The sequence below is a fragment of the Enterococcus raffinosus genome (assembly GCF_018917525.1).
Taxonomy (GTDB): Bacteria; Bacillota; Bacilli; order Lactobacillales; family Enterococcaceae; genus Enterococcus_A; species Enterococcus_A raffinosus_A.
Genome location: NZ_JAHLOS010000007.1, coordinates 1 through 57,671, shown reverse-complemented (window position 1 = coordinate 57,671; position 57,671 = coordinate 1). Strand labels below are relative to the sequence as shown.

Here is a 57,671-nt window from a genome sequence, read left to right as displayed (position 1 = left end):
TCTTTAATAGAAGAAACAATGCAGAGCTTATTATATTAGCACAACGCAAAAAGGCAGGAATTCGAAGTTCCTGCCTTTTTGTGTTGTGCTTTCTTTGACGGAGCTTATTTTTGTTCATCCCCTAGTTTTTTGATCTCATCAATCTCCAAATCAGTGATTTCTGCGATTTGTTCAAAGGAAAGGTCTGCTGCTAGCATTTTTTGAGCAATGGTATATTTTTCTTGTTCAATTCCTTCATCTCTCGCAGTTGAAAGTTCGGCGTTTCGGATGGCTTCGGTTTTGTTGATATTCATAATCATCGTCTGTTCGTCCTCCTTTAGCGAATAGAAATCGATTTTACGTTTGGCTTCTTTGAGATAGTCGGGCGCGTCTGGTGTGACTTCGCCGGTTTTTAGAAAATGCTGCCAGTGGCGGGCTGCGCTGGTTTCTTTGATATTCTTATTGGTCAAGCTAAGGAAGCAGAGCATCAGCAATTGTCTGTTTTCTTGACCAATAAAGGGTTCGTGTGTCTGCTCATCCAATAGACGGAAAATTCGCAGTGCCGCTTTTTCACGATCAAATAAGTCAAAATCAACGACATTGATTCCGTACACTGGTCGGAGCGCAGAAAAATTATTATTCTCGATAAATTCCACGGTTTTGGTATTTCCAAAGGGTGAGCAATAGGCCTCTGCCAGATAAAAAAGCGTGCGTTCGTTGAAATATTTATGCTTTTGAATCTGGCATTCAATCGTTGTACAGCTGCCATCGTCTGCTGTAGCCAAGATATCCACTTCGGTCATCCGAAGCGTCAGTTCATCATAATTTTTCTTGTACGTATCAATATGGTAAGGAACTTTTGGTTTCAGAGTCATAAATTCCAGTCCTAATAAATCTTTGACGAAGGCTTTCAGAATGTGCGGAGAATCCTCAGAGGTCAGTAGCTTCTTAAACAACAAATCGTTTGTCGGTAAATATTTTTCCATCGTATCATGCCTTTCTGACAACGTATTGAAAGGCTTTTATCGCCTTTATTATAGCATGTGCGGGAAAAACTCTTCTATAGATAACATACGAATAAATCCTGTTTTTCTCGTACCCGAGATGAGCACAACCTATAAGAAGATTTGACAGCGCTTCAAAAATGATGTAAGTTAAAAGACAACTTGATGAACAAGATTTACATTTGTTCTTATCAGGGATAAAAAATCGAGGAATATTTTTTTTAGCGCAATTAGTGAATTTGTGCACAATCGAATAGAGTAGGAGGAAGCGGAATGATTGAAACTTTTGTATTTTCAAGTGAGAGTATTTTTTTACGGGAAGAAGATCAAACGAAGGTCCATCAATTGCTAGATTATCTGAAAAGTCGAAAACAGCAAATCGGCATGGTTTTCTACGATCAAGAGATGATGAATCGAGTTTTACTGGAGCATCATCTGGCTGACTATTTAGATTTTTCGATCAACGGTGAAAAGGCTGGGACGGTTCCTCATGGATTAGTCGATTTTTTACAGGTGGAGCTGGCGCATCAAAAGGTCAATTTCATCTCTAATTCTCCGGAACAACTGTATGAAGCTAAGGAGTTAGGCTTTAAACCGCTGTATATTGCGGAAGATTGTGATAAGAAAGCTATGCCTTGTCAATCTTTCCGAGACTTCAACCAGTTGCACTTAGGAGTCATCGAAAGTCGCTTTGAGAAGTTAATGTAATACCCAATCGAATCTTTACTCAAGAGTTTTTGACAGTTTTTAAAAGTAGACTGTCAAAAACTCTTGTTTTGTTATTTCGAGCTCTTCAATTAGGTCATATTTTGATTGATAATAAAATTCATTTTTTTAAGATTAGAGATGCTCATCAATATTTCATAATAAAAATAAACAATTTTGGGTAAACGATGATGAGAGCCATTGTGGCTTGGTTTTCAAAAAGAGTGAATAAAACTTTATATTGACAATCTTTTGTCAACTGGTATAATCAAAAAATAAAATATTTTTCGAATTTTCTGAATAAATACACGGAGACTGACTGATTTTAAAATTAGAATCTACAGTTATTTTTTAACCATAATTTAAAAATTAAAAGGTAGGGAGTTAATTATTTTATGGAGAAAGAACTGCTACGGGTCGAAGAGCTTACAGTCAAATTTCGTACCTATAACGGAGAAGTGACTGCCGTAAATAATTTAGAGCTTCTGTTAAATGAAAACGAAACATTAGGGATCGTTGGGGAAAGCGGCAGTGGGAAAAGTGTGACTTCTCTGAGTATCATGGGCCTATTAGATGAAGCAACTAGTACAGTCACTGGAAGAGCTGTGTTTAGAGGTGAAGACCTGATTGCTATGAAGGAGAAGGAAAAGCAGCATTTTCGTGGCAATCATTTGGCGATGATCTTCCAAGAACCCATGACTTCTTTGAATCCGCTTCATAAATGCGGGAAACAAATTGTCGAATCCATGTTGATCCATACAGATATCTCAAAGGCAGACGCAAAGGAAAAAGCGATAGAGCTGTTAAAGCTTGTGGGGATTCCTGCACCTGAACAGCGCTTCAATGAATATCCTCATCAGATGTCTGGGGGAATGCGGCAGCGGGTAATGATTGCGATGGCGCTTGCCTGTGATCCGCAACTGTTAATTGCGGATGAACCGACCACCGCATTAGATGTGACGATTCAGGCACAAATTTTAGAAGTATTAAAGGAATTAAAAGAACGTCTCAAAATGGGAATCATATTGATCACCCATGATTTAGGCGTAGTATCAGAAATCTGTGATCGCGTTATTGTCATGTACACGGGAAAAGTAGTTGAACAGGGATTGATTCGTGAAATATTAGACAATCCTAAGCACCCTTATACAGAAGGCTTGATCGCGGCAATTCCCAATATTAACGATAAAAAGGGGAAGTTAAGCAGTATTGAAGGCATGGTTCCTCAATTGAATGAAATGCCTAAAGGCTGTAGTTTTCATCCTCGCTGTCCTTACGCGATGGCTATCTGTAAGGAGAAACGACCAGCGATTACGACCAGTGAAGATGGACGTAAGGTTCGCTGCTTTAAGTATTCAATGGAAGAAGAGACCGAGGTGACGACGTAAATGATGACGCAAGAACCGATTATTCAAATGGAGCATGTGAAGCAATATTTTGAAATCCGCGACAGTAAAGGTAAAAAGGGTACGCTAAAGGCGGTCGATGATGTTTCCTTAACGGTAAAAAAAGGCGAGACGTTCGGTATCGTAGGTGAGAGCGGGTGCGGGAAAAGTACATTGGGTAAAACTATGTTGAATCTTGGTGCGATCACGGATGGAACGATTATTATTGATGGTCAAGATGTTAGCGCTTTTAAAAATCGGAAAGAAAAAGTAGTCTTTGGTTCAAAGGTCCAGCTTGTGTTTCAAGATCCGTCGGCATGTCTAAATCCGCGGAACAAAATCAGCGGTATTTTGGCAGAGCCCTTCCAGATCCACCATAAGAAAGATATGACGAAAGCAGAGATTGAAGCGGAGATCGATCGTTTGTTGACGATGGTTGGCTTAGCTCCGGAATATAAGCATCGCTATCCTCATGAGATGTCAGGAGGACAAAAGCAGCGAATCGGGATTGCTCGTGCACTAGCCTTGAAGCCAGATATCATTATTTGTGACGAACCCGTTTCAGCGCTGGATGTATCGATCCAGGCACAGGTTATTAATTTGTTGGTAGAGCTGCAAAAGCAAATGGATTTGACCTATTTCTTCATTTCTCATGATCTAGGAGTGGTTTATCACTTGTGTGACCGCATCGCCGTGATGTATTTAGGAAATATCGTAGAATTGGCGGATCGGGATGCTTTATACAATGACACGCTGCATCCTTATACTAAAGCCTTGATTTCAGCGGCACCAACGATCGATAAGGAAAAAATCGACCGGATCGTACTGACTGGTGATGTGCCAAGTCCAGCGAATCCGCCAAAGGGCTGTAAGTTCCATACCCGCTGTCCTTTCGCGATGGAAAAATGTAAAACTGAGGTACCTGAATTATTGGAAGTAAAAGGCAATCATTTTGTGGCTTGCCATTTACATAATAAAGAGGAATAACTTTTAGTAAACATAAGGAGGAGCAAAGGTATGAAAAAAAGGAAGATGTTGTGGAGCGTCATTTGTCTGGCAATGTTGACACTCGCTGGTTGTGGCGGCGGTGGCGGTAGTACAGATGGGTCAAGCGAGGGTGGCGGCAGTGCAGATGGCGATAATACGTTGGTAGTCGGGATGGCATCTGATTTGAAGACTTTAGATCCTCATCATGGATATGAAGTATATGGAAACATGGTGTATTACGCAATGTATGATTATTTGTATCGGACCTATGAATCCTCGACACCAGAGCCTTCATTAGCAGAATCTCACGAAATGGATGATTCACAAAAAGTCCATACCTTCAAGATCAAAGAGGGCGTAAAATTCTCAAGCGGCAATGAATTGACTTCTAAAGACGTGAAGTTCAGTGTGATGCGGACCAAAAATCTGAAGAGTAACACGACGCATCATACGGAAAATGTGGAAAGCATTGAAACACCGGATGATTATACGGTGAAATTCACATTGAAAGAACCAGATGCAGCTTTCTTAGTGAAATTAGCGAATAACTCGTTTGCCATCGTTGATTCAGAAGTTGTTAAAGAGCATGGCGGTACGGATGCAGAGGATGCTTCCTCAAAAGATACGGCTGAAAAATGGTTGAATTCAAATTCAGCAGGTTCAGGTGCCTATGTCTTGGACAAATGGAAACAAAACGAAGAACTTAGTTTAACGAAGAACAAGGAATACTGGGGCGAAGTAAAAAATGATAAAGTCATTTGTAAAGAAATCCCAGATGTAAACACACAGATTCAAATGTTGAAACAAGGCGATATCGATATTGCTTTAGGTATCGGTGTGGATAATGTGTCGCAACTAAAAGACCAAGAAGGCGTGAAGATCAAAAACTATGTTGGTTCAACAACAACGTTCTTATTAATGAATCAAGATGAAGAAATTGGCGGACCAATGGCTAATCCTAAAGTTCAGGAAGCCGTTCGTAAAGCGATCAATTATAAAGAATTACTGAAAATCTCTGGCGATAAAGCTGTGTTGCCGCTTGATATTGTGCCAAAAGGATTTACTGGTGCTTTAGAGAAGGATGAAGATTATCAAGATCTTGATGAAGCAAAGAAATTGATGGAAGAAGCGGGCTACAAAGATGGCTTCGAAGTGAAATTCACAGTTGCCAACTTTGATACAGAAGGGATGTCTTGGACAACGCTTGGTCAAAAAATCAAAGACGATTTAGAAAAAATCGGCATCAATGCCAAGATTGAAACATCTGAGATCGGAGTCGTAATTGATTCTTACCGTGAAGGGAAAGAAGCCTTCTTACTGATGCATTGGCATCCAGATTATATGGAAATCAATAACCAGCTAGTCTTCTTACCAGGCGATACAGTCGGTGAGCGTGCGAAATGGACAGACACTTCAAATACGAAGATGGCAGAATTGAAGAAAACGATTCAAACAGAATCAGACGAAGACAAACGTGTAGCCGCATCAGAAGAGTTGCAAAAATTATTGGCAGATGACATGCCATATGCGTTCTTAGTTCAACATCCGAAAGTATTGGCTTACCGTGATAACTTGAAGGGCGTTAATTACTACGAAGTACAAAAAATCAATTTCCAAGATGTTGGTATCAATTAACCAAAGGGCAAGGGGCAAAAGTGTATGAGGAATATGGCTAGATTTTTATTACGGCGCTTACTATTTGTTTGCTTTTTGATCATTGGGGTGACGTTCTTAGTATTCATGATCTCGCATCTCGTTCCCAGTGATCCGATTGCATCCAATATGAGTCCAAATGCGATGAGCGATCCTGCAGCCGTGGCGGCTTACAAAGCGCGCTGGGGTTTGGACAAGCCGCTAATGGAACAATACTTTATTTATCTAAGTAATTTGTTGCGGGGAGATTTAGGAACTTCGATTCGCACCGGTAATCCTGTTATCAGTGATTTGAAACAGTTTTTCCCTGCGACTTTAGAACTATCCATCATGGCGATGCTGATCGCTGTTCTATTCGGGATCACATTTGGAATCATCTCAGCAGTCTATCGCAACAAGCCGTTTGATTATCTAGTTCGTACGATCTCAATCAGCGGGGTTTCGATCCCGAACTTTTGGTTCGCGCTAGTCATGTTGTTGCTGTTTTATTCCAAATGGCATTTGTTTCCTGGAGGCGGGCGAGTCAGTTCGCGGATTTCAGCACCAACGGGAGGAACCGGACTTTATGTCTGGGACGCTTTGACGAGCGGTAATTGGCCGCTATTCAATGACGCGCTATCCCATTTGATTTTGCCGGCAATCGTTCTTGGCTTCTTTACGATGGGGTTGATCTCACGGCAGACACGCTCGAATCTCTTGGAAGTTTCTTCATTAGACTATATTCGAACTGCTAAAGCGAAAGGACTTTCGCAGCGACAGATCGTCCTGCGCCATGCGTTAGGAAATGCCTTAATTCCTGTAATCACTGTTATGGGAATGGGCTTTAGTAATTTGTTAGGCGGAATGGTCTTTGTTGAAAAAATCTTTTCGTGGCCGGGAATAGGACAATATGCTTATCTTTCAGCTACGACACTGGATTTTCCGGCAATCTGCGGCGTTTCATTATTGATCGCGATGATCAACGTGATACTGAATCTTGTGATTGACATTCTTTATGGGGTCATCGATCCGAGAGTGAGGTACAGCTAATGAAACGACTACTGAAGCAAAAAAACTTTTTATTCAAATTAGGAATCGTCATCTGCATCTTATGGGTGCTCGTTGCAGTTCTTGCTCCGCTGATCGTACCGCGGAATCCCTTGGCACAAGATATGATGGAACGTTTTTTACCGCCAGGCTCAGCAGGCCATTTCTTAGGAACAGATGAGCTAGGGCGCGATGTATTCTCGCGTGTGTTGATGGGAAGTCGTGTGTCGATTACTGCAGGTTTGGTGACGGTCTGTATTACGATCGTTATTGGCACGATTTACGGCGGGATCGCCGGCTATGTCGGCGGCATCATCGATGATATTATGATGCGTTTTGCGGAATTGATTGCGGCTTTCCCACCATTAATTTTAGCGATGGTGATCGCTGCGGCTTTAGGCCCAAGTATCTTTAACTCAGTGCTGGCGATGACAATTATTTGGTGGCCTAACTATGCTCGATTAATGCGTAGTCTCGTCATCACCTTGAAGGAAAACGAGTACATTGTTGCCTCAAAGGTATTAGGAGCGAGTCATTTACGCATCTTGGTCAAGGAAATCGTGCCTAATGCATTAGGCTCACTGTTGGTCATGGCAACTCTGGATATCGGTAATGCCATTGTAACCTTCTCAGGGCTAAGCTTTTTAGGCTTGGGAACACAACCGCCAACACCGGAATGGGGATCTATGGTTTCTGATGGTGTGAGTAATATGAACTATTGGTGGATCTCTACTTTCCCAGGTGTCGCGATCTTCTCTATGTCAATTGGGGCCAACTTTGTTGGTGACGGGTTACGTGATTACCTTGATCCAAAAATCAAAAATAAATAAACTAAGAAGTCTGTTCTATTTTCATAGGACAGGCTTCTTTGCGCAAAAAGTTAAAGTAATTGGCTGCACTGATTCGTAGGTATGATAAAAATACAGTCTAATATATTAACCAAGTTGAGAAATCCCTTAAAAAGTAAAGAATCCCTTCAGCAATAATGCTTAAAATTTATAAATCACATATTCTTTTCTAAAAGAAATTATTTTATAAATGAAATATGATAAACTAATTATTGAATGAAACGTAAGCACTGAAAGGGAGAAGGTGAAGGATTTGGGAAGACATACGGATCCAAATGAAAAATCTAAAGGAAAATATGTCGTGGTCGGTCTGGCGGCGCTTTTATTGACAGGTGGCGTTTATTTTGGGGTGACGCGCATTTTAAATAATACAGCTGAAAAGCCAAAGGAAACAGTCACCGCGAAAGAAAGTCAATCATCGTCAAAAGAACAGCCTGCCGCAAGCAGTACAAAGAAATCAACTAAAAAGAGTTCTGAGAAGAAGACTAAAAAGAAAAAAACAACGGAATCTTCAAAGAAAAAGACCAAGACCTCAAGTTCAAGTAAAAAGCAGGCAAGCGCTGAGAAAAAATCTGCTTCAAAGGCTAAAAAGAAAACCACCGCTAAGCTAGATGCTTCAGAGTTAACAAAAAGCGCGGGGAAAGTCTATTACGGTGTGCAATATTTAAAGAATAAGCAGGAGTTTTCTAGCAAGAATTCTGAACGAACGATTGCGGCGAATATCATTGAACTCTTCATTATGGATTATGCTCTGGCTCAAAAGGATGGCAATAATCAAGTGATTGAAGACAAACCGTTGAATGAGTGGTTAACGCCAATGATCCAACAAAATGATATCAATGCTACCAATGTTTTAATCGATCATTATGGGATGGGGAATATGAACAGCTATTTCAAGGATCAGGGATATGCTGATACATACATTGAACGCCGTATGGTGGATATTAATGTTCGCAGTACGGACAAGGACAACTATACTTCTTTGAATGACTGCATGAAATTACTGAAAAAAATCTATGACGGTCGTGATAAAGAACCACAAAAGACCATGTTAGATATTTTGAAAGGCCAAGTTATTCGCACAAAGATTCCTGCAAAATTGCCGGACAACATCCCCGTAGCAAATATTACTGGCGAACAACAGAATGTTGAAAATGATATCGGGTTGGTTTTGACGGAAGATAATCCATTTGCGATCGTCGTACTGACCAATGAAACTTCAGATATCGTAAAAACTAGAACTGCAATCGCAGACTTTAGTCTAGCCTCGACAAAAATTAAGTAATAAAAGATACTTTTGTTTATTTTTGAATAAAAATTGAATAGCGTATGAAGTCAGTTTTGCTTTGAGTATTAAAAGCAGAACTGGCTTTTTTTGATGGCAAAGGCCGCTGCTTCGATTGGTTTTGTTAAGTAAAGAATGTGAAATTCTCGTTACTTATAAAATTAAATATATAAACAAAAGATATTTTTTATGAAAATGAAGGTTTGATATTTCTCTACAAACAAACGATCTTCGACTTTCTTTGAAAATGTTTTCAAAAAGTTGTTGACAAAAAAATAAAACGGATATATATTTGATTCGTGAATAGTGCCAATGGTTCTCTTTTAGAACCAAAGGCTTTTTGAAAGGAGAGGTTTTGTTTGATTGGTCTGTTAGTTGTTACTCATGGGGATTTAGGGAAGTCGCTTTTGAATTCAATTGCCATTATTGCTGGGGAAGTAAAGTGTTCTGCGTCCGTTGGTTTGTATCATGGAGATAGTCCTGTTCGACTGAAGGAGGAGATTCAGGAAAAAGTTGAAGCGTTGGATACTGGAGAAGGAGTGATTGTGTTAGTAGATTTTTATGGCGGAACTCCCGGAAATGAAGTAATGAAGCTTTTAACAACAAACAAAATGAAAGTGCTTTCGGGCGTGAACATGGCGATGCTGTTGGAAATCGTGGTGAATCGTGAGTTTTCAAACGATATCGAGGCATTGGCTAAAACCGCGTTAGTCAGCGGCAAAGAAAGCCTTCAAGATTTGAACGAAGTATATAACAATTTAATCGCAAAGGCAGGGGATTAATAATGAGTATTGTATTAGCAAGAATTGATGATCGCTTGATTCATGGTCAGGTTATGACCTCATGGCTCAACTACACTGGGGCTAATCGAATTATTATTGTGGACGATAAAACAGCGAATGATACGTTTCTAAAGATGATCGTGACATCTGTAGCGCCGGCGAATATCAAAACAGAAGTCTTTGGTATTTATGATGGTGTTGAAGCCATCAAGCAACTAGCAGCATCAGATAAGGTCATTCTTTTGGCAAAATCACCTGGGGCTTATGTTGAATTGATGGAGCAGGGCATCGCATTGGAAAAGGTGAATATTGGCGGCATGGGTGCAAAGGAAGGCCGAACAAAATTTTATAAAAATATCTCGGCTTCTTCGGAGGAAAAAGCCAGTCTCAAAAAGCTGATCGATCATGGGGCAACGGTCACCATTCAGATCATTGCAGAAGACAAAGCGATTGATGTAGCGAAACTATTAACTTAGGGAGGGGTATCAATGGAAATTTCTTTTATTCAAGCAATTTTAATTGGGGTTGTTTATTACCTTGGCGTAACGGGGACGCCTTGGCTCTCGTTGTTAGGAAGCATTTCCTTCATGCAGAAGCCTTTGGTCGCTGGAACAGTTGTAGGAATTATTTTAGGAGACCCAGTTCAGGGTGTGATTATTGGTGCAGCGATCCAATTGCCTTATATTGCGTTCATTTCGGCTGGCGGAACAGCACCGGTTGATCCTGGATTAGCAGGGACTTTGGGAACAGCGTTAGCGATCGCTTCGGGAGCTGACCCGCAAACGGCTGTAACTTTGGCTATGCCTATCGGACTATTAGGAACCGTCATCTGGGTGGCTCATATGACGATCGATGTTTTCTTTGTTCATATGGCGGATAAAGCAGCTGATGAAGGAAATCTGGATCGGATCAATTTTTTACATGTGGTACCACCGCAGATCATTCTGTTTCTGATTAGTGTCATCCCAGTTACCTTAGCAGCCTATTATGGAGCCGGAGCGGTCACAACGATTCTTGGGTATTTAGAAGGAACGCCGCTGCACGTGCTACAAGTAATAGGCGGGTTATTACCAGCGCTGGGAATCGCGATGAATTTGCGTTCGATCAATCGGCCGAATACCATGCTGTTTTTCATTTTAGGGTTTGTGATGTCGATCTACATGGGGTTGGATGTTATCGTCATTGCTGTTTTAGGTGCGATTATTGCGTATCTTTACACCATCACACCTAGAAATGAAATCGGCGGTTTTAGTTAGGAGGAAAAAAGATGGAGCAATCATTAGAAAATGAAGTTCAAAAACCTAAGAAGGAATTATCAAAAAAGGATGTCACTCGCTCCTTTTGGCGTTGGACTTTTTTCAGTCACGCGAATTATAACTACGAACGACTGGAAGCTACGGGACTCGTTCATTCTCTGAGTCCGATTATTAAAAAGCTTTATGCCGATGATCCAGAAGAATATCGAAATGCATTGAAGAGACACATGGCGTTCTTTAATACGGAACCGCATTTCGGTGGAATTATTTGCGGGATGGTCATTGCAATGGAGGAGGACCGGGCAAATGGCGCCCCGATCACGGATGATGCCATCAATGGGATCAAGACAGGTTTGATGGGACCTTTTGCCGGGATCGGCGACACCTTATGGCAGGGGACATTGACGCCTATCTTGCTGGCCTTCGGTGTCAGTCTTGGTGCTGAAGGAAACCTGATGGGCCCTGTTGTTTATGGATTATTAATGTTCGGCATCATGTTTTCACTCGCTTATTTTGTCTGGATGCAGGGATACAAGATGGGGAAAGCAGGGATCGAAAAAATCCTCAGCAGCAATATTCTACAGTATTTGATCACCGGAGCATCGGCAATGGGAGCGATTGTTTTGGGCGCCTTGACGGCCAATTTCGTCTCTGTTTCTTCTCCGTTTGTGATCAAGGTCGGTGCCGTGAAGCTCGGGTTGCAGGAGGATATTCTAGATAAATTATTCAAGGGAATCCTGCCTCTGGGAATCACTTTATTGACGCTGTATCTGCTTAAAAATAGAAAAATGAAGTCGACGAGGGTGATGCTGATTTTAGTGGCTATTGGTGTGCTGTTTGGCGCATTCAATATATTCTAGGCAATCGTTAGGAAGGGGACAGAAAATGAAGACAGCAGTTTTTTATGGAATCAAGGATTTGCGAATTGAGGAGTGTCCATTACCGGAGGTTTCAGAAAATAAAATTCTGATAAAAATTGAGACCTGCGCGCTTTGTACTTGGGAGCAGCGGGTATATACGGGGGTAAAAAAAGTCGAATATCCGTTCATCGGAGGACATGAGATCGCAGCAGAGATTGTGGCGCTAGGAAATAAAATTGATCCGACGAAATGGCAGATTGGCGATAAAGTCGTTTTCGGCACAAACCTCGCTTGTGGGGACTGTGATTTTTGTAAGAGCGGTGAGGAACAGAACTGTATCGATTTCAATCACAGTAAGCATCTAGAAGGACTTCCGCACAAGGGGATGGGGGGATTATCAGAGTATATGCTGGTAGAGCCGAAGCATCTTTTTCATTATTTTGGCGTAACGCCTGAAGAAGCGGCTTTAACCGAACCGTTGTCATGCGTGGTTCATAGCTGCGAGACCGCGGATATCCAATATGGGGATTTTGTGGTGGTCATCGGCTGTGGCATCATGGGCTTGCTACACGTTGCGTTGGCAGTGAAAAGCGGCGCACGCGTTCTTGCTTGCGATTTAAATCCAGAGCGATTGGCACTGGCAAAAAAAATTGGCGCTCACTATATCGTTGATTCTTCTAAAGTAAATCTTTCGGCAAAGGTCAAAGAAATCAGCCGCAATTTAGGAGCGAATGTAGTCTTTGATACAACTCCGATTCATAGCGTAGCGGAAGAAGCAGTGGAATTGGTGTCGAATACTGGTAAAGTGATCCTTTACTCATCCTTCTATCCAGACGAACCTGTTAGCTTTAGTCCCGACAAGCTGCATAAAGGCGGCTATTCCATCGCTGGAACAGCCAATTCGAACAGTCGTGATTTCGTGCGGGCATCCAGAATGATCAGCGAACGGGTAATAGACATGCGCCCATTTATCAGCGAAATCGTTTCATTTGAAGAAATCGTGAAGGGGTTTGAATCCGCGATCAAAGGGGACAAATATCGTGTGGTAGTAAGATTTTAAGCTGTAAAACAAAAAAAGTAACATCGGCAACTATAGTATGGTAGGTAGTTGTATAAAAAATCAGTTATAATCAATAGTGAAAATCCAATTGATCGAATAATAATTTATTATGTAGCTGCCTGTCTGTTTTGATAGAAATCTTTAGGATCTCCCTATTCAAGACAAGACGAGTGAAGGGAGGATTATAAAGTGGAAGAGTTTATTCCAAAGTATAAAAAAATCAGTGATGATATTCAAAATTTAGCCAAAGTGTTGAGCGGACAAGGAAAACCGCTTCCCAGTGAACGAAAGCTATCAGAAAGTTTCAATGTGAGCAGGACAACAATCAAGCGTGCGTTAGAGTCACTGGAAAGACAAGGCATTGTTACTTATATAGAAGGAAAAGGGTATATTATTCCCAATCGAGATGTCAAGATTGTTTCGAGTATGCATATTTCTGGGTTTTATGAGGACATTGTTTCACGTAAAAAGAAAATCAGCTCTAAAGTGCTGAAGAAAAACGTGATCCAAGCAGATCAAAAATTAAGTAGAGAGCTTAAGATAGCGGAAAATGAGTACGTTTTCTATCTTTTGCGTTTACGGAGTGTCGACGGCGCGGTCTATTCTTTATCGGAAAGCTTCATTCCCCTTAATCGCTGTCCAGAGATCGGTTCCTTTGATTTAACAGATAAATCGCTTTGGAAGGTTTTAAATCAATTTGGAATCTTTCCAGAAATCGTCAGTCAACGGGTAAGTGCTCGAATGGCGAATTACTCAGAAATAGAATATTTGAACATTTCTAATCCTGCTGTGGTCATGGTCGTAAATAACATGGCCTATTGGGAAGGGAAGCCGATTGAACTTTCCTATGTCTATACCGATGTTTTCTCAACAAATCTTGAATATCGTTTTAGTAAATAAAACGAGGAGGAAGATTCATGTTAGTGACATTGAACGAACTGTTAAAAGATGCGAAAGAAGGAAAGTATGCGGTCGGAGCGTTTAACGTACCGAATCTTGAAGCGATTCGCGGGGTGATTCAAGCAGCTGAAGAACTGGGTTCCCCGGTTATTTTGCAGCATGCCGAGGTTCATGAAAATCTGATTGGGTTGGAAGAGATCGGACCGATCATGCTGCAATATGCTAAAGCGGCGAAGGTTCCAGTAGCGGTACATTTGGATCACGGAGCCTCCTATGAGATGTGCGTTAAGGCGATTCGCTTAGGTTTCACCTCGTTGATGTATGATGCCTCCAGCAAGGAATACGAGGTGAATTTAGAAGAAACGAAGGAAATCGTCAAAATCGCTCATGCAGCCGGTGTGAGCGTTGAAGCCGAGCTAGGACATATTTTCACCTCAGCTGTCGGCGGCGGGGAAGGCCGAGGGTCTGACTCAAGCGATGATTACGAGGATTTAGAGGATGTTTACACTGATCCTGATTTAGCGAAAGAATTTGTAGAGGCAACCGGTGTTGATTGTTTGGCGATTGGTTTTGGTACTGTTCATGGGATTTATTTGAAGGAGCCGAAGCTTGATTTAAATCGAATCCTGCAAATCAAGGAAAAAATTGATGTGCCTTTCGTTATGCATGGCGGGTCAGGTGTTTCAGAAGAAAATTATCGAACCGCCATCAAAAACGGCATCTGTAAAATCAACTACTATACCTACATGAATAAAGCTGCTGGCAAGGCCGTTCAGGAATGCTTGGAAAAGAATTCAGGCGACTCTGTTTTCTTCGATGAGCTTTCGCTAAGTGCCACCGCAGCAATGAAGGATAATGTAAAAGCAGCGATGGAGATTTTTATGAAGCCGTAGCTTTTAGTGTAATCATTGATGGAGGAGCGGAAATGGAAAAAATCGCAGCATCGATCATGTGTGGAAATCAACTAGCATTAGGACAAGAATTGCAGGATTTGGAGGCAGCCGGAATTGATTGGCTGCATTGTGATGTGATGGATGGCGTTTATGTCGACAACTTGGCGATGGCGCCTTATGTCTTAGAACCGATCATTCAGACAGGAAAATTCACTACTGATATTCATTTGGCCTGTGTTGATCCAGAGAAATACATTGAAATGTTTGCCCCACTGGCACCTGACTATCTGACGTTTCATATCGAGACGACAAAGGAACCAGCAACACTATTGAAGAAGATTCATGACAAAGGGATCAAAGCTGGGATTGCGCTCAATCCTGAGACGCCGATCGAAATGCTTTTTCCTTACCTTGATTCCATCGAACTGATTCTTGTAATGACCGTTAATCCAGGATTCGCAGGACAAAAGTTTCAGTTAAAGGTTTTGGAGAAAATCAAACGCTTGAATCGTCAGCTGGAAACGAGTCCAATCAAACCGCTGATAGAAGTGGATGGCAATATCAATTCAGTAACGGCTCCGGCGATCAGCAAGTATGGCGCAAACCTTTATGTAGTGGGAACCTCTGCCTTATTCAATGAAGAAGCAGGCTCTTACAGGGAAAAAGTCATGAAGCTGAAACAGAGTTTGGTTACGATAGAAAAATATTAATCATGTTCTCACCTTGAAATTTTTGAGGTGAGAACTTTTTTTGTCTATACAGATTTTTTTGGTCATGTTAATCTTTTAGTATTATTTGGATAATACGGGAATCATGTACAGACTGGATTGGAGAGAAGTAAATGACTAGAGAAGAATTTTTGACCTTAATAAAAAATGGCTTAATCGTTTCCTGTCAGGCTTTACCGGGGGAACCATTATATAGTGAAAAAGGCGGAGTGATGCCGCTCTTAGCCTTAGCAGCAAAAGAAGGTGGCGCGGTAGCGATTCGGGCAAATTCTGTACGAGATATCCGGGAGATCAAAGCTGTGGTGGACCTGCCGATGATCGGCTTGATCAAAAAACAATATCCGCCAGAGGAACCCTTTATTACTGCTAGTATGCAGGAAGTCGATGCGCTAGTAGAAACAGGTGTGGAGGTGATCGCCTTGGACTGTACCCTGCGTAAACGTCACGATGGATTGATGATCAATCAATTCATTCAACAGATCAAGGAGAACTATCCGGATCAATTATTGATGGCGGACATCGCTACCTTTGAAGAAGGAATGAATGCTTTTGAAGCTGGCGCTGATTTTGTTGGGACGACATTAAGCGGGTACACAGCAGAGACAGCTAGCCGAACAGCTCAGGGTCCAGATTATGAATTGATCGAAAAATTAGTCGAGGCCAACCTGCCTGTGATTGCTGAAGGACAGATCCATACACCGGAACAAGCGAAAAAGATCCAAGCCATGGGCGTGTGTGGAATCGTCGTAGGCGGCGCCATCACACGACCTAAGGAAATCACGGAACGCTTTGTAAAAGGTCTAAAATAATTCCGACAAATCGTAACGATTAAAAACAATAAGATTCACGAGAACGAGACGAGTAGTAAAGTCTCGTTTTTTTGTTCAATCGAAAGTATTCATATTTTCTCGATCATTTAGTGCTTCGGAATTTAGTTACAAAACGAAACTATTTTACAATAGAATAATTTTGTTTTATAATTATATAAAGAGATAAAGGACTATCGATTAGGAGGAAGTAGAGAATGGACGAATTAGTAAATGAATTTTACTCAACGTACATAGCAATAAAAAATACGGAAGCGGTCAAAGAATTGAGAAAATATTCTGAAGGAAGAGCACTTGTACTCGTTTATTTATCCCAATACTCAGAAGGAGAGGTGCTGCCTAGTGAGATTAGTAAAGCCTGCAATTTGCCCCCTGCCCGAATCACTACTTTTCTAAATGAATTAGAAAAAAGTGGTGAAATAGCTAGAAAACTAGATTTAGAAGATCGTAGAAAAGTTCGAGTAGTACTTACGGATAAGGGAGAAGCTCGCGCAAAAGAAGTAGTAAAAACTATTCAATTGGCCATTAAAAAGATTATTAAGCAAATGGGTGAAGAAAATGCCTCGTCACTAATTAAGAATATGGAGCAGGTACTTAGTGCTATCAATTCACTAAAGGAGAATGAAGATGAGTAATTATTCAAAGGATTCAATCATGAATGAAGCTTTGTGGTTGAAGAGTGCCTCTGCAAAATTTGAGGTTGCTAAAGCAGACTATCCACATCCAGGAAGCAAACAAATGACTGTGAAGGTCATGCTATAGGAATGAACGTTGTTGATGCTCTTCAAGGAATGCAGCGTAGACTGATCATGCCTTGGTTGAACTACCCAGCAATCGTGGGCGGAGATGTTTCAGGTGAAGTTGTCGAGGTTGGAAGTGAGGTCACCACGTTCAAGGTGGGTGATCGTGTTATGGGACTTGCTTTGGGAACCGAGAAAGAAGTAAATTCTTCAAAAGAAGGGGCCTTTCAAAATTATTGTCTACTAAATGAAAAAATGACTTCACCTATTCCAGCATTTATCGACTATTCAGCCGCTGCGGGGTTGCCCATCGCGTTATCAACCGCAGCTACAGGTTTATTTGAAAGGGAACATCTTGGTTTGAGACTTCCAAAGGTTGTTCCAGTTAAAAGTGATCAATTTGTTGTCATTTTAGGAGGCTCCTCCGCAGTTGGTAGTAACGCGATTCAGTTAGCCGCTGCCGCTGGCTACCGTGTGATCACCACTGCTTCTGCCAAGAATTTTGCTTATGTTAAATCACTTGGGGCTGAATTCGTGTTTGACTATCATGAGGCAAACGTAGAAGAAAAAATTGCTGATTGTCTTAGTGGTGCTCCTTTAAGCGGGATATTCGCTATTGTCCCAAATTCTCTTCAGTCTGCTCTAAAAATCCTTAAAGTGTCTACGACTAAAACGAAAATTGCCTGTGCACAACCAGCGCTATTAACTAAATTAGGATCATTGTTCAGAAATACACGCAATGTTCAACTATCTTCTATCTGGGGCAGCGATATACGAAATACTGAGGTGGGGACAGCGATCTTCAAAGAGTATCTGCCTGAAGCACTTAGTACGAAACAATTCGTTCCGGCTCCTAAAGTCCAAGTAATGGGAACAGAATTATCTTCAATCCCAACCGTTTTAGCCGAATTGAAAAAAGGTGTTAGCGCGACCAAATATGTAGTGACACTGATAAACTAAAGATTTACCAAAATAAACGAGATGCAAAACAATGCATCTCGCTTTTTTCTTTCAACAATATCAAGTTTATTTATCTGAACGTATGTCTCTTAAAAAAGACCACAACATTGATGCAAAAAAAGTTCTACCTCTCATTTATACTATTTATTTGACCACAATTGTGAGAGGTGATTACGATGGACAGTTTAATGGAAGAGCAGCAGGAATGGCAAGCCATTCGTAAGGAGATTGAGGAAAAGGAAACCAGTCTTCAGCAGGAATTGCTTCATTTCTCAACGGAAACGCAGCAATTTCATCAGTATCTGGTTGATTATAAGGGAGAGATCGATCCTCATGAAATGTTTATCAATTCACGACTTTTAGATCAGCAGCAAGTAGCGGAGACGGTTAGTGGAAAACAATTGATTCGCTTGGAGAAACAAAAAAAGAATCCTTATTTCACTCGAGTTGATTTTGTTTATGACGGTGAACAGACAGCAGAGAAAATCTATGTAGGCTCTTTTTCATTTTCAACGAAGGAAGAGGGATTGTTGATCTATGATTGGCGAGCGCCGATTGCGAGTATTTTCTATGATTATGATTTAGGTGAAGCACATTTTCAAACGCCAGCAGGAACAGCCTCTGGTGACATTCAACGAAAACGGCAGATCAAGTTTAAGGATGGGGCAATCGATTATGTAGTGGAGTCTGACACGACAGTTTTTGATGAGGTGCTGCAAAATGAACTGCGGCAGCAAAAGGGCGGACAGATGTCGACCATCATCAGCACGATCCAAAAGGAGCAAAATCAAGTGATTCGCGATAGCCGATCAAAGGATATGATCATCCAAGGAGTGGCAGGATCAGGTAAAACATCGATTGCCTTGCATCGTATCGCTTTTTTACTTTATCATTTTCGCAATCGTATTACGTCAGATCAAGTGATGATCCTTTCTCCCAATCGTACCTTTAGCAGGTTTATCGCACAGGTGCTGCCTGAACTGGGTGAAGAGCCAGTGACTGAATGGACGATTGATGAGTTTGGACAAAGAATAGCTGGAACTGCCAATGTTCCTTCTCGTTTTCAAGAAATTGAAATGCTCTATTTAGAAAAACAGCCGCAACTAAACGAACGAGTTCGATATCTCTCTACCAAAAAATGTGTTGCTGATTTGAAGACCTATCTTAAAGAAATCGAAAACTTCTCTCCACACCCGATCTTAATTGGTGATTACGAATACGATGCGGAGTTTATTCTTAAGCGATACAAGGCGTATCATAAGAAATCCATTTTCCAGCGGTTTCAGCTAATCGCAGAGGATATTTTGGAAAATCTCCGTGTCCGCCCATTTCAGCCAAAAAGAAAACCGACGAAAAAACAACTAGTCAGTCGTTTGAAGAAAATGTTCAACAATACCAATAGCACTAAACTTTATCAAAGTTTTTTAGCAGAGCAAGGATTCGAAATGCGAAAATCCCTAAGCTATTCTGATTTATTCCCGATTATTTATATTCGACTATTTCTTGAAGGGGTGGATGAATTTTCAACGATTCGCTATTTGATTATCGATGAGATGCAGGATTACACACCGATCCAGTTTGAAGTATTCAAAAAAATGTTTACCTGTCCGGTATTGCTAATTGGTGATTTTACTCAGTCCTTGACTACGATCAATGAGATGCATTTATCCGACGTACAAAATTATTACCCAAGCGCCCAATCGATTTACCTGACAAAAAGCTATCGCTCGACCTATGAGATTATTTCCTGTGCGAAAAAAATTATTAGTGATCAAACGATTGAACCGGTTTTGCGCCATGGTAGGAAACCAGAAAAACGGATGGTTGGGTCTCAGTCGGAGGAAATATCAAGTATAATAGAATTAGTCGAACAGTTAAGAAAACAGGAATTAACAACGATTGCTTTAATTACAAAGACCTTAGCACGAGCGCATGAATGGCGAGAGCTATTAGAAAGTCAAGGACTAGCCTGCGAAGTGTTGGCGGATGAATCGACAAGCTTACAGGAAAATCTATCCATTTGCCCCCTTGTTCAGTCGAAAGGTCTGGAGTTTGATGCGGTAATCGTGGTTGACGCAGACGAAGCAACATATCCTGGCTTATTAGGCAGACAGCAATTATTCGTTGCTGCAACACGAGCGATGCACGCTCTTTATTTTCTTCAAAGGAAGTGAGATCAATGAATAATTCTCAGTTGGTAACCAGTATTACAGCATATGTGGAGGAGCATCTTCATGAGAAGATGACACTGGAAGAACTAGCGAAGCAGCTTCACTATTCAAAATATTATCTGCTGCATGAATTCAAAGAGACGACTCATCAATCTGTTTATAACTATATCAAGCGCCGCCGATTGAATGAGGCTGCCAAATCGTTACTTTATTCGGATCAGAGAATTATTGAAATAGCGGTGCAACTGGGGTATCAGAGCCAGCAGGCCTTTACGAAAGCCTTCGAAGAACTTTATAAGCTTACACCGAACCGTTTTCGTTTGCAGAAAAAGGATTTCTTCATTGAGGAACCTTTTATCGCAGCTGACTATCTGCTTTGGGTTGAAAAGCAAGATATTCAAATTCGCCAGGGGAAAATAAAGGAGCAAGAACTGATTCTTGCATTTGCTCAACTGATGCGAGGGGCCCTTCCTTACTTAGAGAAGGAGGCGTATCTTCATTCATTACGTATGTTTATTAATGAAGGGAATTGTTATCTGGCTTGGGCAAAAGGACGAGTTGTTGGATTACTGCTGCTTGACTCCAAGATGCAAAAAATCGAGAACCTCACAGTATTACCCACATGTTGGGAATTGGATCTAGAGAAAAAACTACTCACGAGTGTAATCAGTGAAAAAAGACCGCAGCTGCTTTATACGACAACCTTTAGGGAATCCGATAAATTGGATATTGGTTATCGGCAGCGACTATTAAATCTTGGCTTTCTGCCCAGCCAAAAAATTGTCGAGATTAATTATCCCACAGAAAAACTGATTCTTACCGTATCTTAAGAACAATAGAAAATAAGTCTCTACTAGCTTGATCACATCAGATCAAGCTTTTTTTATTAATTTAACTTCAAAATAGAATTGAATTTTAGTCAAATTTCTTCAAAAAAACATTTTTTAAGAACAAATGATCAAAAAAAGAGGGGATAATCGATCAGAAATTTAAAAAAAGCGGAAAATGTTTGAGTGTTATGGGCTTCTTTCAAATAATTTCAGAGGTAAAATCGCGATGATGTTAATTGTAATTATTATTTATTTATATCTATTTTAAATAATCAATGATTAAAATCACAAATTTCAATGACGGGTGTTATTGAATATTTTGTTTTATTTTGAAATTGTTAATTGATTGTTTTTTATTTATATTACTACTATTGGCGAAGTTTTAAAATTTTTGGAGTCGATACAATGAATAAAAGATTATATATTAGTTTGATTTGTTTTTTTACAAGTTTAGGCTTGTTTTTTACTAATTATGTTCAGGCAGAAACAAGGACTAGTGAGTCTTCATTTAATCAAAAGACAGAACAGAGTGTAACAATGACTGAAGATTCTGAAGAGGTTGAGAGCCAGCTACCATCTGATTTGGAAACAACAAGTGTACCTACAGAATCTGTTGCCTCTCGAGCTCAGAACTATGAAGAATCATGGGCGATTGTAAGCACATTAAGTGAGTTGCAGCTCGCGTTAAAAAACAAGGAACCTTACATAAAATTAGCAGAATCTTCGGAAGTTTTTGTGATTGGCAATGCTGCTGCCACAATCACAGCCGATGTGGTGATTGATGGGAATAACCGTCAAATTTCTTATTACGGAGAACATGGATTCAACTCTACTACGGCAGGAATAACCATCACGCTACAAAATATGACCTTTGGCTCACCAGATTTTACAGTTCGAGCAGAGGGGCTTTATGGCATTATGCGAAGTGCTGCAAAGAGTGAATTACATATCACGAATGTCAATTATTTTTCCGATAAAATTGCTCAGCCTTTCTATTTTCGGCATTCTACAGGAAAAATCTATTTTCATGGAACCAATCTTTTTATGCAACAAAAAGTGGATGGTTCAATGGGAAGTGGTGAAGAGTTTGCTGAGTGCAATAATTTTGTATTTACTGCCGGTAGTCATACAAAAATTGTGCAGAATACTAGTGGGACGATCGGCTTATTTTGGCTGCCGGAAAACCCTAGCAGTATTACATTGGAGGAAGATGCCGTATTGGATGTCACTTCGAATCATAGCTTTAGCTACTCTGATGGAACAAACAATAGCCGTATTTCGTTAGGGAAAAATTCTAAATTACTTGTAACAGGCACGAATCCTGATAATGGCTATTTCTTCTATTTTGATAAACCAAGCTTCATTACTGTAGGAGAAGGTGCAGAATTTTCTATGAATTATCCCCGTAATATAAGAATTGCTGGAGGCAGTCAAATCAAATTTTTGCCGAATTCGATTGGGAATTTTAACGTGACTCATGATGAAACAGTTTTTGATCGGACAGTTGGACAAGGTTCTACATTTGAGATCGACAACACAAAACGTCTGCATTTTAAAGCGAAAGCTGGAAGCAATTTCAATCCAATTGGTTTTGCAAGTGTTTCGAATACCTTTTCATTCAACCAATTTGGAGCAGATACGAATGGGTACGAGATAGTTACGAATGAGGACACAGCTCCTTTAAAGCTGACGCCACAATTAGACCCAGGTGTTTGGACTATTCTGAAGGACATCACCCGAACCGTTGAACCGAAAACACCGGATTTCACAAACGAAGAAAAGATAATTCTTCAGAATGCTGAAAGTATAACGCTGAAGCGATTGAACCCTCCCATCGAATTAAGAAAGGTTGATTATGAGGCTGGTGTCAATGAAGCAACATTTAACTTAGCAGAGTATCTATTACATGATAATGATGACTTAATTAGCGGCACGGAATTCAAACTATATGCGCAAAAATCAATTAATCCGGCCGCGGAGGGAGATGGATTCATCGAGCAGAAGCAGTCTGATCATTTGGATGAATCTGTAGTTTTTTCGAAACTAAAGGAACAAACGGAATACTGGCTCTATGTCCGGATCAAAGCCGATCCTGATAGTCAATCGAGTGAGTGGTTGGAAGTCCCCTTCAAAACAACTCAGGAAATGCTTGATATTAATTTTCCTGTTGAGGTGGCTTTTTATACTGAAAAAGGACAGAACCAACAAGCGGTTCATGCAGCAGCAGAGTATTCGATTGATAACCACAGTTCTTTTCCAGTGAAGCTTCAAGCGACAGCTTTGCAGGAATTGTCAAATCCTTCAGGTATTCAGCTGCTATCTCAAGCGGTTGAAGGAAATCAAAAAGATTTGTTTCTGAATTTGACAGAGCAAGGTCAGAAATTAGGCGCTTTAACAAATTCATTACATGAAGCACCGTTATCATTTTCAGATTTAGCTGGGAAATCATCTACTAAGTTAGGATTTTCCGGAATCTATTACGGTGATGCAAGAACAGCGCAGAAAGTCCAGTATCAATTGACTTTGACTGCGGAAAGAAAGGAATAATCTTAGTGGAACAGGAAAAACAAAAAGATAAGAAAAAAAGGCTCGTAGTCTTACTCCTATTATTATTAGCTTTGGCTGGAGTAGGCATCTATTTTTTTACTAAAGAAGAAGCGAAGCCTGTGTCAATTATAAGTGGTGAATTTTTACCGGATGACAAGGATGCTTCTAAAATCAGCAGTGCACAATTAAAGAAAATGGCCCAGGAAAAAGTTGACCGAAGTAAATTCAATATGGTGATTGCGCCAGAAGCGACTTTTGAAAGCAGCGATCAAGCTGGTGAATTGATTATCCAGAACCCAGCACATAATGCTTATCCAGTTAACGTAGAAATTACTCGTAACGACAATGGGGAATTGATCTATACATCAGGCGCTATCCAACCAGGATACGAGGTCAAGGAAGCCAAATTAGAAAAGAGATTATCAAAAGGAGAGTATCCGGCAACCGCAAAATTCTCTTTATATGATGATAAAACCAAAGAAAAGAAAGGAGAGGTAGCAGCTAAAATTATGATTCACATCAAAAAATAAATTTAAAAAATGAATGGAGAAATGGGAAATGAAAAAAATTATGAGTGGACTATTACTAGGTAGTATTTTATTTGGCGGGGCAGCAAGTATTTATGCGGCAGAGGATGAGGTGAATGGGAAAAGTTCTGCATCAATTACCGTCAACGGCTCATTAGGGCAAGACAACGAGGATGAAAACGCACCAAATATTGATGAGAATTCTGACGATTGGATTAACGTTACGCTAGATACGGCCAATATTTTTTATACAACAAAAGAAACAGCGCATAAAACCATCGAATCACCTTATTATTCGATTAAGAATAATTCAGGTCGCGGGGTGAAGATTTCTGTTGCTGATTTTACTGTCACTTCTGGAAATTTAAACAACGTTGACGAATTAAAAATCAGCGGAAAAGATTACACAGCTGCTGATCAGGAGGTTGACTTGAAAGGTTCAGGAAGCAGAGCATTTTTAACCTTGGCAAATAATCAAGGGAAATTGAATGTAGAGACAGATCCTTATGGTGGCTATACGAATGACACATTATACCAATATTCTGGAACTACTAAAGATGAGTATTACAAAGAGAACGCTGAAAAGACAGCTCATACGTTGACTTTAGCATTTGAAGCTTTAGATAAGAATGGAAATCCTATTGTAACGCCTTAAACTAAGGAGGCATTTATGTGGAAAGTGAGATTCAAGTCACTGGACTATTAGGAACAGCAAAGGAGCAGACAATCTTCTCTTCTCAAGAAAAACCAGATACAAAAATTGTCAATGTTCAAGTATCCACCAATTATCCTAAAACAGGAGAACAATTTAATCCTTACTTATTTTTCTCAGGGATTTGTATACTATTATTGTTACTGATTTTGAAAAAGCGGAAGACGGCTATTTAGAGCTGTTTTCCGCTTTTTTGTTTGCTCTGATCTCGAAAACGATGACAAAAATTTTTAAGACAAAAAGCTTGTTTTGAAATTAAAGGTTGAATAAAGGAGTTTAATTATTAAATTTGTTTCTTGCGTAAATTTATTCTACTAGAAAAAGTAACGTTGTTTTTAATAAGGGGATCTTTATTTATTGTTTTTTAAAATGATATAAAATAAAAATGATGCTGATTATTTAATATTGGAAACGTTGTTGATTCAATGGTTTTTGTATGGTATCGTTTGTAAGAAGTTACTATCATTTTTTTATTACGGTTATTTTATAAGTGCTTTTAACAGGTTCGAAGGAATATAAAATAACGATTTTATTAAATGTGATTTGAGAGTAGCTTTAAAAAAGGGTTTAAGTTGAAATAAGTCTCTTGTAGAAGAGAGAAAGGGAGAAAAAATGAAAAGAAAACAATTAACATGTGCAGCACTTGCGGGATTGTTAGTACCTGCCTTACTTGCTGCACCAACGGCACTTGCGACAGAAGAGCCTCAAACAGCAACTAGCGAAATGGGGAAAACTGTAGAGGAAGCAGCTAAAACTCAGCCAAGTATTGCTGCACCTGTGAAAGAAAATCCCACAGGTTCAAGCCAAAAAGCTGAAGTACCCAACACAACAACTGAGAGTAGCCAAAACACTGGAAATACGGCAACGAAGCCAGCCACTGAAAACAGTACTGTGAACCCAGTTGAAAAGCCAAAAACAGAGACAGCTACAGCAGCTGACGCAGGAAAAGAAACAATCACATCAACAGTGGAGACAGAGAAAAAAGAAGTGAAGCCGTTAGATGTAAATCCATTTCCACCAAATAACCCGACAGACACACACCCTGCGATCAATATTCTGCCGACCCAAAGTATTCGTAAGGGCAGCAGCTTTGATCCTAAGCAAGGTGTTAGTGCTAGCGATAAGACCGACGGAGATTTAACCTCGAAGATTACAGTCACTGGAACAGTGGACATTAATACCGTTGGTGAATATCTTTTGACATATTCCGTGACGAATTCGCAAGGAAATACAGCTACTCAGAGTGTTATTATCCGAGTGATTGAAGATGATATCGGTATGTACGAGCTTGAGATTGCAGATTTTAATTTACCAAAAGGCAGTGACTACATCCAAGCGATTCGTGAACATGTCGTGGTTAGAAAACCTGACGGAAGTATCGTACCTACTGCCACAGCTAATATTGTAGTAGCTGGACATCATTCGACGGATAAGCCTGGAAAGCTTGCAGTTGAGATTTCGGTAGTTTCTGAATACAATACGGTGACTAAAAAAGTCGTGAACATTACCATACTTGATACGAATGATACGATTCGATTAGATGTGCAAGCCTCATTAAGCCTTGAGGTCGGTCAAGCGTTTGATCCTTACAGCTTTGCACAAGCACATGTGTTGAATGCGTCGGGCAAGGAAGATGCACTTACCAAAGCAAGCGCAGCAGGCGGTGTCGGTGTATGGGCGGAATCAACTGTCGATGCAACGAAAGCCGGTAACTATAAAGTGACCTATACAGCATTAGCAGCATCAGATGCGACGACTACGAAAACAATGGATGTTACAGTAAAAGAAAAAGCTGAGAAACGTACACCAAACATTTTAGTTGAAAACAAAGTGATGTATGTCGGCGATAAATTAGATGAAGAAATGATCATGGCCTGGGCCAAAACAGAAAATTCAGCGGATACGATCGACGGTTTCAAAGTAACGAATGGCGAGATCAAAGTAAAAGTTGCGGACAATACGCTAGTTGAAGCTGGCGAGCACACTATTGAGTTTTACGCTTCTACACCAGAAGGTGAAACGAGTACTAAGACAATCACTTTGACTGTAAAAAATCGCTCGACAGAAGAGCCAACTAAAACAAACGATGAAACCAAAAATGTAGCAGGTACAGGAAATAATGTGACAAGTACTAAGACTGTTCCTACACGCACTCAAAGCAGCAAGCAGCTACCGAAAACCGGTGAAGAATCAAGTAGTTTATTGGTTACTATGATCGGTGGGATTATGGTACTTTTAGCCTTCGTAATGAAACGAGCAAAAAAAGTAAATTAATATGAGAAAGCTTCCTTCAATATTTTTGAAGGAAGCTTTTTGTGTCTATCGTTATTTTTGATTTCTGCGTCCGTGCTTGATGATCCATTCCTGTGCTTTTGTAGTAGGTGTTTTTTGCCATTCGCTAATAAGAAAGTCAGCTTTTTCCGGAGCATCTTTATAGAGATCATTGAGATTATTTCCGACACTTTTTTGTACAAATTTTTCAGGATCGTCCTTCAAATTTGTAAGAATTGCAGCATAACGATCAAATTCCTCCAAAGCGATATAGAGTTTTTCAGACCACGGCAGACGAGTTCGCACTCCTTCACAGGCTAGTCGACGCACGTGAACATTCGGATCGTTACTCCAGTCGATCAATTCATCCATCACTTCTTGCGGATGTTCTTTTAATAAAGGCCGGATCGCGTATTCACCAGTAAAACGTTTGGTCAATTCTTTCAAAAAAGCCAAAGAAGCTTTCCAATCTTTATTTCCATGTCGTTCCACATAACGACCGATCGGCCATAGCCACCAGCCAAAGCTGAACATTCCGGTTGATTGTTCTAACTCCGGTCCGAGAATCTGGTAGAAGGCTTGGAGATTTTCTCGATAGTCTGATCCAAGATTTGTTTCTAGCGCATCAACAATAAAATCAAAGCGGGCAAACAATTCCTTATCCTCCAGTTTGCCGATCAGAGAACTAGAAAAAGCTTCCTTATCAAAATCAGGCATGACTCGTGTCAATTTTTCTGATAGCTCTAAAATATATTGATCGTCGTAATGGTCTTTATGCTTCAAATGTATTCGCCTCCATTTTATCTTTGATTCGATCATACCATAAAGTCAATATCTTCCAAGCACTGCATCAGCCAACTTGTTACAATAGGAAAAGAAAGGGGGCGAGACGTTGAATCAGAAAATTATTTGTTATGACGAGGATCTCGGGATTGAAGCCTATTCCTTTACTGGTGTAACGCAAAATTTTCCCAATCATTTCCACGATTACTATGTAGTCGGACTGATTGAAGAAGGTCGCCGAACGATGGTTGTAAATAATCAGCCTTATGCACTTGAACCGGGTGATTTGCTGACCTTTAATCCCTATGACAATCACAGCTGCGAAGGAATCGATGGTAGTCGACTTACTTATCATTGTATCAATCTTAAAAAGGAAATTTTTCAGCCCTTTACAGGAACGGAGCTGCCAAAATTTCTTGAACCGATGCAGAGTCAAACAGTGTTGGCTGAGGATTTTAGTCGATTGCATCAGCTACTCATGAATGAAGGCGATAAGTCTGAGAAAGAAACGCTGTTCATTTTATTGATTGAGGAACTTTTGCAGAACTACGCACAGGAAGCGCAGGATCAAATGCTGCCGGCACCAGAACCAATTGCTGTCATCTGTGAGTATCTAGAAGCTCATTACGACCAGAAGATCACGTTGGATCAGCTTTGTAAATTGGTTCATCTCAATAAGCATTCATTGGTTCGGCAGTTTACACGAGAAAAGGGCATTACACCCTATCGTTATCTTGAGACTTATCGGATCGTGAAAGCCAAGGAAATGTTGGAGCAAGGCTGCAGCTTAATCGAAACTGCGGATCGGACCGGTTTTTATGATCAGAGCCACTTTACCAATTATTTCAGTCGCTTCATCGGCTTGACCCCTAATCAATATCGCAGTATTTTTGCGAAAGGAAATGAGGAAGAAGATGCCAGCAAATGAGTTAAAATGTGTCATGGTTGTAGATGAAACAATGCCTCAGGGGATTATTGCGAACAGTACGGCCGTTATGGGTGTGACGATTGGGAAATTATTTCCTGAAGTTGTTGGTCAGGATGTCATCGACCAGACCGGTTATCGTCATCAAGGAATCATCGAATTTCCAATCCCGATCTTAAAAGGCAATCGCGATTTTTTACGAGATATGCGAGAGCGTTTGTATGAACCGAATTTCGAACAACTAACAGTCGTTGATTTTTTTGATGTGGCCCAAGGCTGCAAAACTTACGGTGAGTACATCGAGAAAATGACCCAGGTTCCTGAAGCTGCAATCGATTATTTTGGGTTAACGCTTTTTGGAAGTAAGAAGCAGGTTAATAAGCTGACGGGGAGCTTGCCTTTGTTACGTTAAAAAGAAATTCTCAAACCAAATAATTCGTGCATTTTCATGTTTTTTTCAGTAAAAAGTGATATTTTAGACAAGATAAATGTTTAAAACTGAGGAGACAAGTAAATGAGTATTGCAATTCTATCGAAGATTCTTTCGATCATTGTATTGAATTTAGTATTAAGTGGTGATAATGCGGTGGTGATTGCTCTTGCAACCCGAAAACTGCCAGCTTCATCACAAAATAAGGCGATCGTGATTGGGACTGCTGGTGCTGTCATTTTGCGAATTTTGTTGATGCTGATCGCAGTTGAGCTATTGACGGTGCCTTATGTGAAGATCATTGGAGCTATCTTGTTGTTTTATATTGCCTATGATTTGCTGAAATCAAATGGGGAAGAGGCTGAAGTCAAAAGCGAAACGACACTTTTATCAGCGATTCGAACGATCATCATTGCGGATCTGGTGATGAGTCTGGATAATGTTTTGGCGATCGCTGGTGTCGCTGACGGGCACTTTATGTTAGCTGTCTTAGGTTTGATTATCAGTATTCCGATTGTTATTTTCGGTAGTCAAGTTATTTTGAAATTGATGGATCGATTCCCTTGGTTAATCTGGGTGGGTGCTTTATTGATCGCGTACACGGCAGGTACTATGCTGGTGGAGGATCATTTCATTCATCACTTATTGCGAGGGCTAAGCAACGGACATATTGTATCGCTAGCTTCATGTGTGTTGTTGGCGGGAATGTATTTCCTATTTAATCGGAAAAAATCATAAGAGTGTTCATGAGGCTGTCGCAAAAATGCGGCAGCTTTTTCTTATGAGTTGACGATTAAACCAATTTTTAAGAAAAAAATCAGAGATTTGATTGCAATAGTTCCAATTTGAAAAACAACTGGCTAGAATTCTCAGGTATACTAGAGGAAACGTTATCAAAAAGGAGATGGGTATGAATATTGCAATCTGTGATGATGATCGCTTGATGAGCGGTCAAATTGAAAAATTAGTTGAACAAGTCTTCCATGGCGAAACCAATAAATACAGCACGGAAGTCTTTTTTTCGGGGGATCGTTTATTGGATTTTTTGGCGCAGTCTCCTAATTATTTCCATATGTATTTATTGGATATCGAAATGGAGGGGACTGATGGCTTAAAAACAGCTGCGAGAATTCGAGAAGTGGATTCTGATGCGGTGATTATCTTTATGACCAGTCACGCGGAATTGATGTCAGAGGCTTTTGAAGTCTTGGCTTTTCAATTTATCATTAAGCCCTTTGATCCTGAAAAGGCCTTAAGCATTTTATCCTCAGCGGTTCGCTATTTGCAAAAACGTAAGGGCGTTTTTCAATTCGTGTCGCAAAAGAAAATCTATACGTTCTTCTTGAATCAAATTCGTTACGTTGAAAGCTCCGGACGAAAAATTTTTCTGCATACAACTGATGGACAGACCTATGAATACTATGGAACCTTGAAGGATGCGCGGGAACAAGTAAAGGGAATTCTTTTTGCTCAGATCCACAATTCGATCATTATCAACTTGGAGAGCTTGAGTACAGTGGAGAGTAATTTTGTCTATTTAAAAGAAGGCGAAAAATTACCAATCAGTAAAAAATTTCACACTTCCTTTCATGAGCAATTTCAGCAATTTGTTTTATCGCGTTAAAGGATGCGATCCAACCTATCAAAAGGAAAAACTTTCAGAGAAAATAAGGAGGAATGCGGATGGCCTTTTTAGAAAATTTTATTCCGGTCACAATTTTAACATCCTTGAGCTTAAGTTTGTTGTTTTCCAGCTTTTTTTCAACAAAACCGCGAATTCCGAAAAAAAGTATTTTTCTTGTGATTTACTTGACCTGCGTTCCATACTATTTCATTAATAATCTAGCAAATGAGTCTGGCACAGGAAGTTTCCGTCCTGTTTTAACCACCTTAAGCACCGTCCTTTTACTGCTATGTGTTCAATTTTTCTTTAGTGGAAAAGCCTATCAAAGAGGATTGGTTGCTGTCTTATTTATTGTTTTTTCGATTATCAGTGAGGGAATTCTGCTGATTCTGGCTCGACTGATTTTACCAGTTGATAATTTACTAGATTTCGTAAGCTCTGGTGGAATAGGAAATCGCATAGCTATGCTGATTAATTTTCTAATGGTCTTTTCTTTCTGGTCAGCTAGAAAGAAACGTGACATTTCGATCCAACGAAATTTTTCAATTTTGCAATTATTGATCGCATCCATATGCAGTCTTTCGATCGGGATACTGATCATTAGTGTGACGGGAACCAATCAGTTCGTCACGAGAGATCTTATTTTAATAGTCAGCTTCGTTTTATTATTGATCCTATTCTATTTGAGCTTTGAAATGTCGGATAACATGTCAAAGAAAAATCAGGAATTTCAACTACAAAAACAGCGCCATGAACTGCTGGAGGACTACTATCAGCAGGTAGAAAAGCATCAACAGGAAGTTCGAAAAATCAAACACGATTTGAAGAATCAACTGTATTCGATTGTTGGCTATCTAGACGCTAATAAAGAGAAAGATGCCAATCAGCAGATTACTCAGTTGATCAACCAGCTAGATTCAAATGAGCTGCCTTCGTTTACCCAACATACTGGATTGAATGCTCTGTTGCGTTTGCATTTCCAAACAATGAAGGAGGCGGGAATTACTTGTGAGTTTGAGATCAAGTGTCCAGAAACGATGAAGTTTTCCGACTCTGATCTCTCATCATTAATTGGAAATATTTTGGACAATGCTCGAGAAGCGTGTGAGCATAGTAGTACGCGAAAATATGTACAGCTAAAACTTGTTTATTTTAATCATTCGTTAGTTGGCTCCTGCGAGAATAGCACTGATGGAAAAATCACTTCGCTTGCAACTCGCAAAAAAGACAAGAGCAGCCATGGATTTGGACTGAAATCAATCCGCCAAATCGTTGAAAAGTATCATGGTAAGCTTAATTATGCAATCGACGACTATTCCTTCAAGCTAACCTTTAACTTATTTGAGCAAACATGACGAGAAACCCTAGCAAACATGACACACTGCTAAGAATCACCTCCTGAGATGATAAATTATGAGTGTAGCAAAGAGAAACACAACCAACACACATAAATGGAGGAATGAAAAATGGATTACAGAATCGTAGAATTAGAAGGCTTCAAATTAGTAGGCGTGAAAATGAGTTCAACAAATGAAAATCAGCAGGGGATGAAAGATTGTGAGGCTTTCTGGAATCAGTTTATTTCTGGTAATAAGCAAGAAACGGTAGCACCTTTAATTAATCGTGAACCATTTGGTGTGATCGGAGCAAGTTTTTATAATGTTGATCCAGAGGATAGTAAAAAATTTGATTACTATATTGCCGCGGCAACCACAGCTGCGACTGCTGACGGCATGGAGGAAGTAGAAGTTCCGGCAAATACGTGGGCCGTTTTCCCATGCACGGGAAAAACAGCCGGGACAACTCAGATCGAAATCGTGACGAAATGGGGCCCTGAATCGGAAGAGTATGAGTTGTTAAACAGCGGATATATGACTGGAGAAATGACTTCTGGTGGACCAGACTTGGAAGTCTATACTCAAGGTGAAGACATGGAGATATGGGTACCAGTGAAAAGAAAATAGTATAAATTGAGTCCAGCATCTCGGTGATGTTGGATTTTTTTGTGAATTCTAAAGGACTATTTCAAAATAGGGAAACTCTACGTTCAAGTGTTTCTTCTTTCTCTATGAATATCTGAGTAGGAATGAGAACGATTCTCTTTTGGAAGTATTGCGAGTAAAAATTTCCTTCGTTATACTAGGGGAGTGATTGTAAATGTTTACACAAACTTTAGGGATGTTGCTAGATAGACATCCATCAAAAATTTGAAGATACACATCTGGAGGTGGGAAAAATGGTTAGGCGATGACTTTGAGTAACACAAAACTTAGAGGTTCTAAGCGCGTTAACTGAATATTTTTCCTCCTCGGATCAAGTGAAATAAAAAACTATCCAGGAGCAGGCCTTTTTTTGGTGTGCTCTTTTCTGTTGGGGGAAAATTGCGAGTACAACTGCGTACTTTACGGTGTTTGTGATATCAAACATAGGCAAAAATAAAAAATGGGAAGGATGCCCGTCCTGCTTCGCGTATTTCATGTGACTAGCAGAAAGAGTGTGTGACTCGAAAATTAAACGAATGACCTCCAAATAAGAAAGGAACGGATAAAATGGAATTAAAAACAAGTTTACCAGAGATTTTTGATGATTTTGGCGAAGCGAGAAGACAGGGCTTTTTAGCGGTTAAGGAAATCAAAGAACAGGGCAAACCCGTTGTGGGTGTGTATTGTACCTTTATGCCAGAGGAATTAGTCTTAGCCGGCGGGGCGATTCAGATTAGTTTGTGTTCAACGTCAGATGAAACGATTCCTGATGCAGAAGAAGATTTGCCGCGAAATCTTTGCCCGCTAATTAAATCGAGTTATGGCTTTGGTAAAACAGATAAATGTCCCTATTTCTATTTTTCTGATTTAGTGGTTGGCGAAACTACTTGTGACGGCAAGAAGAAAATGTATGAATATATGGAAGAATTCAAGGATACCTATTTGATGCAATTGCCCCATATGCGCGATACCGAAGAAAGTAAAAAATTGTGGTATAGCGAGCTCGTTCGTTTCAAGGAGAAGCTAGAGGATTTCTTAGGCGTTGAGATCACTGACGAAAAAATTCGTGAGGCGATTGTGCTGAAGAACCGCGAACGTCAGGCAAAACAAAACTTCTATCGTTTAGGTCAACTGAATCCGCCCGCAATCACAGGTCAAGAGATTTTCAAAGTGATGTATGGTTCACAATATAAATTTGACAAAGAAGAAGTTATTCAAATGCTGGAGGAAACGACAGCAAAAGTCAAAGAAGAATACGAAACGGGCAAACGTTTAGATGCGAAGCCAAGAATTTTGGTAACAGGGTCTCCGATGGGCGGAGTGACTGAAAAAGTGATTCGCGCGATTGAAGAAAACGGTGGTTTGGTCGTTGCTTACGAAAACTGTACCGTGGCAAAAGCCGTAGAACGTTTAGTTGATGAGAATGAATCTGATGTGTACCAGGCTTTAACGGATAAATATATCAATATCGGCTGTGCCTGCATGTCGAATAACCAGCCGCGGAAAGAATTATTGAGCCAAATGATCGATGACTATCAAGTCGATGGTGTAATCGATATGGTCTTGCAAAACTGTATTCCGTTTTCAGTGGAATCATTAAAAATCAAACGATTCCTAAATGAAGAGAAGAATATTCCTTACATGTATTTAGAGACGGATTATTCGACTTCAGATATCGAACAGATCAACACCCGCGTCACCGCGTTTATCGAAATGTTAGAGGAAGAGGCTGTATGTACACAATAGGATTAGATTCAGGCTCCACCACAACAAAAGGCGTACTTTTTTCCAACGAGGAATTAATCGATAAATTTTTGATTCCCACCGCTGGAAATCCTAAAGGAGCAATGACGGATGTTGTTGATTACTTCAAACGAAGCTATGTTTTAAATGATCTGAAACTCGTGACAACCGGTTATGGTCGTAAGCTGCTGCCTGCGGATCTAGTAGTTACGGAAATTACTTGTCACGGAAAAGGAGCAGACTATTTGTCTCCAGGAGTTAAGCAAGTTATTGATATTGGCGGACAGGACTGCAAGACCATTCAGCTAAATGGTAAAGGCAATGTCATCGAATTCAGTATGAACGATCGCTGTGCTGCGGGAACCGGACGCTTTGTTGAAGTGATGATGCGAACATTAGGCGAAGATATTTCTGATTTGGACCAGTTTGTTAAAGATGCGAAGCCAGTTACTATCAACAGTATGTGTACGGTTTTCGCAGAGTCGGAAGTCATTAGTCTGATTTCTAAAGGTGAGGCACGGGAAGATATTGCATTAGGTGTTTTGCATTCTATTGCTCAACGAATCAGCAGTCAATATTCAAAACTAAGACCCGTACGAGGGGAAGAAGTTCTTTTCACAGGCGGATTATCCAAAAGTGTGACCTTTGGAAAAGTCTTGGAACAATACGTATCAGCACCAGTCAAACGAGACAATCTGTCGCAATATGCTGGGGCTATTGGGGCAGCACAGATCGGACTAAAGAAATTAAGATAAGCAAAATAAGCAAAAAGGATACGGCTGAGGCGGTATCCTTTTTGCTTATTATTCTGTACGAAATGGAGTTATTTTTTAGCGAGCTGTCTAAATGCAATACTGAGTGCCGGCAGATAAAGAAAGAACAGAGATAATCGCTGCCAAAATCCGCGAGTAGAAGAAAGCCATCGTCCAATTACTGGCAGATAATAAGCAGCGAACAATAGTAAGGCTAAAATCGAAACGATTAGACAAACAGAATAAAAAAGTGAACGAACTTTTTGCCGATTCAGCGCTGCCTGATAAGCTAACACTAGCGGAACAAACATCATTGCCACCATCGAGATTCCGGAAAATGCCGCATGTAGAAAATAAGCAGGACTAAAGAAACTTGCGGATTCGCTGATATGAACCAAACCTGTTAGTATACAATCGCCAAAGCCATAGAGAGCAATCGCTCCTGCTAGAATTTGTGCGAAGCGTTTTGATTCTGACCGAAAGAAATCATAAATACCGAAACTCGCTAAGACAAACAATGTACCTGTAACAACTGAACCATTATTAAAATAGTTTTGTACAGGACTAGTCGGTTCGCCTAGTTGACTAATGATCATCGTCATTTGATTAAAATCAGAATAAAAGCGTCCCAAGTAGTAAGGTAATGAAAAGTCACCAATAACTGCACAAATCAGAAATAGTGGTGAAAGTTTTTTCAAAATAGTCATCAGTTGCTCCCATGAAAAGTTTTCTTTATAATACTTTACTTTTGGCGAAAATTCGAGAAATAAGAGAAATACAGACTTTTTTCACTTTCTTTTCGTAATTGTAAAAAAATGATTTCAAATTGACTGACCAGTCATTGACTCGTTAGTCAAAAAGGAGTATTCTCTCGATATAGAGCTATAGTAAGAAGAAATCAATTTGAGTGTAGGTAGCGAGCCAGTAAATTTTTTAAAACTAAAAAATGAATAGATAAAAATAGGAGTGAGAACGATGGAAAACCAGATCGTGTCGTTGAATAAAGTAGAGAAAAGATTTGGAAAGTTTCAGGCATTAAAGGATGTCACCTTCGATGTGAACAAAGGGGAAGTATTAGGCTTTATCGGTCCTAACGGGTCAGGGAAATCTACCACGATCCGGATATTGTTAGGTATGCTGAAAAAGTCTGGCGGCGAAGCAACGATTTTTGGTAAAGACGTGTGGAAGGAAGACACAGCAATTCACAAAAATATCTCCTATGTCCCTGGGGATTTCTTTCTTTGGCCTAACTTGACGGGAGGGGAGATCATCGACCTGCTTCTAAGATTAAATGATCAAAAACGCACACAGAGAACAGAAGAACTGATTAAAAAATTTCAATTAGACCCCAAGAAAAAAGCGCGAACCTATTCAAAAGGCAATCGCCAAAAGATAGCGTTAGTTGCAGCTTTATCTCAAGAAGCAGAGCTGTACATTTTTGATGAGCCGACTTCCGGACTGGACCCGCTGAATGAGAAATCCTTCCAAGAAGAAGTGTTGAAACTAAAAGAAGCAGGTAAGAGTATTTTGTTGTCTAGCCATATATTGTCAGAGGTTGAAAAGATGTGTGATCGGATTGCGATCATCCGTGAAGGAGAGATTATCGAGACAGGAGATTTGACTTCCATGCGGCATTTAACACGACTAGAGATTGCGGTAGAAACGAAGATACCTCTTGATGGTATAGAGCAATTTGCTGGCGTGCATAAGGTTCGTTTTTCAGACAATGACCACCAGGAAGCTGTTCTTTCAGTCGATCGAGATCAAATGACACAAATTATGAATTTTTTAGCAGAAAAACAAATTGTCAGTTTGACCTCTACGCCGCCAACCTTGGAAGATTTATTCATGCGCTATTATGAAAAGCAAGGGGCTGATTCTCATGAATAGTGGGGCAAAAACAGGTTATTTGTTAAGGGCAAATTTGAAGCAAAATCGTATCAAACACCTTATCTGGATCGTAATTTTAGTCGGATTATTTGCTTCTGCATCAACAAAATTCAATGTATTATTTGGGACGCAAACAGATATCAATGCGATTGTTGAAACATTGAAGACTCCTGCGATGGTTTCGCTGTTTGGTGAATTTTCTGCTATTGAGCCGTATACGACAGCGAATGTTTTTGCTTCTGAAATGCTGGTTTTTATGGGAATGTTTATGGTCTTTATGAATATTTCGTTGGCAATCTCAAATACACGGGCGGAGGAAGATTCAGGACTGTTGGAAATGGTTCGCTCACGAACAGTCGGACGCTTGGCGCCAACCTACGCGACAGCTGTTGAGATACTTTTGATCAATGGATTGATGGGGCTTTTATATGTAGCTAGTTTAATTGCAGCTGATCTTAATGGGGCGACGCTGCAGGGCGATCTATTAATGGGTGCCAGTATTGCCAGTATTGGTATCATGTTTGGTTTTATCAGTCTGCTGGTGGCTCAGCTGGCAAATAATTCTCGTAGCGCGAACTTTATGAGCTATGGGTTGTATGGAATTTTTTATATCATCCGAATGATGACCGATGTGACAGAACCTGATTGGACATGGATATCTCCTGTTGGCTGGATTCAAAAGACGGCAATCTACACTTATGATGATTGGCTTCCGGTCATAATGACTTTAGGGCTAGGTCTGATTTGTTTAGTGATTGCTGTAAAGATCGCTAAGACAAGGGATATTGACAGCGGTGTTTTAGCCGCTCGTGATGGCAAAGGAAAAGCAGGCAGGTTGTTATCTTCACCGTTGGGATTAGTTTTAACGATTGAACGAAATAGCATCATTGGGTGGATCTTTGGCGGTGCTGTACTAGGAGCGGCTTATGGTTCGATCTTCAGTACGATTGGCGATATTATCGGCAGTAATCCAACCTATCGCAAAATTCTTGGTGTAACGCAAATTCATGCAGCGAATCGAGAATTGATCTTGAATTTTTTGAACATGTTAGGCTTGTTTTTTGTAGCGATTGCTGCGATTAGCGGAATTCTGATTATTTTTCGATTGAAATCAGATGACAAAAAGGGCTATCTGGAAATCCTTCACTCAAAAAGTATTTCTAAGACACGCCTAGCCTTCAGCTATTTCAGTGTTGGTACAATCGTGAGTGTTGTGGTGTTTACAGCAACTTTAGCTGGCGCCTTCTTTACTGGCAACAGCACACTGGATGACCCGATTGCAATCAACTATTTTTGGGAGACGCTGCTGGGCTTCTTACCGGTAACTTTATTCTTTGTTGGTATCGGAACATTCTTATCTGGTGCATTACCTAAATTAACGACTGTTCTGTGGATTTATTTAGCTGCCAGTGTATTAGTCAAAATGTTTAGTCCGTTGTTGAACTTATCGGATGATGTGGCAAATATTTCGCCTTTAGGTTGGGTGGGGAAAGTACCGACCGAGAATGTTCATACGACTGTGGCAATTGTCTTAGTTGCAGTTTTTCTTATTTTGACGATTGCTGGATTAATGGGCTACAATAAGCGGGACTTGGAGTGATTGGATGAAGGAAGTAGTGAAAGATCCGCAAAAGGAACAACGCATTTTAACAACGAGCGCCAGTTTATTTGGTCAACATGGCTATCGTGAGACAAAGACTGATCAGATTGCGGAAGAAGCTGGGGTTTCAAAAGGCTTGCTATTTCATTATTATGGAAATAAGGGCGGATTATATCAGGCAACGTATACTTATGCTTCTGATTTTTTCTATCAGAGAATCGATTATTCAGTTTGGACGAATGCCTCTGATTTGTTAGAGATGGTCGTCGAAGCTACGAAATATAAAATCGAGTTGCAGTTGAAATATCCGCGTGAATTTGCATTTTTAATGAAATCTTACACTGAAATGCAGACGTTGCCAGAACCTCTGCGAAAAGAAATGGTAGAGCGTCTAAATCAGGATTTTAGCCGTAGTATGAATTTAACAGATGAAGTGATTGGCAAACTGCCCTTACGGAAAGAGATTCAAGAAAAGGATGTGCTAGAGTCGATCTACGCTATTTTAAATAGTGAGACGACTAAGATTCAGCAGGAATTGGCACAACATCCAGAATGGAAAACGATTGAGGACTTGATGCCGGTAATTGACCGGTTGAAGCGTAAGCTGAAAATACTTGAATACGGTTTTGTTGAGCGCTAAAAAACTCTGTCGCCTCATTGAGGTGACAGAGTTTTAGTTTACAGAATCAAAAATCAGAAAGAATAATCATCACAAAAAGACCTTCTTCAGCTAGCGCACCGAAAAAAAGAATCAGACTATCAACAAACAGGACACTCATATTTGTTCCAAACATCACTGCTAAACGCTCTAATTTATCCTCAATCTTTTTCTCTTTGAAATAGACAAGGAAAAGATAAACATTCGCTAGCGCAAGTATAATAGTTGAAAGTATGATGGCGATTTTCATTGGTGTACCCCTTCACTTGATTAAAAGAAATCGTTTTTCTATTATTCATTATACTACTCAGCTTTTAGAAAGAAAGGGGAAATCTCAAAGCTTTAAAACCGCTTTATAAGAGTTAATTATCGGAATTAGAAGAAAGAAAACGCATTCCATAAGGGTTGATATTTTAGAGGAAATATATTATTGTTATGACAATAGAACTTTTAAGGGGTGATATTTTTGAACGAAAAGCTAGCTAAAGGAAAAGGTGCAAGTCCTTTATATAGTCAAATAGCAGACGATTTACGATTCAAAATTGTTTCAGGCGAGTGGGGGGATGGAGAGAAAATCCCACCAGAGTTGGATTTATGTGATATTTACAATGTTAGCCGAATCACGATCAGAAAGGCGATTGATGAATTGGTTCGTGAGGGACACCTATATCGCGAACGGGCAAAAGGAACTTTCGTTTTATCAATGGATCATTCAACGGAAAAGGAACATTATACAATGGTTCGCAGCTTTACGCGGGAAATGGAGGAGCTGGGGAAAAAGGTTCGGACATTACATGCGCAAGTTAGTTTAATTGAGGCTTCCGAACGAATTTCTCAGCAATTAGGTATCGAAAAAGGTTCGAAGGTTCTTCAGCTTAGAAGAACCAGAGGAGTTGATGATGGAAAGGCTTTTGCTTATTTCGTCACACATATCCCTTATACGGAGAATTTCTCGCTGGATAGTAAGGATTATTATGGCTCCTTGTATGACTATTTAAAAACGTTTGACATTGTGATGAGTGAAAGCAAAGAATATGTCGAGGCGCTTAGTGCTACTCCAGAGCTTCAAGCTGTTTTAGAAGTACCAGAAAATACTCCTATTTTAAAAAGGGTTCGGATGGTTTCGAGAGCAGATGGACAGTATAAGGAAATCAGCGATTGCTACTATATCGGTGACCAGTATCGCTATTACATTGAAATCTAATAACAAAGAAGTGCAAAATACGCTTAGTAATTTTGCACTTTTTTTCAAAAAAAGAAAAGAAAGCGTTGTCTTTTTCTAAAAAATGACTTATACTCTATTTGTGCTATTGTTATAACAAAATGACATAAAGAACAGGAGTGAAAAAAATGGCAATATCTTTTATTCGAATCGACGACCGAATCATTCATGGACAGGTAGTCACACGCTGGATGAGTGAACGAGCTTGCGATGGGGTCGTAGCAGTAGATGATCGTTCCGCCAACAATCCAACATTATCGAAGGCGCTTAAGGGAGCGGTGCCGAAGCCTCTGAAGGGATTTGTTATGACGGTTGATCGAACGGCCTTAAAATGGGACGAGATCGTAGGCAGTAAGAAGAATTATTTTCTAATTGCGAAGACACCAGAGACCCTTGTGCGTTTGTATGATGCTGGAGCAGATTTTATTTCTTGCTACCCGATTTTAAATGTTGGACCGATGAGTGCACGAGAAGGCGCCCGAAAAATTGGACCAAACGTGGCGATCACTGATGGAGAACGAGCGGCCTTCGAACGGTTAGATGCGTTAGGGATGGATATTCAGTTTAAATTGGTACCGGATTCAAAAGGCTTTACTTGGAAAGATATCGAAAAATAAAGAACGGAGGAATTTATTATGCTCTTTTTCCAAGCTGTATTGATCTCACTGCTATGCTACTTGGGTGCTCTCGGCACTCCCTGGTTGATGGGGCTGACCGGCGGCTGGTATACCATTAGCCGCCCCCTAGTATCAGGATTTTTGATTGGACTTATTTTAGGTGATGTGACACAGGGAATTATTATCGGAGTTGCCATTCAGGCAGTCTATATCGCGATGGTTACACCAGGTGGGCAAATGCCGGCAGATTTGAACTTTGTTGCTTATCCGGCCATTGCTTTAGCTATTTTATCCAATTCATCGACGGAGGTTGCGGTGACGTTAGCCACAACGATCGGTGTTATTGGTACGATCGTATTCAACTTCTTTCAAGTGGCCAACTCCTTCTGGAATCATCGGGCACAAAAAGCAATTGAAGAAGGCAACGAAAAAGCCTTCCATTTCAATTCGATCGTTGGCCCGCAGTTGCTGAGTTTCGCTTTACGTTTTATTCCATCGTTCTTAGTGATTTATTTTGGCTCCAGCTTTGCTAAGGAATTGTTAGCCAGCATGCCGCAATATTTGATTGATGTCATGGGAATTTTAGGTGGCGCACTTCCTGCAATCGGGATCGTGATGCTGCTGACAGCCGTTGTTAAAGAAGACATCATGCTGCTGTTCTTCCTATTTGGGTTTGTCTGCGTGATTTTCTTGAAATTAAATATGATCGCCTTGGCTATTGTGGCGGGTGTGATTGCATATATCTATTTCCAGGCGCAATCTAAGCCAGCGGTAAAAGCCGCCACAGAAGACGGAGCTTATGATGATTTCGATGATGAGGAGGAATTCTAATGGAACAAAAAAGATCTTACCAACTTTTAGATAAAAAGACGCTGAATCAATCGTATATTCGTTGGATGATGTACAATTTAGTCGCGACAAGTTTCGAGTTCTTGGAAGCCTTTGGTTTTGCCTTATCAATGGAGCCAATTGCAAAACGTTTATATAAAGATGATCCTGAAGCACAAAAAGCGATGTTGAAACGGCATTCTGTTTTCTACAATACCGAACCGCAAATTGGTTCATTGATCAATGGTGTGGTTGTCGGATTAGAAGAGCAGCGTGCGTTAGGCAAAGAGGAAATCGATGATGATTTTATTAATGGTTTAAAGGTTGGTTTGATGGGACCTTTAGCAGGGATCGGCGATTCAATGATTCCGGGAATGTTGATTCCGATTTTGCTATCGATCGGGATGGGGCTGTCAGAAAACGGCAGTATCTTGGGACCGATCTTTTACATCGTTGCCTACAATACGATCATTATGCTGGGTACGCGTTTCTTGTTCTTTAAAGGGTATGAGCTGGGTGCTGAATCGGTCGATACCTTTGTCGGAGAAAAGGCGCAACAGATCACGCAGGCCTTCTCGGTTTTGGGAATGATTGTTATCGGCGGCGTTGCAGCCAGTTACGTAAATCTGCAATTACCGATTGTCTTGAAATTCAGTAGTGCGAAGATTGATATTCAACAAATTTTAGATGGTATTTTCCCGAATCTACTGCCATTAGTTTTAGTCTTAGTTTCATGGTATTTGATGGCGAAAAAAGGTGTCTCAGCGTTGAAGCTGATCGGTATTTACTTTGTGACAGCCTTTGGCGGTGTAGGAATTGCCTACTTGATCCAGATGATGTTCTAAGAAATTGAAAAACAAGGAGAAATGACGATGATTGGAGTTTTATTAGTGAGCCATTCAAAACTGGCTCATGGTATGAAATCAGCAATCGAGTTTGTCGCTGGTGAACAAAAAAACTTATTTTCACTTGGATTGGAAGAATCAGGCATCGCTTCATACAGAGCGGAGCTAGAAAACTTAGTCGCAAACTTATCAGATGATATCAAGCAAATGATTATTGTATGTGATATCCCAGCAGGTTCTCCAGGAACCAACGCCTATGATATTTTAACTCAAACCGATTTAGACATCGAAATGCTGTCGGGGATGAATCTGGCAATGCTATTAGACATGATTTTGATGCGTGAAGGAAAAGAATTCCACCAACTGATCGCTGATGGCATCAAGGCTGGAAAAGAAAGTATCGACCGAATGGATTTCTCTGAAGAAGAGGACGAAGAGGAGTTCTAATGTCATATCATTATGATTATTAAAGAGGGGTAAAAATGACGTATAATTTGCAACCGGAGATCAAGGTGAATCACGCTGCACAGACATGGAACAGTTATGAGGAAATTATTGAAGAACTAAAGCAGCAGCTTGATGATGGAAAGAAAACAATCACTTTTGAGTGCTACCCAGGAGTATATTTATCTGAATTAGAGGAACACCTGTTGAATCAATTGACAGATGTTCGCCTAGTAAAAGCAGATGATTTTGCTTATGACGCTGAAACATTGACAAAAAAAATCGCCGCGAATATGACCGATGATCGTGTCTTTGGCATCATGTCACATGCCACATTAGATGATTTTTATCCAGAATACGAAGTAAAGCAATTACAAAAGGAACTAGCAAAAGAAAAGAAAGCAGTCGTCGTTTACGGTACCGGAGCAGCGATCCTGCAGCCGCAGCCTGATATTTTATGTTATGCCGATTTGACGCGCTGGGAGATTCAAAAACGGTATCGCGCAGGGATGCCGAATTGGAAAGCGGCCAATGAACAGGAAGACAATCTTAAAAAAGTAAAACGCGGCTTCTTCTTTGAATGGCGGGTAGCTGATCGCTTGAAACAAAGGATCACTGATCAAATTGATTATCTAATTGATACAAATGTTCCAGAGCAGGCAAAAATGGTCGATGGAACGAGTTATCGTGTTGCCCTGGATCAAATCGTGGAACAGCCGTTTCGTCTAGTCCCTTACTTTGATGCCAGTGTGTGGGGCGGCCAGTGGATGAAGAAGGAATTCAATCTAGACCCTAATCAGGAGAACTTTGGCTGGGCCTTTGATGGTGTGCCAGAGGAAAATAGTCTTTGTTTGAACTTTTCAGGGACAAAAATCGAGATCCCGGCAATCAATGTGGTTCATCAGCGTCCGATTGCTTTACTAGGAAAAAAAGTTCAAGCGCGCTTTGGAAATGAGTTTCCGATTCGCTTCGATTACCTAGATACTGTTGGCGGCGGAAACTTAAGCCTACAGGTTCACCCCCGCGTTGATTATATCCAGGATAAATTCGGCATGCCCTATACGCAAAATGAAAGCTATTATATTTTGCAGGCTTCTGAAAAATCCACGATCTATCTTGGCGTAAAAGAGGGAGTAGAAAAAGCAGAGCTCTTTGAGGAGCTGCGCAAAGCCGAAAAGGGTGACTATCGTTTTCCAGATGAGAAATACATCAATTGCTTCCCAGTGAAAAAGCACGATCATTATTCTATCCCAGCGGGCACAATCCATTGCGGTGGACCGGATACGGTGGTGCTGGAGATCAGTCAGACTCCCTACATTTTCACCTTTAAGCTATGGGATTGGGAACGTTTAGGGTTGGATGGCGTTCCAAGACCGGTGCATTTAGCACATGGAGAAGAAAATGTGAATACTGATTTTGACACGGCTTGGGTCAAAGAAAATTTGATCAATCCGTTTGAAACATTGCATGAGGATAATGAAACTCGGGTTGAAAAAACCGGGCTGCATGAGCTGGAGTTTATCGAGACCCATCGTCATTGGTTCAAAAAGGAAGTAAACGTAAAGGTTCACCAAAGCGTCAATATGCTGAATTTGGTAGAGGGAGAAGCGATCACGGTCGAAAGTTTGAATGGCAGCTTTGAGCCTTTTGAGATTCATTACGGAGAAACCTTTATCGTGCCCGAAGCGATCAAGAAATACAAATTGGTCAATCAAGGAGATCCGACAAAAGAAGTCGCTGTACTTCAAGCCTTTGTCAGAAATTTATCGTAAAATGGAACCAAATAAAGGAGGGAAAAAAATGTTTGAAACAGGGTTAGGTATAACCTTTGATGAACAAAACCACGAGTTTATCTATCCACCCGCCGTTTTTGGTCCGGCTCATGCTGAACAGCGTCATTTAAAGGATATCCTTCATAGCATGGCGGATCATGAGGCGACCGGACCTGAGATCGTTTATTCGATTGCGATGGATGTGGGATCAGAACGTGATCGACCGGATTTGCTGGAGCGAGAACTACTTTTTGGTATTGTTGCTTACGCGAAGGGTTCGATCGGTGAAGAGCCAGTCAAAAGCCAAGGACATATTCATTCAATTTCGCAGGCTTGTCAAATGTCGACCTCCGAGGTTTATGAGATTTGGTCCGGCGAAGCAATCATCTATATGCAGGAAAGAGCGACGGATGATCCGGGACGTTGCTATGCTGTGGGAGCCAAAGCTGGAGAAGTGGTGATCGTTCCGCCAGGCTGGGCGCATTGCACGATCAATGCCTCGAAAACGGAACGAATGATTTTTGGAGCCTGGTGTGTACGAGATTTTGGTTTTGACTATGAAGACGTTCGAGCGCATAACGGTTTGGCGTACTATCCTAAGTTCGATACTCAAGGCAAGATTATTTGGGAGCAGAATCCCAGCTATCGATCAGACAAGCTGATCGAGAAAGCACCGCGTGGATACTCAGAGTTTGCGATCGAATCGGAGCTTCCGATTTATCAGCAATATCAGCAAGACAAAAGCAAATTTGATTTTGTCGTCCGCCCCGATTTGTGTAAAGAGAAATGGGAAAAATACGTTCCATGAAGCCATATGATAAGGAGTCCGCGATGATCAATAAAAGTAAAATCAGGTATAACGGCGAAACCTTCAAGTTAGAAGGCAAAGGCATCCAAGAGAAAGAGACTCGAGCAAAAGATTTGGCAGGCTACTTTTCAGATACAGCCGCTTATCAGGAATTAGATCCGGAAACGGTGATGTATCGTGTTGAATATCAAGACAATGATTTAGTTGAAGGAACGCCGGGGGGACTGTATTTTGGGATCACCCATTTATATCATGGAGTCGTTGGAGCAGAATACTTTCTAACAAAAGGTCATTTTCATGCGAAGCGAGACACCGGTGAGTATTACTTTGGATTAGAGGGACAAGGTCTGCTGATGATGACAGACAATGGTGAAACACAGCTGGAAGAGGTGGTTCCCGGATCAGTTCATTACATTCCGGGGAATACGGCGCATCGTTTGATCAATACTGGAGCAACGTTGTTGTCAGTCTCTGCCTGTTGGCAAACGGAATCAGGCCATGACTATGCGACGCCAGAAGAAATGTTTCCCCAAAGAGTTTTGCGGGCTGCATCTGGGGAGCCTGTCATTAAAATGAATGATTAAAAAAAGGAGCTGGATCGGCAAGGATGTCGATCCAGTTTTTTAGATAATTTTAATTCTCTGTGATTTTTCTAGGAATAAACTAACTGTCATGACATTGACTTTCCACTTTGCTCCGCTATACTGCTATACTATATAAGAAAATAAGAGATTAAAGAAAGGGTGGTGAGTTTGATGAATTTTGCTGAATCGGATTTTGCGTACTATGAACGTACGATCAAGATCATGTATCAGAATTATTACTGGAAACGAATCACGATCAGTGCAGTGGCATTAGTGATCATTATGGTATACAGCGGCATATTTCAAGATAATTTAGTATTGAATGGTTTACTGATGGTACTGATAGCAGCGTTGATGGTTTATCTGTTTTTAGAAAAGCAGAAATTTCCGGATGTCTATCAAGCTTTTTTAGCCGAAAATACACCGGACGTACAGATCCACAAAATCCAAGAAGAAGAGTACAGCTATAATGTGATGGACGATGAAAAAATTCGGATCAATAAAAAAGGCGTGCGCAATCTGCCATCCAATAACAAGCAATATACGATGATGGTCGGTTTCTCCAAAGCCTTCTTCTCGCGGGAACCGCTGCAAATCGTCTACTACGATATGCTTGATCTTACATATGAGGAGAAGTTTCGCTTAAAACGAAATGGTTACAGCTCAGTACCACGTTTTTTACGACGATTTACTTTGAGTAACTTAAAGGCAAGTGCTGGAAATGCAGTTAGCTTTATTTTAGGAAATATCTTCCTTTTATTTATTTTATTTCGATTATTACGTTATTTATGGTCGTTCTTACGAATGTTTTTTTAATAAAGATCAACGTTATCACTTGTGGAAGACTCCACAGGTGATTTTTCATATTTTTTATGATTTTGCCTCAGTGAAGTCCTTTCCATGGTAAACTATTTTTGAAATCGTTTTACGAATAGTACAGGAGGGAAGAAATTGATCAAAACAATTATTATTGGTCCTCGGGGGAAGATGGGGCGTTTAATCACTCAGATAGCTGCTGATAATAAAGATTTAGAGCTAATAGCAGGAGTTGGAGCAAAAGGTCGTGACTATATAGGTCAGGATTTAGGCCAGGTGGCATTACTTGGACGTGATCTTGGAATCTCTGTCGTGGATCATTTAGAGGCCGTGATCGATGAGTGCGATGTTATTATTGATTTTTCAACAAGGGAAATGGGTTTGAAGGTATTACAATTAGCTAAGAAGTATAAAAAAGCTTTGGTTTGTGGGACGACTGGATTTAGTTCAGAGGAAATGGAGCAATTTCGTGAAGCTGGAGAAACGATTCCAATGCTCTACGCTGCGAATACTTCAAAATTGGTCAATGTAATGAATAAGCTATTGCAAATGGCAACCGCCGCTATCGGGGAAGAGACGGACATTGAAATTGTAGAAATGCATGATCGCTGGAAAAAGGATGCACCAAGCGGAACATCGAAGGAAATGGGAGAGTTGATTGCACATGAGCTAGGAGCTGAGCTTTCGGATATAGTGGTTTATGGTCGTGAAGGAACAGGCGAGCGTAAATCAGGAACAATCGGTTATCATTCTGTTCGTATGGGAGATACACCAAGTAGCCATACTGTTTTCTTTGGCGGGTTTGGTGAACGTCTAGAGATCAGTCATCATTCAACCGATTGGCGAGGCTTTGCAAGAGGAGCTTGCGATTGTGCACTATTTTTGGCTAAACAGCCACCAGGTAACTACTCGGTTTCTGATGTGTTAAAAATTTAGATAAACTGTTTTTTTAAGAGATGTTTTTCACTGAATATCTGTCTAAAGTTAGTTCATTAGCTAGATTTATCTAATCATTAAGATAGTTATTTTACTTTTTTTCTGAGAGTTTATTGATTGACTTCTCATTTTTTAAGTGCTAAATTTAACCCAATCATTTAAGGAGGTCAGGACTCATGACAAACAACATTGCGAAATCTATGAATCTTCAAACAGTTGAACCAGCATGTTGTTGTATGGTGCAAAAAAGCAGCATACCGATTTGTCATGCCTATTAACTGTTCTGAGCTCGTTTAATAAAGAAGGAAACTTCTGATTTTCGACGATACCAAGAGGTGCAGCTTTAATAGCTGCACCTCTTTTTTGCGAGTCCGACTTTTCGCAGCTTGTATAGGTTGACGAAAAAATCTATTGGTTAAAGGCATATAAGGTACAGGAAGTATAGTCGGATCGTATGCGAAACGAAAATAGGAGTCATTTTCTGATCTTTAGAAAAATGACTCCTTCAAAGAGAGTTAGCTGTCAGTTCCGCTTTTCACAATATAAAAAGATCGAGGGATGTTCATTGGATAAGAAAATTTATGATCGTGCTGTTTAGTGGAATGATATGCGTACGAAAATAATTTCATTTTTCTGGATTTTAGAAAAATGATTACATCAAAAATGAGCTGGCTGCCGTTGTTATCATATTCTAACGTGATTAGAAAATAATACCTATATAAAAAAGACAGGAGGAACTACCATGTGTTGTTGCTTAACAGATGAACGCTGAAGAAATGACTAAATACTAGGAGGAAATCAAATGCATTTATCAACGAAATTAATTCACGGAGGAATCAGTGAAGACCCGTTAACAGGATCGGTCAGTGTACCAATCTATCAAACCTCGACATATCGTCAAATAAAATTAGGACAACCGGGAGATTTTGAATACTCACGTTCTGGTAATCCGACTCGTTTGGCTCTAGAAGAGCTGATTGCTGAACTTGAAGGTGGAGTGAAAGGTTTTGCTTTTGGCTCTGGCTTAGCAGCTATTCATGCGACATTATCATTATTCCAACCGGGAGATCATTTGATTTTAGGTGATGACGTGTACGGTGGGACGTTCCGCTTATTGGAAAAAGTCTTTAAGCCGTTGGGGTTAAGCTACACAATGATAGACAGTCGGGAACTTTCACAATTAGAAGCGGCTTTCACTGAAAAAACGAAGGCATTGTATTTAGAAACACCTAGTAATCCGTTATTAAAAATCGTCGACATAGAAAAGAGTGCAACGTGGGCAAAGAATCACGAGTTACTGACTATCGTTGATAACACCTTCGCAACTCCTTATTTACAGCAGCCTCTATCATTGGGTGCAGATATTGTTTTGCATAGTGGAACGAAATATCTAGGGGGACATAGTGATTTAGTTGCTGGTTTAGCGACAACGAATAACGAAGAGTTAGCTGAAAAAATCGGCTTTTATCAGAATTCAATCGGTGGAGTTCTTGGACCACAAGATAGCTGGCTGCTCCAAAGAGGAATCAAAACCTTAGCCGTACGAATGGAAGCTCATCAAAGGAATGCTGAAATACTTGCAAACTATTTAGTTGCTCATCCAGCCGTAGAAAAAGTATACTATCCTGGGCTGTCTAATCATGCCGGACATGAAATCGCTGCGAAACAAATGCGCGGTTTTGGAGGAATGGTCGCTTTTGAGTTAGTGAATGAAAGTAAAGTTGCAGAATTTGTTGAGTCACTGGAAGTCATTACTTTGGCCGAAAGCCTCGGAGGCGTTGAAAGTTTGATTGAAGTTCCAGCGGTTATGACTCATGCCTCGATACCAAAAGAAAAACGAGAAGCGTCTGGTATTAAGGATGGTTTGATTCGATTATCGGCGGGAATTGAAGATATTGAAGATTTAAAGCAGGATTTAAACCAAGCGTTAGAAGGGAAAGAATAAAATGAAAAAATCAATTATTGCAGTTGCTAGTTTATTAGTCGTCGGTGTCTTATTTTTGGCAGGCTGCCAGTCAAAAGGTGACGGTGAAGCAAGCTCGGAAAAGGTTTTGCGTGTAGGGACAGAAGGAACGTATTCACCATTCTCTTTTCGGGATGATAATGATAAGTTGACTGGGTACGACGTGGATGTCGCAAAAGCAGTGGCGAAAAAAATCGACTATAAAGTCAAATTTGTGGAAGCACCTTGGGATTCAATGTTAGCAGCCTTTGATGCAAATAAATCCGATGTGATCTTCAACCAAGTGTCGATCACCCCTGAACGTAAAGAAAAATATTTGTTTAGTACACCGTATTCAGTTTCTCATCCAGCATTGATCGTAAATAAAGATAATAATGAGATTAAGGATTTTGCTGATCTGAAGGGAAAAACATCTGCTCAATCATTAACTAGTAACTACGCTCAAATGGCAGAAGATCTTGGTGCAGAGATCTCAAGTGTTGATGGATTTAGTAAGGCAGTAGAACTGGTTGGCGATAATCGTGCAGATGCTACTTTGAACGATGACGTGACTTATTACGATTATTTGAACCAAAAACCAGATGCACCAATCAAAATCGTGAAAACTTCGGATGAAGCAACAGAAGTAGCCGCGATGTTCCATAAAGATGATAAAGAATTAGCTGAGAAAGTTGATAAAGCCATCAAAGAGTTAGAAGCAGATGGTACCTTAACGAAGCTATCAGAAAAATATTTCAAGAAGGATATTTCTAAATAGAGGGAAGGTCTAAGTAAAATGGAACGAACAATTGATATTATTCAAAGCTCTGCGCTGCCGTTGTTTTGGGCACTGTTAAAAATGACGATTCCTTTAACCCTGATCTCTTTTGCTTTGGGAATGGTTTTGGCATTAATGACTGCCTTAGCCCGGATTTCAAAAAATCGCATTTTAAACGGAATCTTTTTCCTATATGTTTGGGTCTTCCGTGGGACGCCTTTATTAGTCCAATTATTTATCGTCTTTTTTGGACTCCCTTCTGTAGGGATTCAAATGGATGCATGGACTGCAGCGATTTTGACTTTTTCATTAAATACCGGCGCGTATGCTTCTGAAAACATTCGTTCCGCTTTACTAGCGATTCCTCAGGGGCAATATGAGTCCGCGGCATCTTTAGGAATGAGCCGTTGGCAGATTCTTTATCGTATTATTGCACCTCAAGCTTTTAAGATCGCGTTGCCGCCTTTGTCCAATAACTTTGTTAGTCTGGTCAAAGATACCTCATTGGCAGCAAGTATCACGATTGTGGAAATTTTTATGACCGCTCAACGGATTGCTGCTCGCACTTACGAACCATTATTGCTTTACTGCATGGTGGCGGTCTATTATTTAGTATTTTGTACCTTCTTGAATTATTTGCAGTCCGTACTTGAAAAACGGATGGTCTATTAGGGGGAAGAAGCATGTTAACAATCGAGAAATTAAATAAAAGCTTTGATGGCAATCAAGTGTTAAAGGAAATCGATTTGACCTTTCAACCTGGGGAGACGACCGTCATCTTAGGACCTTCGGGTTCAGGGAAAAGTACATTACTGCGTTCAATCGATTTATTGGAGACACCGGATAGTGGCAGAATCAAAATCGATCAGGACAATCTTTCTTTCCCGCAAAATTTATCCTTTCGTCAATTAAAGGAATATCGTGGACATTTCAGTATCGTTTTCCAAGCTTATAACCTTTTCCCCCATTTGACGGTGATCCAAAACGTCATGGAAGGTCCTACGCAGGTGAAGAAAGTCTCAAAAGAGCAAGCGCGAGAACAAGCGGAACAGCTACTGAAAAAGGTCGGATTATTAGACAAAGCAAACGAGCATCCGAAACAATTATCTGGCGGACAAATGCAACGGGTAGCGATTGCTCGTGCATTGGCGATGGAGCCTGAGTTTATGCTTTATGATGAACCAACGAGTGCACTAGACCCAGAGCTGGCACAAGAAGTATTGCAAGTAATCAAGGATTTAGCCGAATCAGGCAATGGCCAGATTGTTGTGACTCACCATTTGGAGTTTGCTCGTAAAGTCGCAGATCGAATCGTTTTTCTTGAAGAAGGACAAGTGACTTTTGACGGCAGCAGTCGAGCGTTCTTTGAAAGTGACAATCCGCGAATTCAACGCTATCTGCAACAGTTCTTATAAGCCAAAAGCCGACATCAGAATGTTGATGTCGGCTTTTTCATGCGGTTAATCTCGTTTAGTATTTATTCAATTGTGCTTTTGCCCTTGGTTCTTGTACTTTCACTATGATCATCTTAGTGATTTCCATCAATAGAACGGCTGAAGTTGCTAGAGCGAGAGCCAAGCCAATTTCCTTCAAAGCAAAGGCTGCTGGAATAGCAAAAACTTCTCGTAACCCTGGTAATAATGTCAGGCTAAATAATCCGCCACAAACAAGAATTGCCAACAAGACCATTTTATTGGAGAACAAACCAACTTGTACGGAGGTTTGTGTGTTGGAACGAGCGGCAAAAGTTTGTAATGTCCGACTTAAAATCAAGGTCGAAAAGGCCATCGCGACACCCATTTCAGCGGATTGCAGATTTCCGATCCATTGGGCGGTGATCACGGCAACGGCGATCAAAATCCCACGATAGGTTACAGAGATCAGTGTTTTACCAGTGAAGATCCCGCTGTTCGGATCTCGCGGCTGACGCTGCATAATCGTCGGCTCCGCTTTTTCCATTCCTAAAGCAATTGCCGGCAGTGAATCATTTACCAAATTGATAAAGAGTAGTTGCAAAGCAGTAAATGGATTTGCCCAACCGATTGCTAAGGCAAAGATGATCGCGATGATCGCACCTAAATTTCCAGCAAATAGATAAGCAACAGCTTTTTTGATATTATCAAAAACATTTCGTCCAACTTCCACGGCTTTAATGATCGAAGCAAAGTTGTCATCCGTCAGAACCATCGCGGCAGCATCTTTCGCAACATCTGTCCCGGTTCCCATTGCAATCCCGATATCTGCCTGCTTCAAGGCAGGGGCATCATTGACACCATCGCCAGTCATAGCGGAGATTTTGCCTTTGTCTTGCCAAGCACGGACGATTCGGATTTTGTTTTCTGGTGAGACACGAGCGTAAACCGTGATTTGCTCTAATTGTTCGGCTAACTCAGCTTCACTCAATTGATCCAATTCAGCACCAGTCAATGCAAGATCGCCTTGTTGGAAAATCCCAATTTCTTTCGCAATGGCAACGGCAGTCGTTTTATGGTCACCGGTGATCATCACTGTTTGGATACCAGCTGAGTTGGCATCAGCAACTGCTTGGAAAACTTCTTTCCGCGGCGGGTCGATCATTGCCAGCAATCCGACTAAGATCAGATCTTTTTCATCGTCTAACGTTATCGAATCCGTTGTTACTTCTTTATAAGAAAAGGCCAATACACGTAATGCACGTTCAGAAAAAGCTTCGTTTTGTTTTTGGAAACGCGCTTTAAGCTCTGGTGTAAAATCGACAACCTGTCCGTCAAGCAACACTTTCGAGCTGCGTTCAAAGACGATATCCGGGCCACCTTTTGTTACCATGGTTTTTTGTTGGTCGATCGTGTGAAGTGTTGACATCAATTTACGATCAGAGTCAAAAGGCAGTTCCGCCTGTCGAGGATATTTCTTACGCAAGTCACGATACGATTGGTTTTGTTCTTCGCTATAGTCGATTAATGCGATCTCCGTTGGATCGCCTAATTTTGTCCCGTCTTCACTAATCGTTGCATCATTAGCTAGAACACTAATTTCGATTAAACGTTGTTCATCTGCTTCCCATTGCTTCGGATCGTTTGAAAATTCTCCGCTTTGTCCATCGGCTAAGAAGTGATCAACAACTGTCATTTTATTTTGTGTCAACGTCCCCGTTTTGTCAGTACAAATAATACTCGTTGAGCCTAATGTCTCTACAGCAGGTAGCTTACGAATGATCGCATGTTGTTTCGCCATTTTCTTTGTTCCTAATGAAAGAACGATTGTAACGATTGATTGCAGCGCTTCTGGAATCGCAGCTACGGCGACAGCTACAGCGAACATAAAGGCGTTGACGATGTCTTGTGTCATATCCGCTGAACCATCTAAGAAGACACGCAATAGCTGAACGCCTAAGATCACCAAAGATAGAACCAAAATCGCCATACTTAATTTCTTACTGAAACTGTCTAATCCTCGTTGAAGTGGTGTTTTTTGTTCTGTCGTTGATTCTAATAAACCAGCGACATGACCAATCTCCGTATCACTGCCTGTAGAAGTTACTAAAAATTTTCCGCGACCATAAGTCACGATCGTTCCGCTAAAAACCATGTTGAGGCGGTCACCAATGGGTGCATTGTTATCCAATGTTACGATTTCTTTTTCAGCTGGTGTTGATTCACCAGTCAGCATTCCTTCGTCAACTTTTAGCGATCCGGCTTCGAGCAAGCGACCGTCAGCTGGCACATAGTCACCAGCTTCTAAAATAACGATATCACCTACAACGATTTCTTTAGCAGGAATACTTTGCTCTTGTCCGCCACGAAGAACGCTAGCATCCGGTGCTGAAAGTTTTTTCAAGGCATCCAGAGAACCTTCAGCCTTTTTCGTCTGAATGACACTTACGACTGAATTGAGTAGCAACACAGCTAAAATAACGATTGATTCAACGTGAGCGCCCATCACCATTTGAACAACGGCAACGATCAGCAAAACGATCACCATCGCATCTTTAAAAGTGTCTAAAAATAAAGTCAACGAGGATTTTTTCTTCGCTTCTTTTAATTGATTTGGTCCATTTTCCTGCAGGCGCCTTTGGGCTTCTGCTTGGCTTAAACCTTCTGGCGCAGTGTTCAAGTCCTTCATTAATTCCTCTGTTTCTTGTTGGTACGCGTGTTTTGTCAATTTATATCCTCCAATTTTTTATTTCACTTAGCTTAGTGGTAACGTCCTGAAAAAAAAGAAAGAGACCCAAGGCAAGTGTTTAAACTTGTCTTAGGTCTCACCATTTCATACGATACCAGAAAACCATCGCTGGTTAACTTACTGTTGATATCACAACAACAACGTTGCCGGTTACTCCCCTAAGGAGTTATTAATATGTTTAAATCTTAACGGAAATGATTTTTGATTGCAAGAAAAATGCTGGTTTCACTTAATAAAGTCATCAAATAAGTTAGGAAAGCCCTGTTAATCTCGATTTTTCTGAAGTTATTTAATTTTTCTTAAGCGGCTACTTTCCTTCGATAATTGTGTTGATTGTGCTTTCATCCAAGCCTTTTAAAACTTGGATTAGCATTTCTCGCGCGGCATCAAAATCTGCAATGCTGAACATGGTTTGATGGGTATGGATATAACGACCACAAACACCAATCACAGTACTTGGGATTCCTTCGTTTGCCGTGTGAGCAGCACCTGCATCGGTTCCGCCTTTAGAAACAAAGTATTGATATGGAATGTTATGTGTTTCCGCAGTGTCCAATAGATATTCCCGTAACCGCGGAAGTAGGATCATACCGGGATCTTGGATACGTAAAAGCGTTCCTTCCCCTAAGTGACCAAAAGTCCCATTCGTTGTCACCAAATCATCTGCGGCTGAACAATCGACTGCAAAGAATAGATCTGGTTTGAACTTTGTGACGGCCGGTTTTGCTCCCCGTAAGCCGACTTCTTCCTGCACATTCGCGCCAGCGATTAGTGTATAATCTAATTCTTCTTTTTGTAATGCTTCTAATGCTTCCAAAACGACAGTGCAGCCGTAGCGATTGTCCCAAGCTTTGCTGATAATGTTTTTTCCATTCGCGGTTTTGATTGTTTCAGTTTGCGGAACAATCGTGTCGCCTGGGAGAACACCGTAAGCCAAAGCTTCATCCCTTGATTCAAACCCTGCATCAAAAAGAATGTCTTCAACTTTGATTTGTCCTTGCCCGCTGGTTCCCCGTAATAAATGCGGCGGCACAGAAGAAGAGATGCATGGATAATTACCTTTACCAGTTTTTAGAGTAAAGCGTTGCGCAGAAACCACATAGGGATTCCAACCGCCTAATGGCACGACCTTAAATAATCCGCGTGGAGTGATCTCAGACAACATGAAGCCGACCTCATCCATATGAGCTGCGACCATTACACGTGGTTTACTTTCATCAGCCTGGCGCAGACCAAAAATTCCGCCTAAACCATCTTGCTGCACATCATCCACTAATGGTGTGATAGCAGTTCGCAGGTAGCTGCGAATATCTTCTTCAAAACCGCTGGTTCCTTGCAGTTCCGTTAATTCTTTAATTCGTTGAAACATTTTTTCTTCCATCAAAAATCCCCCTTAATATTAAAATCCGTTCTCATTATAAGTCTTTGGTACATGAAAATAAATCAATTCAAAGTCGAGAAATTGTTGATTCCATTTTTTAAGTTTGTTCCCAAAAGTTTTTTCAGTGATTTCAGCTAATTCTGTTGAAGAAAAATCATCCATAAAGTATTCCTGAAAAAAATCACGAGTGATTTCTTCGCAATTGGTGTATGCAAATTTTTTTGTACGATAAGGAATGTTCAACTCATTCAAAAAAGTTTTATAGCGGTCATTCAATAACAGATCAGAATTCTTTTCTTCATAGGGAGAAAAGATCTGATCCTCGTCTGTTACGACTCTTAGAATCAAACACCAATCATGGCTTGCTTGGCAAAAAGCGAGTAGCTCTTCTTTTGTTTGTAAAGCAGGATTCATAGCTGAAAAAACAATGTTATAACGCTCTTTATTCTGTGATAAGAATTTTTTTTGATCGTTTTTGATCAACTGAACATTACTATCAGATTTATCAGCGGCAAGCTTCAACATTTCCGCTGATAAATCTACCAGATCATATTTTTGAACATATGCTTTTATTGTAGATAAATAACGACCAGAACCTCCAGCAAGATCTAAAAAGGTTTGGCAGGGCAGGAGATTTTCTGCTAGCAAAAAATCCCGCAGTTCTTCAGCAATCGGAAATATTGATTCTTGTTGAATCATTTCATATTCTTCGGCAAAGTCATCCCAAAAGGCTTCGAGTTCATTCAGATAATCAGGCATAATGATCCTCTTTCTAAGTGGTGATTGTAATTAGTATACACCTCAAAAATTAAATTTTGAAATTTATGAAATGAATCAAAATAATTCAGAAAAGTGAATGAATGTCAAAAAATATGCTTTACATCATGGATAACATGTGTAATACTTCGAGATAATTGAGAATGATTATCAGTCGCAACTTGACTTAAGATGTCCGTTTAACTTTGCGCTGTTAGCAAAGAAGCAGACTATCTTCAAAGATCAGATATCACTTTGAATAATGTCCTTTCATTGATTGATCTACATCATTCGAATCGAATTAATTTTTCACAGAAAATTAATTCATTGTTATGAATAAGTCTAGTGGTAATAAGTCAAGAGTAAAGTAACACGTTTTCTACCCTAAAGAACTGAAAGAAGGTGCACTCAAAAAAGCCTAGCCTAATGAAGCGTTTTCACAGGCTGAGTTCAAAGAG

The 57,671-nt window shown here is 40.4% G+C and carries 59 protein-coding genes (1 of these 59 running past the window's edge); 52 read left to right on the top strand and 7 right to left on the bottom strand.

Features of this window, described 5'->3' with window-relative positions:
• Positions 1–7: the 3' portion of a 2-dehydro-3-deoxy-phosphogluconate aldolase gene (gene dagF / locus KQI58_RS06970; protein ID WP_216407717.1), read on the top strand. Its footprint begins 731 nt before the window's first position; 7 of the gene's 738 nt are visible here — the last part of the coding sequence; the start codon falls outside the window, past its left edge; its stop codon occupies positions 5–7.
• Positions 8–104: 97 nt separating this feature from the next.
• On the opposite strand, the gene KQI58_RS06965 is transcribed toward dagF, so the two are convergent.
• Positions 105–965 carry an Rpn family recombination-promoting nuclease/putative transposase gene (locus KQI58_RS06965; protein WP_216407714.1) on the bottom strand — a complete coding sequence of 287 codons (861 nt, stop codon included), beginning with the start codon at positions 963–965 and terminating at the stop codon, positions 105–107.
• A gap of 291 nt (positions 966–1,256) precedes the next feature.
• Here KQI58_RS06965 and KQI58_RS06960 point away from each other — a divergent pair, with 291 nt between their 5' ends.
• The 26 genes from KQI58_RS06960 (at position 1,257) to KQI58_RS06840 (ending at position 26,939) form a co-directional block, all read left to right on the top strand.
• Positions 1,257–1,691, top strand: a complete 435-nt coding sequence (locus KQI58_RS06960; protein WP_216407712.1) for a hypothetical protein — start codon at positions 1,257–1,259, stop codon at positions 1,689–1,691.
• A 392-nt stretch (positions 1,692–2,083) separates the two neighbouring features.
• A complete protein-coding gene (locus KQI58_RS06955; RefSeq protein ID WP_216407710.1) occupies positions 2,084–3,076 on the top strand; it encodes an ABC transporter ATP-binding protein in 993 nt (330 codons plus the stop codon).
• The gene (locus KQI58_RS06950) at positions 3,077–4,060 is read left to right on the top strand and encodes an ABC transporter ATP-binding protein (protein WP_437177500.1); all 984 of its coding nucleotides are present in this window, start codon (positions 3,077–3,079) and stop codon (positions 4,058–4,060) included.
• A 30-nt stretch (positions 4,061–4,090) separates the two neighbouring features.
• A complete protein-coding gene (locus KQI58_RS06945; RefSeq protein ID WP_216407708.1) occupies positions 4,091–5,695 on the top strand; it encodes an ABC transporter substrate-binding protein in 1,605 nt (534 codons plus the stop codon).
• Positions 5,696–5,719: 24 nt separating this feature from the next.
• The gene (locus tag KQI58_RS06940; protein ID WP_216407706.1) at positions 5,720–6,742 is read left to right on the top strand and encodes an ABC transporter permease; all 1,023 of its coding nucleotides are present in this window, start codon (positions 5,720–5,722) and stop codon (positions 6,740–6,742) included.
• Positions 6,742–7,569 (top strand): ABC transporter permease, encoded by an 828-nt coding sequence (locus tag KQI58_RS06935; RefSeq protein ID WP_216407704.1) that lies wholly within the window; start codon positions 6,742–6,744, stop codon positions 7,567–7,569. The genes KQI58_RS06940 and KQI58_RS06935 overlap by 1 nt, the downstream gene beginning before the upstream one ends.
• Positions 7,570–7,831: 262 nt before the next feature.
• A complete protein-coding gene (locus tag KQI58_RS06930) occupies positions 7,832–8,872 on the top strand; it encodes a serine hydrolase (protein ID WP_367397920.1) in 1,041 nt (346 codons plus the stop codon).
• Between the two features lie 359 nt (positions 8,873–9,231).
• On the top strand, positions 9,232–9,654 hold the full coding sequence (locus tag KQI58_RS06925; RefSeq protein WP_216407700.1) for a PTS sugar transporter subunit IIA: 423 nt from the start codon (positions 9,232–9,234) through the stop codon (positions 9,652–9,654).
• 2 nt (positions 9,655–9,656) lie between these two features.
• Entirely contained in the window at positions 9,657–10,130 is a 474-nt protein-coding gene (locus tag KQI58_RS06920) for a PTS system mannose/fructose/N-acetylgalactosamine-transporter subunit IIB (protein WP_216407698.1), read from the top strand.
• A 12-nt stretch (positions 10,131–10,142) separates the two neighbouring features.
• Positions 10,143–10,910: a PTS mannose/fructose/sorbose/N-acetylgalactosamine transporter subunit IIC gene (locus KQI58_RS06915; protein ID WP_216407696.1), complete on the top strand. Its 768-nt coding sequence runs from the start codon at positions 10,143–10,145 to the stop codon at positions 10,908–10,910.
• A gap of 11 nt (positions 10,911–10,921) precedes the next feature.
• Complete coding sequence (locus KQI58_RS06910; RefSeq protein WP_216407694.1) at positions 10,922–11,770, top strand: PTS system mannose/fructose/sorbose family transporter subunit IID; 849 nt, start codon at positions 10,922–10,924, stop codon at positions 11,768–11,770.
• A 25-nt stretch (positions 11,771–11,795) separates the two neighbouring features.
• Complete coding sequence (locus tag KQI58_RS06905; RefSeq protein ID WP_216407693.1) at positions 11,796–12,830, top strand: zinc-dependent alcohol dehydrogenase; 1,035 nt, start codon at positions 11,796–11,798, stop codon at positions 12,828–12,830.
• Between the two features lie 189 nt (positions 12,831–13,019).
• A complete protein-coding gene (locus KQI58_RS06900) occupies positions 13,020–13,730 on the top strand; it encodes a GntR family transcriptional regulator (protein ID WP_216407690.1) in 711 nt (236 codons plus the stop codon).
• Positions 13,731–13,747: 17 nt separating this feature from the next.
• On the top strand, positions 13,748–14,623 hold the full coding sequence (locus KQI58_RS06895; protein WP_216407688.1) for a class II fructose-bisphosphate aldolase: 876 nt from the start codon (positions 13,748–13,750) through the stop codon (positions 14,621–14,623).
• Positions 14,624–14,655: 32 nt separating this feature from the next.
• Positions 14,656–15,333 carry a ribulose-phosphate 3-epimerase gene (locus KQI58_RS06890; RefSeq protein WP_216407686.1) on the top strand — a complete coding sequence of 226 codons (678 nt, stop codon included), beginning with the start codon at positions 14,656–14,658 and terminating at the stop codon, positions 15,331–15,333.
• Positions 15,334–15,464: 131 nt separating this feature from the next.
• On the top strand, positions 15,465–16,160 hold the full coding sequence (locus KQI58_RS06885) for an N-acetylmannosamine-6-phosphate 2-epimerase (protein WP_216407684.1): 696 nt from the start codon (positions 15,465–15,467) through the stop codon (positions 16,158–16,160).
• A 215-nt stretch (positions 16,161–16,375) separates the two neighbouring features.
• Positions 16,376–16,813 (top strand): MarR family winged helix-turn-helix transcriptional regulator, encoded by a 438-nt coding sequence (locus KQI58_RS06880; RefSeq protein ID WP_216407682.1) that lies wholly within the window; start codon positions 16,376–16,378, stop codon positions 16,811–16,813.
• Positions 16,806–16,940, top strand: coding sequence for a hypothetical protein (locus KQI58_RS22965; RefSeq protein WP_301282190.1), 135 nt, complete (start codon positions 16,806–16,808; stop codon positions 16,938–16,940). Before KQI58_RS06880 ends, KQI58_RS22965 begins: the two co-directional genes overlap by 8 nt.
• A gap of 2 nt (positions 16,941–16,942) precedes the next feature.
• Positions 16,943–17,878: a zinc-binding alcohol dehydrogenase family protein gene (locus KQI58_RS06875; RefSeq protein WP_216407680.1), complete on the top strand. Its 936-nt coding sequence runs from the start codon at positions 16,943–16,945 to the stop codon at positions 17,876–17,878.
• Positions 17,879–18,054: 176 nt separating this feature from the next.
• Positions 18,055–20,052, top strand: a complete 1,998-nt coding sequence (locus tag KQI58_RS06870) for a HelD family protein (RefSeq protein ID WP_216407678.1) — start codon at positions 18,055–18,057, stop codon at positions 20,050–20,052.
• Between the two features lie 5 nt (positions 20,053–20,057).
• Positions 20,058–20,879, top strand: a complete 822-nt coding sequence (locus KQI58_RS06865; RefSeq protein WP_216407676.1) for a helix-turn-helix transcriptional regulator — start codon at positions 20,058–20,060, stop codon at positions 20,877–20,879.
• A gap of 405 nt (positions 20,880–21,284) precedes the next feature.
• Positions 21,285–23,426, top strand: coding sequence for a hypothetical protein (locus tag KQI58_RS06860; RefSeq protein ID WP_216407674.1), 2,142 nt, complete (start codon positions 21,285–21,287; stop codon positions 23,424–23,426).
• A gap of 5 nt (positions 23,427–23,431) precedes the next feature.
• Positions 23,432–23,956, top strand: coding sequence for a hypothetical protein (locus KQI58_RS06855; RefSeq protein ID WP_216407672.1), 525 nt, complete (start codon positions 23,432–23,434; stop codon positions 23,954–23,956).
• A gap of 28 nt (positions 23,957–23,984) precedes the next feature.
• On the top strand, positions 23,985–24,608 hold the full coding sequence (locus KQI58_RS06850; protein WP_216407670.1) for a hypothetical protein: 624 nt from the start codon (positions 23,985–23,987) through the stop codon (positions 24,606–24,608).
• 17 nt (positions 24,609–24,625) lie between these two features.
• The gene (locus KQI58_RS23125; RefSeq protein WP_216407669.1) at positions 24,626–24,841 is read left to right on the top strand and encodes an LPXTG cell wall anchor domain-containing protein; all 216 of its coding nucleotides are present in this window, start codon (positions 24,626–24,628) and stop codon (positions 24,839–24,841) included.
• 436 nt (positions 24,842–25,277) lie between these two features.
• Complete coding sequence (locus KQI58_RS06840) at positions 25,278–26,939, top strand: LPXTG cell wall anchor domain-containing protein (protein WP_216407666.1); 1,662 nt, start codon at positions 25,278–25,280, stop codon at positions 26,937–26,939.
• Between the two features lie 51 nt (positions 26,940–26,990).
• Here KQI58_RS06840 and KQI58_RS06835 read toward each other — a convergent pair whose 3' ends face one another.
• Positions 26,991–27,719 (bottom strand): DNA alkylation repair protein, encoded by a 729-nt coding sequence (locus KQI58_RS06835; protein ID WP_216407664.1) that lies wholly within the window; start codon positions 27,717–27,719, stop codon positions 26,991–26,993.
• Between the two features lie 109 nt (positions 27,720–27,828).
• Between KQI58_RS06835 and KQI58_RS06830 the strand changes: the two genes are divergently transcribed.
• The 8 genes from KQI58_RS06830 (at position 27,829) to KQI58_RS06795 (ending at position 35,178) form a co-directional block, all read left to right on the top strand.
• Positions 27,829–28,647, top strand: coding sequence for a helix-turn-helix domain-containing protein (locus KQI58_RS06830; RefSeq protein WP_216407662.1), 819 nt, complete (start codon positions 27,829–27,831; stop codon positions 28,645–28,647).
• Positions 28,634–29,056: a DUF2000 domain-containing protein gene (locus KQI58_RS06825; RefSeq protein ID WP_216407659.1), complete on the top strand. Its 423-nt coding sequence runs from the start codon at positions 28,634–28,636 to the stop codon at positions 29,054–29,056. Before KQI58_RS06830 ends, KQI58_RS06825 begins: the two co-directional genes overlap by 14 nt.
• 102 nt (positions 29,057–29,158) lie before the next feature.
• The gene (locus tag KQI58_RS06820) at positions 29,159–29,812 is read left to right on the top strand and encodes a TerC family protein (protein WP_216407658.1); all 654 of its coding nucleotides are present in this window, start codon (positions 29,159–29,161) and stop codon (positions 29,810–29,812) included.
• A gap of 172 nt (positions 29,813–29,984) precedes the next feature.
• On the top strand, positions 29,985–30,698 hold the full coding sequence (locus KQI58_RS06815; RefSeq protein ID WP_216407656.1) for a LytR/AlgR family response regulator transcription factor: 714 nt from the start codon (positions 29,985–29,987) through the stop codon (positions 30,696–30,698).
• Between the two features lie 59 nt (positions 30,699–30,757).
• On the top strand, positions 30,758–32,053 hold the full coding sequence (locus KQI58_RS06810) for a sensor histidine kinase (RefSeq protein ID WP_216407654.1): 1,296 nt from the start codon (positions 30,758–30,760) through the stop codon (positions 32,051–32,053).
• 111 nt (positions 32,054–32,164) lie between these two features.
• Positions 32,165–32,662 carry a GyrI-like domain-containing protein gene (locus tag KQI58_RS06805; RefSeq protein WP_216407652.1) on the top strand — a complete coding sequence of 166 codons (498 nt, stop codon included), beginning with the start codon at positions 32,165–32,167 and terminating at the stop codon, positions 32,660–32,662.
• 585 nt (positions 32,663–33,247) lie between these two features.
• Entirely contained in the window at positions 33,248–34,426 is a 1,179-nt protein-coding gene (locus tag KQI58_RS06800; RefSeq protein WP_216407649.1) for a double-cubane-cluster-containing anaerobic reductase, read from the top strand.
• Positions 34,414–35,178: an acyl-CoA dehydratase activase gene (locus tag KQI58_RS06795; protein WP_216407647.1), complete on the top strand. Its 765-nt coding sequence runs from the start codon at positions 34,414–34,416 to the stop codon at positions 35,176–35,178. Before KQI58_RS06800 ends, KQI58_RS06795 begins: the two co-directional genes overlap by 13 nt.
• 68 nt (positions 35,179–35,246) lie before the next feature.
• Here KQI58_RS06795 and KQI58_RS06790 read toward each other — a convergent pair whose 3' ends face one another.
• A complete protein-coding gene (locus KQI58_RS06790) occupies positions 35,247–35,882 on the bottom strand; it encodes a DUF998 domain-containing protein (protein ID WP_216407645.1) in 636 nt (211 codons plus the stop codon).
• Positions 35,883–36,150: 268 nt separating this feature from the next.
• On the opposite strand from KQI58_RS06790, the gene KQI58_RS06785 reads away from it, so the two are divergent.
• The 3 genes from KQI58_RS06785 to KQI58_RS06775 are packed head-to-tail and all read left to right on the top strand — an operon-like array spanning position 36,151 to position 39,305.
• A complete protein-coding gene (locus tag KQI58_RS06785) occupies positions 36,151–37,065 on the top strand; it encodes an ABC transporter ATP-binding protein (RefSeq protein WP_216407643.1) in 915 nt (304 codons plus the stop codon).
• A complete protein-coding gene (locus tag KQI58_RS06780; protein WP_216407641.1) occupies positions 37,058–38,665 on the top strand; it encodes an ABC transporter permease in 1,608 nt (535 codons plus the stop codon). The genes KQI58_RS06785 and KQI58_RS06780 overlap by 8 nt, the downstream gene beginning before the upstream one ends.
• Positions 38,666–38,669: 4 nt before the next feature.
• Positions 38,670–39,305: a TetR/AcrR family transcriptional regulator gene (locus KQI58_RS06775; protein WP_216407639.1), complete on the top strand. Its 636-nt coding sequence runs from the start codon at positions 38,670–38,672 to the stop codon at positions 39,303–39,305.
• A gap of 46 nt (positions 39,306–39,351) precedes the next feature.
• Here the strand turns inward: KQI58_RS06775 and KQI58_RS06770 are convergent, their stop codons facing one another.
• The gene (locus tag KQI58_RS06770; protein ID WP_216407637.1) at positions 39,352–39,573 is read right to left on the bottom strand and encodes a hypothetical protein; all 222 of its coding nucleotides are present in this window, start codon (positions 39,571–39,573) and stop codon (positions 39,352–39,354) included.
• Between the two features lie 216 nt (positions 39,574–39,789).
• On the opposite strand from KQI58_RS06770, the gene KQI58_RS06765 reads away from it, so the two are divergent.
• The 14 genes from KQI58_RS06765 (at position 39,790) to KQI58_RS06700 (ending at position 52,330) form a co-directional block, all read left to right on the top strand.
• Positions 39,790–40,527, top strand: coding sequence for a GntR family transcriptional regulator (locus tag KQI58_RS06765; RefSeq protein WP_216407635.1), 738 nt, complete (start codon positions 39,790–39,792; stop codon positions 40,525–40,527).
• Positions 40,528–40,673: 146 nt separating this feature from the next.
• Positions 40,674–41,162: a PTS system mannose/fructose/N-acetylgalactosamine-transporter subunit IIB gene (locus KQI58_RS06760; protein ID WP_216407633.1), complete on the top strand. Its 489-nt coding sequence runs from the start codon at positions 40,674–40,676 to the stop codon at positions 41,160–41,162.
• Positions 41,163–41,180: 18 nt separating this feature from the next.
• A complete protein-coding gene (locus KQI58_RS06755; RefSeq protein ID WP_216407631.1) occupies positions 41,181–41,993 on the top strand; it encodes a PTS mannose/fructose/sorbose/N-acetylgalactosamine transporter subunit IIC in 813 nt (270 codons plus the stop codon).
• Positions 41,993–42,835 (top strand): PTS system mannose/fructose/sorbose family transporter subunit IID, encoded by an 843-nt coding sequence (locus KQI58_RS06750; protein WP_216407629.1) that lies wholly within the window; start codon positions 41,993–41,995, stop codon positions 42,833–42,835. The genes KQI58_RS06755 and KQI58_RS06750 overlap by 1 nt, the downstream gene beginning before the upstream one ends.
• Before the next feature lie 27 nt (positions 42,836–42,862).
• On the top strand, positions 42,863–43,282 hold the full coding sequence (locus KQI58_RS06745; RefSeq protein ID WP_216407627.1) for a PTS sugar transporter subunit IIA: 420 nt from the start codon (positions 42,863–42,865) through the stop codon (positions 43,280–43,282).
• A gap of 35 nt (positions 43,283–43,317) precedes the next feature.
• Complete coding sequence (locus KQI58_RS06740; protein ID WP_216407625.1) at positions 43,318–45,051, top strand: class I mannose-6-phosphate isomerase; 1,734 nt, start codon at positions 43,318–43,320, stop codon at positions 45,049–45,051.
• Between the two features lie 28 nt (positions 45,052–45,079).
• On the top strand, positions 45,080–45,859 hold the full coding sequence (locus KQI58_RS06735; protein ID WP_216407624.1) for a glucose-6-phosphate isomerase family protein: 780 nt from the start codon (positions 45,080–45,082) through the stop codon (positions 45,857–45,859).
• A 23-nt stretch (positions 45,860–45,882) separates the two neighbouring features.
• Positions 45,883–46,443 (top strand): glucose-6-phosphate isomerase family protein, encoded by a 561-nt coding sequence (locus KQI58_RS06730; RefSeq protein ID WP_216407622.1) that lies wholly within the window; start codon positions 45,883–45,885, stop codon positions 46,441–46,443.
• A gap of 171 nt (positions 46,444–46,614) precedes the next feature.
• On the top strand, positions 46,615–47,259 hold the full coding sequence (locus tag KQI58_RS06725; RefSeq protein WP_216407620.1) for a hypothetical protein: 645 nt from the start codon (positions 46,615–46,617) through the stop codon (positions 47,257–47,259).
• A gap of 135 nt (positions 47,260–47,394) precedes the next feature.
• Complete coding sequence (dapB, locus tag KQI58_RS06720; RefSeq protein WP_216407618.1) at positions 47,395–48,195, top strand: 4-hydroxy-tetrahydrodipicolinate reductase; 801 nt, start codon at positions 47,395–47,397, stop codon at positions 48,193–48,195.
• 802 nt (positions 48,196–48,997) lie between these two features.
• Positions 48,998–50,140, top strand: a complete 1,143-nt coding sequence (locus KQI58_RS06715; RefSeq protein ID WP_216407616.1) for a cystathionine gamma-synthase — start codon at positions 48,998–49,000, stop codon at positions 50,138–50,140.
• Between the two features lies 1 nt (position 50,141).
• Positions 50,142–50,915 (top strand): amino acid ABC transporter substrate-binding protein, encoded by a 774-nt coding sequence (locus KQI58_RS06710; protein WP_216407614.1) that lies wholly within the window; start codon positions 50,142–50,144, stop codon positions 50,913–50,915.
• A gap of 18 nt (positions 50,916–50,933) precedes the next feature.
• A complete protein-coding gene (locus KQI58_RS06705) occupies positions 50,934–51,587 on the top strand; it encodes an amino acid ABC transporter permease (protein ID WP_216407612.1) in 654 nt (217 codons plus the stop codon).
• An 11-nt stretch (positions 51,588–51,598) separates the two neighbouring features.
• Positions 51,599–52,330 (top strand): amino acid ABC transporter ATP-binding protein, encoded by a 732-nt coding sequence (locus KQI58_RS06700; protein ID WP_216407610.1) that lies wholly within the window; start codon positions 51,599–51,601, stop codon positions 52,328–52,330.
• A gap of 55 nt (positions 52,331–52,385) precedes the next feature.
• Here the strand turns inward: KQI58_RS06700 and KQI58_RS06695 are convergent, their stop codons facing one another.
• From KQI58_RS06695 to KQI58_RS06685, 3 genes are all read right to left on the bottom strand, one after another.
• Complete coding sequence (locus tag KQI58_RS06695) at positions 52,386–55,055, bottom strand: cation-translocating P-type ATPase (protein WP_216407608.1); 2,670 nt, start codon at positions 55,053–55,055, stop codon at positions 52,386–52,388.
• Between the two features lie 328 nt (positions 55,056–55,383).
• The gene (pepA, locus tag KQI58_RS06690) at positions 55,384–56,457 is read right to left on the bottom strand and encodes a glutamyl aminopeptidase (RefSeq protein ID WP_216407606.1); all 1,074 of its coding nucleotides are present in this window, start codon (positions 56,455–56,457) and stop codon (positions 55,384–55,386) included.
• An 18-nt stretch (positions 56,458–56,475) separates the two neighbouring features.
• Complete coding sequence (locus KQI58_RS06685; protein WP_216407604.1) at positions 56,476–57,216, bottom strand: methyltransferase domain-containing protein; 741 nt, start codon at positions 57,214–57,216, stop codon at positions 56,476–56,478.
• Positions 57,217–57,671: the final 455 nt, after the last annotated feature.

Bases quoted from the DNA above. Each gene is read 5' to 3' on its own strand.
- KQI58_RS06960 (WP_216407712.1), top strand. From the start codon at position 1,257: ATGATTGAAACTTTTGTATTTTCAAGTGAGAGTATTTTTTTACGGGAA.
- KQI58_RS06820 (WP_216407658.1), top strand. From the start codon at position 29,159: ATGAGTATTGCAATTCTATCGAAGATTCTTTCGATCATTGTATTGAAT.
- KQI58_RS06850 (WP_216407670.1), top strand. From the start codon at position 23,985: ATGAAAAAAATTATGAGTGGACTATTACTAGGTAGTATTTTATTTGGC.
- KQI58_RS06865 (WP_216407676.1), top strand. From the start codon at position 20,058: ATGAATAATTCTCAGTTGGTAACCAGTATTACAGCATATGTGGAGGAG.
- KQI58_RS06915 (WP_216407696.1), top strand. From the start codon at position 10,143: ATGGAAATTTCTTTTATTCAAGCAATTTTAATTGGGGTTGTTTATTAC.
- KQI58_RS06795 (WP_216407647.1), top strand. From the start codon at position 34,414: ATGTACACAATAGGATTAGATTCAGGCTCCACCACAACAAAAGGCGTA.
- KQI58_RS06760 (WP_216407633.1), top strand. From the start codon at position 40,674: ATGGCAATATCTTTTATTCGAATCGACGACCGAATCATTCATGGACAG.
- KQI58_RS06710 (WP_216407614.1), top strand. From the start codon at position 50,142: ATGAAAAAATCAATTATTGCAGTTGCTAGTTTATTAGTCGTCGGTGTC.
- KQI58_RS06945 (WP_216407708.1), top strand. From the start codon at position 4,091: ATGAAAAAAAGGAAGATGTTGTGGAGCGTCATTTGTCTGGCAATGTTG.
- KQI58_RS06950 (WP_437177500.1), top strand. From the start codon at position 3,077: ATGATGACGCAAGAACCGATTATTCAAATGGAGCATGTGAAGCAATAT.
- KQI58_RS06870 (WP_216407678.1), top strand. From the start codon at position 18,055: ATGGACAGTTTAATGGAAGAGCAGCAGGAATGGCAAGCCATTCGTAAG.
- KQI58_RS06770 (WP_216407637.1), bottom strand. From the start codon at position 39,573: ATGAAAATCGCCATCATACTTTCAACTATTATACTTGCGCTAGCGAAT.
- KQI58_RS06920 (WP_216407698.1), top strand. From the start codon at position 9,657: ATGAGTATTGTATTAGCAAGAATTGATGATCGCTTGATTCATGGTCAG.
- KQI58_RS06780 (WP_216407641.1), top strand. From the start codon at position 37,058: ATGAATAGTGGGGCAAAAACAGGTTATTTGTTAAGGGCAAATTTGAAG.
- KQI58_RS06840 (WP_216407666.1), top strand. From the start codon at position 25,278: ATGAAAAGAAAACAATTAACATGTGCAGCACTTGCGGGATTGTTAGTA.
- KQI58_RS06965 (WP_216407714.1), bottom strand. From the start codon at position 965: ATGGAAAAATATTTACCGACAAACGATTTGTTGTTTAAGAAGCTACTG.
- KQI58_RS06705 (WP_216407612.1), top strand. From the start codon at position 50,934: ATGGAACGAACAATTGATATTATTCAAAGCTCTGCGCTGCCGTTGTTT.
- KQI58_RS06700 (WP_216407610.1), top strand. From the start codon at position 51,599: ATGTTAACAATCGAGAAATTAAATAAAAGCTTTGATGGCAATCAAGTG.
- KQI58_RS06730 (WP_216407622.1), top strand. From the start codon at position 45,883: ATGATCAATAAAAGTAAAATCAGGTATAACGGCGAAACCTTCAAGTTA.
- KQI58_RS06905 (WP_216407693.1), top strand. From the start codon at position 11,796: ATGAAGACAGCAGTTTTTTATGGAATCAAGGATTTGCGAATTGAGGAG.
- KQI58_RS06775 (WP_216407639.1), top strand. From the start codon at position 38,670: ATGAAGGAAGTAGTGAAAGATCCGCAAAAGGAACAACGCATTTTAACA.
- KQI58_RS06935 (WP_216407704.1), top strand. From the start codon at position 6,742: ATGAAACGACTACTGAAGCAAAAAAACTTTTTATTCAAATTAGGAATC.
- pepA (WP_216407606.1), bottom strand. From the start codon at position 56,457: ATGGAAGAAAAAATGTTTCAACGAATTAAAGAATTAACGGAACTGCAA.
- KQI58_RS06800 (WP_216407649.1), top strand. From the start codon at position 33,248: ATGGAATTAAAAACAAGTTTACCAGAGATTTTTGATGATTTTGGCGAA.
- KQI58_RS06725 (WP_216407620.1), top strand. From the start codon at position 46,615: ATGAATTTTGCTGAATCGGATTTTGCGTACTATGAACGTACGATCAAG.
- KQI58_RS06875 (WP_216407680.1), top strand. From the start codon at position 16,943: ATGAACGTTGTTGATGCTCTTCAAGGAATGCAGCGTAGACTGATCATG.
- KQI58_RS06785 (WP_216407643.1), top strand. From the start codon at position 36,151: ATGGAAAACCAGATCGTGTCGTTGAATAAAGTAGAGAAAAGATTTGGA.
- KQI58_RS06685 (WP_216407604.1), bottom strand. From the start codon at position 57,216: ATGCCTGATTATCTGAATGAACTCGAAGCCTTTTGGGATGACTTTGCC.
- KQI58_RS06910 (WP_216407694.1), top strand. From the start codon at position 10,922: ATGGAGCAATCATTAGAAAATGAAGTTCAAAAACCTAAGAAGGAATTA.
- KQI58_RS06955 (WP_216407710.1), top strand. From the start codon at position 2,084: ATGGAGAAAGAACTGCTACGGGTCGAAGAGCTTACAGTCAAATTTCGT.
- KQI58_RS06790 (WP_216407645.1), bottom strand. From the start codon at position 35,882: ATGACTATTTTGAAAAAACTTTCACCACTATTTCTGATTTGTGCAGTT.
- KQI58_RS22965 (WP_301282190.1), top strand. From the start codon at position 16,806: ATGAGTAATTATTCAAAGGATTCAATCATGAATGAAGCTTTGTGGTTG.
- KQI58_RS06895 (WP_216407688.1), top strand. From the start codon at position 13,748: ATGTTAGTGACATTGAACGAACTGTTAAAAGATGCGAAAGAAGGAAAG.
- KQI58_RS06880 (WP_216407682.1), top strand. From the start codon at position 16,376: ATGGACGAATTAGTAAATGAATTTTACTCAACGTACATAGCAATAAAA.
- KQI58_RS06750 (WP_216407629.1), top strand. From the start codon at position 41,993: ATGGAACAAAAAAGATCTTACCAACTTTTAGATAAAAAGACGCTGAAT.
- KQI58_RS06885 (WP_216407684.1), top strand. From the start codon at position 15,465: ATGACTAGAGAAGAATTTTTGACCTTAATAAAAAATGGCTTAATCGTT.
- KQI58_RS06940 (WP_216407706.1), top strand. From the start codon at position 5,720: ATGAGGAATATGGCTAGATTTTTATTACGGCGCTTACTATTTGTTTGC.
- KQI58_RS06890 (WP_216407686.1), top strand. From the start codon at position 14,656: ATGGAAAAAATCGCAGCATCGATCATGTGTGGAAATCAACTAGCATTA.
- KQI58_RS06715 (WP_216407616.1), top strand. From the start codon at position 48,998: ATGCATTTATCAACGAAATTAATTCACGGAGGAATCAGTGAAGACCCG.
- KQI58_RS06825 (WP_216407659.1), top strand. From the start codon at position 28,634: ATGCCAGCAAATGAGTTAAAATGTGTCATGGTTGTAGATGAAACAATG.
- KQI58_RS06755 (WP_216407631.1), top strand. From the start codon at position 41,181: ATGCTCTTTTTCCAAGCTGTATTGATCTCACTGCTATGCTACTTGGGT.
- KQI58_RS06745 (WP_216407627.1), top strand. From the start codon at position 42,863: ATGATTGGAGTTTTATTAGTGAGCCATTCAAAACTGGCTCATGGTATG.
- KQI58_RS06735 (WP_216407624.1), top strand. From the start codon at position 45,080: ATGTTTGAAACAGGGTTAGGTATAACCTTTGATGAACAAAACCACGAG.
- KQI58_RS06860 (WP_216407674.1), top strand. From the start codon at position 21,285: ATGAATAAAAGATTATATATTAGTTTGATTTGTTTTTTTACAAGTTTA.
- KQI58_RS06815 (WP_216407656.1), top strand. From the start codon at position 29,985: ATGAATATTGCAATCTGTGATGATGATCGCTTGATGAGCGGTCAAATT.
- KQI58_RS06810 (WP_216407654.1), top strand. From the start codon at position 30,758: ATGGCCTTTTTAGAAAATTTTATTCCGGTCACAATTTTAACATCCTTG.
- KQI58_RS06740 (WP_216407625.1), top strand. From the start codon at position 43,318: ATGACGTATAATTTGCAACCGGAGATCAAGGTGAATCACGCTGCACAG.
- KQI58_RS06805 (WP_216407652.1), top strand. From the start codon at position 32,165: ATGGATTACAGAATCGTAGAATTAGAAGGCTTCAAATTAGTAGGCGTG.